Below are 57,282 nucleotides of genomic sequence, written 5' to 3'. Positions count from 1 at the left end.
CCGTCGAGCTGCCCGTACAGGTCGGGGTAGCGTTCGGGGTCGGCGTCGTCCGTGAAGCCCACGGGGACGCCGTCGAGTTCGACGTGCCGGGTGACGATGTCGGACGGCAGCCAGGCGTGCTCCCCGCAGCCGGTGTCGAGGATCGCCACGACCGGTCGTCGTCCGCGCTTCGGAGCGGCGGCTCGAGCCGGAGCGGGGCCGAGCCAGGTGACCGGCTGCCGCGCCCCGCGTCCGGGCTCCAGGTAGTCGTCGCTGCCGCCTCCGCCGGGAGCGGCACCGCGGACGGGATTCGTCCGCGTGAACGGGTTCGTCCGGGTGAACGGGTTCGTCCGGGTGAACGGGTTGAGCCCGACCGGGTCGATCGACAGCACGTGCTCGAGGCTGGTCCGCGGCATCGTCGAGCGCGACAGCCGGCGCGCGCGCTGCAGCACCCGCCAGGCGTCGGGCGCCACGGGGGACTCGCCCCTGGTCGGCTCATCCGGCGTGGTCAGGCGCGCCCGCAGGAACCCCGCGACACCCGGCACGAGCTCGCCGTTCCCGATCTCGCGCTCCGGCGACTCCAGCTCCAGCCGCCAGCCGAAGGAGTCCGCGGCATCCCTCAGGGCGCGCAGCTCGCGGTCGTACGCCTCCTCCTCGCCGAGAGCGCGCGTGATGAGCAGGCGCTCCGGCAGGTACGCGGTGGGGAACGCCCGGATCCCGTCCACCGGTTCCGTGCTGGGGTCGAGGGCGGTGCCGCGGCGGATCGATCCCTCCGCGCGGTCCTGCCAGGTCCATCCCTGGGGCTGCTCCATCGGTCATCCTCTCCGTGGGCATCGCCGGCGACGGCGCCGTCGACGCGGGGTCACAACTCGAACTGCGGGGTCTCCAGGGTGCGGGTCTCGTCGCCGACCGTCGCGGTCAGGCGCACGCGGCTGAGCCCGGACGGCACCTCGTCGAACACGAATCGGCCGGTCTCCGCCGGGGTCGTGCGGCGCTCGCGCTCGCCCTGCAGCAACAGGATCTCCGCGGCGGCGGTGTCCACCCAGCCGTCGATCCGCCGTCGCCCGGACGCGGTCGTCGTGACGTGGAGGAGGATGCTCGTGCTGCCGTCGCTGAACTGCAGGGTGAGGGCGTCGGTCTCGCCGCGGACAGCGCCGCGCTGGCCCTCCACGAGCGTGAGCAGCGCGTACTCGCGGTTGAGCCCGTCCGCGGCGACCGCGGCGACCATCCGGTCGATGAGGCCGGCCGGGACGGGATCGACCTCTCTCCAGAGGCTGCGCAGGCGGGCGAACAGCCGGGCGTCGTCCTCATCGCTCATGATCGTCCCTCCGTCCGGGTGGCCGGGGCGTCGAGGAGGTCGCGGAGCTTCGCGAGGCAGCGGCTGCGGGTCGGGCCGATGCTGCCGACCGGCATGGAGAGGTCGCGGGCGAGGCGCGCGTAGTCCGGGCGGTCCTCGAAGGCGATCACCCGGAGCAGGCGCTGACAGCGCTCGGCGAGGCGGCGGACGGCGGCCCAGAGCCGCCGGTTCTCGTCGTCGAGCGCGGCGTGCTCCTCGGCGGACGCCTGCTCCGGAAGGAGGGCGTCCAGGTCATCGGATTCGGCGGTGTCGACGCGACCGACGGCCTTGCCGACCTTCCAGGCCTCGCGGCGGGCGGTCGTCGTCAGCCAGGCGGAGACGGCACGCGAGTCGGCGATCGCGCCGTGGCCGCGCACGAGCTGGAGCCAGGTCGTCTGCACGACGTCTTCTGCGAGGGTGCGTTCGAGGCCGTAGGCGCGCACGACGTGCCAGAGCACGGGCGTCATCAGCCGCACCAGGTCGTCCATCGAGCGGCCGTCGCCATCGCGCCACGCATCGAACAGGTCCGCGGCGCGTTCCCAGCGTGCACGCCCGTCGTCGGATGCCGGATCGAAGGCGGCGCCGGGGGCACCGTCGATCATGAAGCCCATTGTGATCACACCTACCAGGAGCACGGCAAGGGCTCGGTGATACATGTCGCCGTCCAAGAATTCCGACGGCCGGATCCGTGGTGCGACGCCGCCCTCGCTAGCGTGGAGGGGTGATCGCTCTCGTCGTCGTGCTGTTCCTCAACGCCGGTTTCAACGTGCTGGTCTGGCCGCGGTTCTACACCCGCGTCGCGAAGGACCCGCGTGCCAGGGACGAGAACGGCAAGGCCACCCCGTTCCTCCGCGTGCACGTCATCCTCATCGCGATCGCGCTGGTGCTGGCCGTGGCCTCCGCGGCGGCGGGGATCACCGTGCTCGCGGTCACGCCCTAGCGCGATTTCTCCGTCGGATGGGTGACGGCCACGATGCCTCACCACGATGACGCGTCCGCAGCCGTGGATCATCGACTTCGGTACTCGGCTCCTACCGATCATCGTCAAGACGGTGTATAACTATTCCGTCGAGCGAAGGGTTTTACATGCAGTTCGTGACGACCGAGGAGGCGGCGAGACGGCTCGGCGTGTCCACGCGGCGTGTGGTCGACATGCTCACGAGCAGACAGCTCGCCGGGCAGAAAGTACACCGGAGCTGGCTGGTGTCGGAGGCCGCCGTCAGCGAGCGCGAGCGGCTGCAGTATGGCGACGGTCGCCCTTTGAAGGCGGCGACGGCGCGCGCGGTTGTCGGCGCACTGTCCGCAGGCACCGCGCTGCCGGCGAGGCAGCGGGCGATTGTGCAGCACCGCGGTGTCGAGCAGCTCACTGCGGTGCTCGCGCGTTCGACGCGGGTCGAGAGATTCGCGACCCGAAACCCCGAACTCGCAGCTGAGCATCTGCATTTCACAGGAGCGAACGCGCTCGAGCGCATCGTCACCCATGCGAACGACGCCCTTGTCGGCCCGGCCCGGCAGCTCCACGGGTATCCGAAGGGGCTGCCTTACGAAGAACTCATCGATCACGCGATGCTCGTGCGCGACGACGAGAACGCGCGGGTCGTGCTCTATCGGTTCGAGGACGACATCTTTCCCTGGGACACCACTCCGACCGCGCTCGTCGCTGTTGATGCGGCGCGCAGCGACATCTCGCGGGTACACGCGGTCGGCCTTGAGGCGCTGGAGCGCATGAGGAACCAATGGCTGGCCACGCACACGCCGTAGAGGTCCCGGGGGATATCCCGCCGTGGCCGCTGGTTTTCGAGGTCGGGGCGGCGACTCCGCCCGGCAGCTGGGCACTCGTCGGCGGGCTCATGGTGCACGTGCATGCGCTTCGCGCCGGTGTAGAGGCTACCCGCCCGACACGCGACGTCGATCTGCTGCTGGACGTCGGCGCCGCCTCCGTCTCCGACATCGCCGGTTCCCTGACCGGGCTCGGCTTCGCCGCCGCGGACCCCTCGCCGGGGAATCCCCTCCATCGCTTCAGCCGAGGCGAGCATGACGTCGTCGACGTGATGGTGGCGCGCGATGTGCGCATGCGCACGCGCTGGCAGCGACGCCCGCTGTTGCGCTCGCCCGGCGCCGCACAGGCGCTGCAACGCCGTGACACCTACACGCTCACCTCCCTCGCTCGCTCCTCGACCATCGAGGTGCCGGACGAGCTCGGCGCGATCATCGCCAAAGCTGCCGCATACGCGGTCGACTCACGCAACCCTGGGCGACACCTCGAGGATCCCGCGGTCCTGGCTGCCACTGTAGGCAACCCGCGGGTCCTCGCACTGAGCACCCTCACGCGAAAGGACCGCCGGCACCTGCGCCGCGCCATCCCCTACCTCGCCGACGACCGGCACCCCGCCTGGCGAGTACTCGACTCCTACGATCGAACAATCGGGCAGCGAGTGTGGGCTGCGATCAGCATGGCGTGCCCGACGTGACCACTCAGGCTTCCTTTCGCGGGTACGACCACGCGCACGGGCATCGGTGCGCCGCTTCTCCACCTCAGTCCGCCTCGTACCGGGCGGCGTGCGCGGCCCAGCGGGACTCGACCGGGAGGCTGCGGAGGGCGCGGTTCCCGATCGCGAGGGCGGCAGCCACCACGCACAGGGCCGCGCAGATGAGGATGGTGCCCTGTCGTCCGAGCCCGGCCAGGCCGAAGCCGGCGATGAGCGGGGCGAGCGGCATCGCCCCCATCGCGAGGACCCCCATGGCGCTGTTCGCGCGCCCCAGCAGACGTGACGGCGTGGCCACCATGAAATAGCCCATCATCCCGGCGTTCAGGGCGGGGACGAGGAGCACCGTGGCACCGAGGACGGCGGCGACGGTCCACGGTGCCGACGCGAACGACAGCACGACGGCGCCGAGGGCGACCACTGCGAGCCCGCCGATCGTGAGTACGCCCGCCGGGATCCGGGGCACGAGGAGCGGGGCGACGATCGCGCCGACGAGCATCACGGCGCCGATGGCCGCGCTGACGGCTCCGATGAGGAGTTCGGAATGGCCCGCCTGCTGCAGCGCATAGACGGCCGTGGTGATCGCGGCGTTGAAGCCGAGGTTCACGATGGTCATGATGAGCATGACGCCGCCGAGGTCGGGGCGGGACAGCAGCCAGCCGAAGCCCTCGCGGAACTCCCGCCAGGCGTTCGGGCGCGCGGGGGGCGTGCCGCCGTCGTCCTCGTCCAGAGCGCCGACGTCGGCGATGCCCGCGCGCCGGACCTGTCGCCCGAGGAGCCCGGCGGTCACGGCGGCGACGAGGTGGCACAGGGTCATGACCGCGCCGACGAGCCAGCCGCCTACGCCGAGCAGCAGCCCGCCCAGCGGGCCGCCGGCGAGCTGAAGGGCCGCATCGCGCCCCTGGTTCGCGGCCTGCGCGCGCCCCATCGCGTCGTCCGGGACGATCTCCTTCAGCGCGCTCTCGCCGGCGACGTCGAAGAGGCCGCTCCGCGCGGCCAGCAGCACGTCGATCACGAGGAGGGTCGCGAAGGTGAGGGCGCCGCCGAGGGCGAGCAGGGTGAAGGCCCCGGCCAGCACGATCCCCAGAATCGAGCCGACGAGCATGAGCACGATGCGCCGGTGCCGGTCCGCGATGATCCCGCCCACGAGGGTGAGCAGCACCCGCGCCACCATGCCCGCCCCCGCGATGATGCCGGCCTGTGCGGGGTCGTTCGTGATGACGAGCGCGAGGAGCGGGACCGCGAACCCGAAGAGCGCCGCGGCGAGCCCCTTGCTCGTGTCGCTGACGAGCCAGGTGAGGTAGCGCGTGTTCTGCCACAGGCGGTGGGGCGTGGTCGTCGTGCTCATGGCTCGACGATAGTTCCGCAAGAATAATTGCGCAACTGTTCGTGCGCATTTGCGTGACTAGGATCGGGGAATGGCTGACGACGCGGAGAAGACCTCTCGGGAGGACGCCGCCTTCATGACGTCGGCCATGCTCAAGGCCTACTCGCACCCGCTGCGCCGCCAGATCCTCCGCCTCATCGCGCGCCGCGGTTTCCTGCGCGCCGCGGACATCGCCGGCGCGCTCGACGTGCCGGCCAACAGCGCCAGCTTCCACCTGCGGGTGCTCGCCGAGGCGGGGCTCATCGAGGAGGCTCCGGAGCAGGCCAGAGACCGCCGCGACCGTGTGTGGACGGGACGCAAGGGTGCCCTCACCGTCGGCGGTCCGGAGAACCCGGTCGCGGACGAGGCCCTCGGCGATGCGGTGGTGGCCGCGCTCGCAGAGGACCACGTCGACCTGCTGCGCCGGGTGGTGGCCTGGACGCCGGAGTACGTGTCGGGTCGCACCACCGAGGTGCATGCGTCGTTCGTGCGGCGCACCATCCGACTGACCGAGGCCGAGTTCGACGACGTGATGCACAAGATCAATGACGTGCTCTCCGCCGCCGACGACGCGCATGACGACACCGACCCCGCGGGCCGTCACTGGCAGCTGGACATCGTCGTCGCCGACGACACCATCTGACTCACTCGTCTTCGTCGTCGAGGCGCTCGCCGCTCAGGATGAGGATGCGGCGGAGGTGCATCGCCGTCAGCACGCCCGGTCCCATCGAGCTGCGCACGTCGAACGTGCGGTCGTCGACCTTCTCCAGCAGGAGCCGGATCGCCCGCGCCGCCTCCGCGCGGCGGCGATGCGCCGCGCTCGAGGCGGGGTCGTCCTCCGCGATGACGTCGGCGACGGCGTGGCAGGCCGCCGACAACGGCTCGGGCAGCGCAGGATCCAGGGGCATGGCCGCCGGACGCTCCCAGATCGTGTCGGCCGTCGCGTCGGCGATGTCCCGGATGAGGTGCGCGATCCGGTCGAGGGTGGAGAGCTGCTCGTGGATGTGGGCGGTGCCCGCATGCCGGCGTCGCGCGCGCGGGTTGTAGCGGACGCTCTCGTCGGCCTCGGCCAGGGCGGCACGGAGGTCGGCGGTGGTCTCGGCGAGCGCCGCGGCATCGTCGGCCCACTGTGCGGTCTCCGGCGGCCAGGACTCCGAGACCGCGGAGCCGATGTCGTGGAGGTGCCCGGCGAGCTGTCGTCGGAACTCCTCCACCCGCGCCTCGGCCGATCCGATGAGCGGGGCGGGGGCGAAGAGGAGGTTCACCGCCAGACCGATGACAATCCCGACCCCCATCTGGGCCAGGTAGCCGAGGGAGTAGTCGTCCGCGTTCTGACCGCCGATGATGAGCACGAACAGCGCCGCCATCGGGACGTACTCCTTGCCGACGCCGAACCAGCCGGTGCCGGAGACGAGAACGCCGAGGCCGACCACGAGGGGGATCGTCCACCACGTCGGCCCGACCGTGAGCACGATCAGCGCGGCCAGACCGATGCCGGTGGCCAGACCGAACAGGGTCTGCAGGCTGGACCGCATGGATCCCATGAGCGTGGGGTACATGCTCACGAGCGCGCCCAGGGGTGCGTAGTACGGGTACTCGTCGGTGACCCCCGGCATGTGCGGCGCGATCGTCCACGCGAGCCCGACGGCGAGTGCTGTCTTGGCCACGAGGAGCAGGCGCGCGGGGCGGACGGCCTCACGGAGGGTGCGGGCGAGGTACGAGCGGCGTTCGCGGACGCGCAGGCGCGAGAGGTCGGGCGTCACGGCATCCTCTCCTCGTGGCGGTCGGGTGGTCCTGTCCGGCGAGGATAGGGCCCGCAGGCGGCGTGCGGCCACCGGGTTGTCCCGGCTCGGGTCGCCGGGTAGAGGGCGGCCGAACGCGGATGCCGCGACCGCGCGGGGTGCGCGGCCGCGGCATCCGCGGATTCCGGTCGTCGCGTCAGGGCGTGGCCCGACGGAACGCGAGGAAGGAGACGACGCTGAGGACGGCCACGACCACGAGCCCCCAGAGGGCGAGGCCCACGGCGCCGAGGTCGAGGATGCCGAGCCACACGTCGCCCCACAGCTCGAGCCGTGTCACGAGGAACACGACCCCCACGAGGAGGAGCGCCAGGGCGACGCCGACGATGGTGAGCACCATCGGGCCCCAGCTCTTGTAGATCGTCGCGCCGGTGAACCCGACCACGAAGAAGAACAGCGCGAGCGTGAAGTAGACGACGAAGGCGCCGAGCGGGCCGGCCTCCCACAGCCACGGCAGGTGGAACACCCAGCCGTTCACGCCGTACCCGTTCGTGGCCAGCTCGATCGCGCCGCCCAGGAGGAAGAGGATGCCGAGCAGCGCGCTGCCGAGGATCGCGGTCATCAGCGTTCCGATGAAGAACTCGCGCCGGGTGACGCTCATGGCCTGCGAGAACGGGAAGGTCAGCGTCATGGCCGACAGCCCGATCGCGAAGAAGTACCACAGCGGTGCCTGGCCGCCTCCGCCGTACTTGGGGGCATCGCCGGGGATCATCGCGTAGATGAGGACCGAGATCACCACGGCCGAGGCGAGGATGATCAGCGGCACCCAGACGAAGGTCTGCCGGTTGATGAGCTGCAGGCGGATGACGTTGAGTGTGCGTCGCATCAGCGGACTCCTTCCGTGGTGGCGTCGGCTCTGGTGCCGGTGCGGGTCTCGGCCTTCTGTGTGAGGCGGACGATGAGCTGCTGCAGCGAGACGGGGGCGAGGTCGAGGCCGGCGGCCCGCACCTCCGCGCGATCGTCGGCGGTGAGGGCGCCGAGCACGGTGACGGAGGCGACGCGACCGAGCTCGTCCCGGTGCAGCACCTCGCGATCACCGACCCAGGCGTCGACCTTCGCGGCATCCCCGACGACGGTCACGGCGCGGTCGCGGACGGCATCCGTGTCCTCGTTGAGGAGGATCTGGCCGTTGTCGATCACGATGACCTTCTCGATGAGGTTCGCGACCTCGTCGATCAGGTGCGAGGAGAGGATGATCGTGCGCGGGTGCTCCGCGTAGTCCTCCACGAGACGGTCGTAGAAGATCTGCCGGGCGACCGCGTCGAGTCCCAGATAGGGCTCGTCGAAGAACGTGATCTCGGCGCGGGAGGCCAACCCGATGATGACGCCGACCGCGGAGAGCTGCCCGCGGGAGAGCTTCTTGATGGTCTGCTTCATCGGCAGCTGGAACTCCGCGATGAGCTCGTCCGCGAGGCCCTGGTCCCAGTGCGGGAAGAACAGGCGGGCGGCGGCGAACGCGTGCCGCGGGGTCGCATCGTCCGGATACTTCTGGCTCTCCCGCACGAAGCAGATCCGGCCGAGCACATGGGCGTTCTCGTACGGGTGCTCGCCGAACACCTTCACGGTGCCGGAGGATTCGAAGTTCTGGGCCGTGAGGATCGACATGAGTGTCGTCTTCCCGGCGCCGTTGCGGCCGAGGAGCCCGTAGATCGAGCCTCCCTCGAGAGCGAGCGACACGTTGTCGAGCGCCCGCTTCTCCTTGTAGCGCTTGGTGAGGTTCTGCACCTCGATGACGGCGGTCATGCGGGGTTCTTCCCTTCTGGGGTGGGGGCGGATGCGGCGCGCTGCCGGAGCAGGTCCGCGAGGTCTTCCGCGCCGAGGCCCAGCGTGCGGGCCTCCGCGAGGAGCGGGTCGATGTAACGGTCGGCGAAGGCCGCGCGGCGCTCGCCGAGGAGCAGGTCCCTGGCGCCTTCCGAGACGAACATGCCGATGCCTCGGCGCTTGTGGAGCACTCCCTTGTCGGTGAGCATGGCGACTCCCTTCGCGGCGGTGGCGGGGTTGATGCGGTAGAACGCGGCGAGTTCGTTCGTCGAAGGGGCCTGCGCCTCCTCGGCCAGCGAGCCGTCGAGGATGGAGTCCTCGATCTGCTCGGCGATCTGGAGGAAGAGCGGCTTGCCTTCTTCGATCACGAGTCCTCCGTGGTTTCTGGGTTACTTACTCAACTAAGTAACCATGGAACCGGCCACGGTGTCAACCCCTCTGCATGTGAGCGGGCACAGCTTCGGAGATCTCTGTCGACATGCCGCCCGTCGGTCGGTTCCGGCGGCGTGTCGGCCGTCAGCTCTGAAGTTGTGCACGGGGAGGGGGTGAGGCGGGCCGCGTACAGTGGGCTGGTGCCGGAGTTCCCCTACAGCCGCCTGCGTCGCTGGCCTGACGTCGAGGCGGACAACCTCCAGGCCCACGATGCGACCGACCTCCTGCTCGTGGAGCGCGCACTCGCGCTCGACGTGCCGGGGTCCGAGACGGTCGTGATCGGTGACGAGTACGGCGCGATCACGCTGGCGCTCACGGCGGCCGGGCGCTCCGGTGTCCGGGTGCATCAGGACCTCGCGACCGGACGCCGCGCCCTCGCGCGCAACGCGGAGGAGCTCGGAATCGGCGGGTTCGCGCCGCACGAGCTCGATGCCGATCTGCTCGCCGGAGCGAGACTGGTGCTGCTGCAGTTGCCGAAGGCCCTCGCCGAACTGGAGGAGATCGCCGACGCCGTGGCCCGCTGGGCCGGCGCGGACGTGGCGCTCGTCGCGGGCGGCCGCGTGAAGCACATGTCCCTCGGCCAGAACGACGTCCTGGCGCGGAGCTTCGCCCACGTGCAGGCGCAGCGCGCGGAACGGAAGTCGCGGCTGCTCGTCGCCACTGAACCCCTCCCCGTGCCGGAGTCGCCGCCATTCCCGGTCTCCGCGCGGCACGGCGACCTCGTCCTCGTGGCCCACGGCGGCGCCTTCGCCGGACCCCGTCTCGACATCGGCACCCGCACGCTGCTCGATGCGCTCGACCTCGACGGGAACGATGCCGGCCGCGTGCTCGACCTCGGCTGCGGGACGGGAGCGCTCGCCGTGTCCTGGGCGCGTGCTCGCCCGCGGGACCGGCTCGTCGCCACGGACCGCTCGGCCGCCGCCGTCGCCTCCGCCCGTGCCACCGCGTCGGCGAACGGGGTGGCCGATCGGGTCGAGGTCACCCACGATGACGCGGGGTCGGCGCTCGCCGCGGGGAGCTTCGACACGGTGCTCCTGAATCCGCCGTTCCACCTCGGCGCCAGCGTGCACACCGGCGCCGCGACCCGCCTGTTCGAGGCCGCCGCGCGCCTGCTCCGACCGGACGGGGAGCTGTTCGCGGTGTACAACTCGAGCCTCGGCTACCGGGCCGAGCTGACCCGGCTCATCGGCCCCACCGCGCAGCTCCGACGCACCCCCAAGTTCACTGTGACGCGCACCGTCCGGCGCCCGTGACGACCCCGCGACGAAATTGCTAGACGCTCGTACTATCCCCCGGTCAGCGGCGGAAACCCGGGCACGTCCGTGGCCCAGGATTTGCCGCTGACCGGCCATTTCGTTACGTTGGTCTGCGGGCCTGACGGCCCATAGACCAGTCCGCGGTCACGTCCTTCCTTCGATGAGCTGTGCGGCGAAGAGGCGTGGGCGTACGGTCGATCCCCTCTGCGGCGGATCCGAAATCCGCCGCCTGTGCCGCCACAGCGAAGACGTCGAACGGCCTCGTGAGGATCACCCGGGCGTGACCGAAGCAGGCTCAGCCACCCGAAGGCCGAGCCGCAGGGGAAACGTGTCCGAAACAGCACTCGAAGCGCGCCATCTGTACAAGGTGTTCGGGAGGAATCCGAGCGCCGCCGTTCGCCGGCTGAAGGCGGGGGAGAGCCGCACGGCCGTCGCCGACGCGGGGACCGCCGCCGTCATCGACGCCAGCTTCACCGTCAACCGCGGTGAGATCTTCGTCATCATGGGCCTGTCCGGATCGGGCAAGTCCACCATCATCCGCATGCTCAACGGGCTGCACGACATCACCGCCGGCACCGTCACCGTGGGCGGCGACCCGATCACGGGCATCCCGGCCGCGCGCCTGCGGGAGATCCGCCGCGACCGCATCTCGATGGTGTTCCAGCACTTCGCGCTGCTGCCGCACCGCACGGTCGCCGCGAACGTCGCCTACCCGCTCGAGCTCAAGGGCGTCGGCAAGGCCGAACGCCAGGCCAAGGCCGAGGAGATCCTCGCTCTCGTCGGGCTCGAGGGCCAGGGCGACAAGCTGCCCTCCGAGCTCTCCGGCGGTATGCAGCAGCGCGTGGGCATCGCCCGCGCCCTCGCGGCCGACAGCGACATCCTGCTCATGGACGAGGCCTTCAGCGCGCTCGACCCGCTGATCCGCCGCGAGATGCAGGAGCAGCTCCTGGAGCTGCAGCAGAAGCTCCAGAAGACCATCGTCTTCATCACGCATGACCTCAACGAGGCCATGTTCCTCGGTGACCGCATCGCCGTCATGCGCGACGGCCGCATCGTGCAGATCGGCACGCCGGAGGACATCCTCATGGACCCGGCGAACGACTACGTCGAGCAGTTCGTGCAGGACGTCGACCGTGCCCGCGTGCTCACCGCCGCGAACGTCATGGAGCGTCCGCGCCCCGTCGTCGCCGAGTCGGCCGGTCCTCGCACCGCGCTCCGCCAGATGCGCGACGCCTACATGTCGGCGACCTACGTGGTCGGCAAGGACCGGCAGCTCGTCGGCGTGGTCACCGACCGCGACGCCGTGAAGCTCGTGCGGCAGGGCGCCACGCGCCTCGACTCGATCATCAAGCCGGTGCTGCAGAGCGTGCGCGAGGACGACGTCCTCATGAACCTGTTCGTCCCCGCCGTCGAGTCGCCGTTGCCCCTCGCGGTGACGGATGCCGACGGCCGCCTCGCGGGCGTGATCCCGCGCGTCACCCTGCTCGCGGCGCTCGGTCCCGGGCCCGGAGCGACCGAGGAGATCCTGCTGCCGATGACCCCCATGCCCCAGGCCGAGATCGACGCCGTGCTCGACGACGGATGGACGGCCGAGCCCGGCCCTTCGACGAGCTCAGGGACCCAGGGTGGCTTCGGCTCAGAGGCACAGGGCGGGTTCGGCTCGGGGACCCAGGGCGGGTTCGGCTCAAGGACCCAGGGCTTCGGCTCAGGGACCCAGGCGGAGGGGGTGCGCTGATGGACGGTTTCCGCATCCCCGTGGGCGACTGGGTCGCCGCCGGCGTCGACTGGATCACCGCCAACCTCGACGGCCTGCTCGACGCGGTCTCGTTCGTGGTGAGCTTCCTCGTCGACGGCCTCACCCGCCTGCTCCTCACGCCGCACTTCGCCGTCATCATCGTGATCGCGGCGCTGATCGCCTGGCTCGTGCGCTCGTGGCAGCTCGCCATCGGCACGATCCTGTCGTTCGGGCTCATCGTCGCCATGGACCTCTGGGTGCCGGCTATGCAGACGCTCGCCCTGGTGCTCGTCGCCGCCGTCGTGGCCGTGCTGATCGCGGTGCCGCTCGGCATCTGGTCGGCGCGCAATGCGACCGTGCGCGCGACGCTCAAGCCGGTGCTCGACTTCATGCAGACCATGCCGGCCTTCGTGTACCTGATCCCGGCGATCGTGTTCTTCGGCATCGGTGTGGTGCCCGGACTCGTCGCCACCGTGATCTTCGCGCTGCCTCCCGGCGTGCGTCTGACCGAGCTGGGCATCCGCGGGGTCGACGCGGAGACCGTCGAGGCCGGACACGCCTTCGGAGCGACGCCGGGGCAGATCCTCCGCGGCATCCAGCTCCCGCTCGCGATGCCGACCATCATGGCCGGCGTCAACCAGGTCATCATGCTCGCCCTGTCGATGGCGGTCATCGCCGGAATGGCCGGTGCCGACGGGCTCGGGAAGATGGTCGTCGAGGCGATCTCGACGATCAACATCCCCAAGGGCGTCGAAGCCGGTCTGGGCGTCGTGCTCATCGCCGTGTTCCTCGACCGGGTGACCGCCGCTCTGGGCGCGCCCGGCGAGAACCGCTCCTCGCTCCTCGGCATGCTGAAGCGTCGCGGTTCGTCCCGGCCGTCCGCCCCCGTGTCGTCGGAGTCCGCAGCCTCCGCGCCCGCCGAGGAGGCTGCGACCGAATCCGAGCTCGCCCGCGCCTGAGCCCCCGCGTCCTCGTCTCCGTCCCACCCCTTTACGTCCGGTGCGGGACGGAAAAGGGGCGCCGGGGCGCGGATCCCGGCACGGTTTCGATCCCGGCACAGCTGTCCCGCGGCCTCGTCCGCACCTCCTGAATCACATACGGAACGCAAGAGAGAGAGTCACATGAAGAAGAAGATCCTGACCATCACCGCCCTCGGGGCTGCCGCAGCGCTCACCCTCGCCGGATGCAGCGGCGACGGCGCCGGTGGCACGAGCGGCGGCGGCGACGGTGCCGAGGACAAGGGCACCATCACCCTCGGGTTCCTGCCCTCCTGGACCGACGGCCTCAGCACCGCCTACCTCCTCCAGGACCAGCTCGAGAAGATCGGCTACACGGTCGAGATGAAGACGCTCACCGAGGCCGGCCCGCTCTACACCGGGCTCGCGCAGGGCGACGTCGACATGTACCCGTCGGCCTGGCCGGAGCTCACGCACGCCTCCTACATGGACACCTACGGCGACGACATCGAAGACCTCGGCACGTACTACAAGAACGCCAAGCTGACCCTCGCGGTGCCGGAGTACTCCGAGCTCACCTCGATCGAGGACCTCGCGGGCAAGGGCGCCGACTTCGACGGCAAGATCTACGGCATCGAGCCGGGTGCGGGCCTGACCGCCCAGACCCAGAAGATGATGCCCGAGTACGGCCTCGACGGCGAGTACGAGCTCGTCACCTCGTCGACCGCGGCGATGCTCACGGAGCTCAAGACCGCGACCGACAAGAAGGAGGACATCGTCGTCACGCTGTGGCGTCCGTTCTGGGCCAACGACGCCTTCCCCGTGAAGGACCTCGAAGACCCGAAGGGCGCCATGGGCAAGGCCGAGGGCCTGCACTTCCTGGGCACCGCGGGCTTCGCGGACGAGTTCCCGGAGGCGGCGGAGCTGATCGAGAAGATCAAGCTCGACGACGAGCAGTACGGCGCGCTCGAAGACCTCGTGGTCAACGAGTACGGCGAGGGCAAGGAAGCCGACGCGGTCGACGCCTGGCTCGAGGAATACGGCGACCAGTTCGACTGGACCGTCACGAGCTGACACCCGTCGCATGTCTCGAAGGAGGGTCTCCCGCAGCGGGAGGCCCTCCTTCGTCGTGGGTGACCCCACTTACATTCGGGTGCCGAAGGTGGAAGCATGGCGCGAAACCGGCGGGTCGACCAGCCCGCGGAGGGGGGACACGACCATGTGCACAGGACTGAGCTTCACGACCGCCGACCACTACTTCGGGAGGAATCTCGATCTGGAGTTCTCGTACAACGAGACCGTGACCGTCACACCGCGGAACTTCCCGTTCCCGTTCCACCGGCTGCCGTCGATGCCGACGCACCACGCGATCATCGGGATCGCGACGATCGCCGACGGCTACCCGCTCTACTACGACGCGGTCAACGAGAAGGGGCTCGGCATGGCGGGACTCAACTTCCCGGACAACGCGCACTACCCGGCGCCGGGGTCGGGCGACACCGAGGTCACGCCGTTCGAGTTCATCCCCTGGGTCCTCGGACAGTTCGAGACGGTGGCCGAGGTGAAGGAGGCCCTGCGGTCGGTGAGCCTCGTGGACATCGACTTCAGCCCGGAGTTCCCGCTGTCGCCGCTGCACTGGATCATCGCCGACAAGAGCGCATCGATCACGGTCGAGAGCGTGCGCGGCGGCCTCAAGGTCTACGACAACCCGTGGGGCGTGCTCACGAACAACCCCACGTTCGACATCCAGAGCTTCCGGCTCAACGACTATCAGCACCTCTCGAAGCGGCAGCCGAAGAACACGTTCGCCTCGGACGTGCCGATGGACCTCTACAGTCGCGGCATGGGAGGGATCGGACTGCCGGGCGACCTGTCGTCGTCGTCGCGGTTCGTGAAGGCGGTGTTCACGCGCATGAACTCGGTGTGCGGCACGTCGGAGTCGGAGTCGATCAGCCAGTTCTTCCAGATCCTCGGCGCTGTCGCCCAGCAGCGCGGGTGCGTGCAGGTCGGCGACGAGGAGAAGTACGAGATCACCATCTACTCGTCATGCGCCAACACCGCGACGGGCGTGTACTACTACACGACCTACGAGAACAGCCAGATCACCGGCGTGGACATGCACAAGGAGGATCTCGACGGCTCCGAGCTCGCGGCGTACCCGCTCGTGAAGGGGCAGCAGATCGCGATGCAGAACTGATCTCCGCTCCGCGCAACCCCCTCATCGGGAGGGCGGCCGCGGCGTAGCCTGTGGCCGTGGACGGGTTCGCGGCGGTCGACTTCGGGTTCGCCCGCGAGGTCCTGCAGCGGGGCATCGCGGCGCTGTACCTCGTCGCGTTCGTCTCGACGCTGAACCAGTTCCGCCCGCTTCTCGGTGAGCACGGCCTCCTGCCCGCACCCGTATTGCTGGACTGGGTGGCGCAGAAGCGCGAGCGCCGGAAGCTGCTGCACCCCACGCTCTTCACCCGCGTCCGCTACACCGATCGGCGTCTGGTCGCGCTGTGCGGGGCGGGGATCGTCATCGCCGCCCTGCTCATCGCCGGGGTGCCCCAGCTCGGGCCGCCGTGGGTGCCGATGCTCGCATTCCTCGCCCTGTGGTTCGGCTACATGTCGGTGGTGAGCATCGGGCAGACCTTCTACTCGTTCGGGTGGGAGATGCTGCTGCTGGAGGCGGGGTTCCTCGCGGCCTTCCTCGGCTCGAACGATCAGCCGCCGCCGACCGTGGTGATCGTGCTGTTCTGGTGGCTGCTGTTCCGGCTGGAGTTCGGCGCCGGGATGATCAAGATCCGCGGCGGACGCGAGTGGCGCGACCTCACCGCGATGACCTTCCACCACGAGACCCAGCCGATGCCCGGGCCGCTGAGCCGCCAGGCGCATCTGCTGCCGCGGTGGTTCCACAAGCTCGAGGTCGTCGGGAACCACGTCGCGCAGCTCGTCGTGCCGTTCTTCCTCTTCGCCCCGCTGCTGTCCCTCTGGCTTCCTGGTCCGGTGCCGCAGATCGTCGGTGCCGTCTCCGGCGGGATCGTGATCGCGACGCAGCTGTGGCTCGTGCTCACCGGGAACTTCGCGTGGCTGAACTGGGCCACGATCGTGCTCGGGTTCTCCGCGATCGGCCTCCCCGGCATCGGGACTCCGGAGCGGACGCCGGAGACCTCGCTGCCGTGGACGGTGTCCGGCATGCCGCTGTGGTGGGTCGTGGTGACCTCGGCGGTCGGGGCGCTGTTCGTCGTGCTGAGCGTGCCCGCCGTGCGCAACCTCTTCGCTCGACGACAGCTCATGAACGCGAGCTTCCACCGCTGGCAGCTCGCGAACGCCTACGGAGCCTTCGGCACGGTCACGCGGGAGCGGATCGAGATCGTCGTGGAGGGGTCGGACGACGAGGAGGGCCGGCACTGGCGCGAGTACGAGTTCCGCGGGAAGCCCGGGGACGTGCGGCGGATCCCGCGGCAGTTCGCCCCGTATCACCTGCGGCTGGACTGGCTGATGTGGTTCCTGCCGCTCGGGCACTCGCTGGACGACTGGTTCTCCGTGTTCCTCGTGCGGCTGCTGGAGGCGGATGCCCCGACGCTGCGGATGCTGCGCGTGGACCCCTTCCACGGCGAGCGGCCGCGGTGGGTGCGCGCCGTGTCCTACCGCTACCGCTTCACGACCCGCGCCGAGCACCGTGTCGACGGGGCCGTCTGGGTGCGGACCGGTCGCCGCGTGGTGCTCGGTCCGGTCGGCCTCCGCTGACTTCGAGTCGCGCACTGTGCGGCAAATCCGGGCCGGATGGAGCCATTCGGGCGATTCGAACGGCCGCCGAGCGCGGCGAAACGCCCCGGCCGGGGAGAGTCCCCGGTCGGAGCGTTCCGTCTCGCTGGACGTCGATCAGCTGACCTTCTTCCGGTACGAGATGATCGCGAACACGTAGGCGACCACGAGGATCCCGACGCACCAGGCGAGAGCGACCCAGATGTCGGACCCGACCGACTCCCCCGCGAACAACGCCTGGATGGAGTTGACGATCGAGGTCACCGGCTGGTTCTCGGCGAACCACTGCACCGGTGCCGGCATGGTGTCGGTCGGCACGAACGCCGAGCTGATGAACGGCAGGAAGATCAGCGGATACGAGAACGCACTCGCGCCGTCGACCGTCTTGGCGTTCAGGCCCGCGATGATCGCCAGCCACGTGAGTGCCAGGGTGAACAGCATCAGGATGCCGATCACGCCGAGCCAGGCCCAGACGCTCGCGCCGGTGCGGAAGCCCATGAGGAACCCGACCCCGAAGATGATCGCGAGGGTGATGGCGTTCGCGGTGAGAGACGTCAGCACGTGGGCCCACAGCACGCTCGACCGGGCGATCGGCATGGAGTGGAACCGCTCGAAGATGCCGCTCTGCATATCGGTGAACAGCCGGAACGCCGTGTAGGCGATGCCCGACGCGATCGCGATGAGCAGGATGCCCGGCAGCAGGTAGTTCACGTAGTTCTCGGCGCCGGTGCTCTGCTGGAGAGCGCCGCCGAAGACGTACACGAACAGCAGCATCAGGGCGATCGGGGTGACCGCGGTGGTGATGATCGTGTCGGGGCTGCGGAAGATGTGCCGCATGGAGCGGCCGGTGAGCGTCGCCGTGTCGGCGGCGAAGTGCGTGGTCATGCTGCATCTCCTTTCTGGACCTGGGTCCCTGAGCCCGCTTGGGTCCCTGAGCCTGTCGAAGGGGTCGAAGGGGTCGAAGGGGTCGAAGGGGTCGAGGGGCCGATGAGGGTGAGGAAGATCTCCTCGAGGGTGGGCTGCTTCTCGACGTACTCGACCTTCGCGGCCGGAAGCAGGCGCTTGAGCCCGGCGAGCGTGTCGTTCGCGATGATGCGGCCCTCGTGCAGGATCGCGATGCGGTCGGCCAACTGCTCCGCCTCGTCGAGATACTGCGTCGTGAGCAGCACGGTCGTGCCGCCGCCCGCGAGCTCCTTCACGACCTCCCACACCTCGATGCGCGACTCGGGGTCGAGGCCCGTGGTCGGCTCGTCGAGGTAGATGACCTCGGGGTCGCCGACCAGGCTCATCGCGATGTCGAGTCGGCGTCGCATCCCGCCGGAGTACGTGCCGACCTTGCGGCCCCCGGCCTCGGTGAGCCGGAAGCGCGCGAGAAGCCGATCGGCCACGGCACCGGGGTCGGGGAGGTGCCGTAGCTTCGCGACCAGCACGAGGTTCTCGCGTCCGGTGAGGATCTCGTCGACCGCGGCGAACTGTCCGGTGAGGCTGATGCGCTCGCGCACGCCAACCGGGTTCGCCGCGACGTCGATGCCCTGCACCGTCGCCGTGCCCGCGTCGGCCCTCAGCAGTGTGGAGAGGATGCGCACCATGGTGGTCTTGCCCGCGCCGTTCGACCCGAGGAGGGCGAAGATCGATCCCCGCTCCGCCTCGAAGTCGACGCCGCGCAGCACGTGCAGATCCTTGTACGACTTCTCGATGCCGCGCACCGAGAGGGCTGGCGTCGTCATGACTCGTCCTCCTTCTTCCTCGCCTCCGCGACCGCCTTGTTCAGCCGCGCGCGCTCCTTGTCGACCCACTGCGTGCCGCCGTAGGCCTCGGCGTAGTTCTCGGCGAACTCCACGGGGTCGTCGCCGATGATGTCGTCGATCGGGGTGCCGTCGATCGCGGCGCGCTCCCACAGGTCGGCGAGGTCGAGGAAGATCTGCACGAGGGTGTCCCCGTCGGTGATGCCCCCGTAGTACATCGTGTAGCGGTGCTGGGCGTTGGCGACCGTGCGGTACGGCTCCGGCAGAGCCTCGATCCGCGCCTTCGCCTGCTTGTACTGCTTCTTCTGCTCGAGCGATCCGGTGAGCGCTTCGATCCACTTCGCGGCCATGTCAGTTCTCCTTGTTCGTGGTGTTCGTGTTGAGTCGTTCGATGTGCGTGCGGAGGAAGTCCCAGGTGGTCCAGAACTCCTCCAGCTCCTGGCGGCCCTGCGCGTTCAGGGTGTACACCTTGCGGGGCGGGCCCTTCTCGCTCGGCACCTTCTCGACGTCGACGAGCTTCTTCTGCTCGATCCTGACCAGCAGGGCGTAGACGGTGCCCTCGGCGGTGTCGGTGAAGCCGTGCTCGCGCAGCCGGGTGGTGATCTCGTATCCGTAGGCCGGCTGCTCGGCGAGGAGGGCCAGCACGATGCCCTCCAGGGTGCCCTTGAGCATCTCGGTCATCTGCTTGCCCATCGTCCCCTCCTCTCGTTCCTGTGTCTTCCGTTCAGTACTCAGTGTTGCTGGGTACCGGTACAAAGTATCACTGAGTACCGGTACCTAGCAACACCGAATACTGAACCTCTCCGCCCTCTTTTCCGCCGAGACCCCGGGTACGCGGCGAGACCCCCGGGTGGCGACGCGAAGACCCCGGGGTGTCGACGACAACCCGGGGTCTCAGCGGGAAGAGGGGGAGGAAGGGAGGTCAGGGGAAGAGGCGGCGGAGCAGGGGGAGGTCGTCGTCGCGCAAAGCCTGCGTGATCACGGCAGCGGTCTCCGGAGGCATGTCCTTCTCCAGGCGCTGCCACAGCCACCGCGCGGCACCCAGGTCGGCGGTGGCGACGGCGGTCGAGAACGCGGCGACGCCGTCGTAGTACGGGATGGTGGACGAGCCAGGCGGGGCGTTGTACGGCGAGTAAATGTCGACGAACGGAAGAGCCGGGTCCGGGCGGAGGTAGAGGACGTCGCCGGGTGCGATCGGCTCGAAGCCGCGCACATGGTTGAAGCTGCCGACAGTGACGTAGTCGACGCAGAAGCGCTCGCCGATCGCGATCAGACTGTCGCCGGACTGGACCTCGTAGGAGAAGATCCGCCCGTCCGCATCAAGAGTGACGGGACCGCCCGCCAGCTCCGACGCGCCCATGTCGACGAGCTCGCCGAGGAGTTTCGCGTGAATTGGCGAGCCGTCGTCGCTGCCGATGCTGATGAACGCGTTCGTGGTGCAGTCCCCCGGCCCACCGGCGGGCACGCTGATGCCGTCACCCAGGTCGACGAGTTCGTCCTCGGTCGTGTCTTCGGCTTTCAGGGCGGCCGGCGTGGGGGTCGGCGACGGTGCGGCGGCGAAGCGCTCCGACGCCCACGAGGTGACGTCGAACACGGCGGACGCGGCGCTGACCACGACAGGAGCGGCCGCGACGACCAGGCCGGCGACGGCGACGGCGACGACGGCGGCGGTGATCGTGGTGGAGCGCTTCATCCCGGTCAGCATGGCATCGAAGCGTGCCGAGCACCAGAGCGGAGGTGTCAGCTGCGGAGATAGGCGAGGACGGCGAGGACCCGGCGGTGGCCGCTGTCGGTGGCGGCGAGCCCGAGCTTGGCGAAGATGTTGCCGATGTGCTTGCTCACCGCGGTCTCCGTCACGAACAGGCGTGCGGCGATCGTGGTGTTGTCCAGGCCCTCCGCCATGAGCCCGAGCACCTCCCGCTCCCGTGGAGTGAGGGTCTGCACGGGGTCGTCGGCGCGACGGCGGCTCATGAGCTGCGAGATGACCTCGGGGTCCATCACGGTCCCACCGGCGGCCACCCGGCGAAGGGCGTCGACGAACGCGGCGACCTTGCCCACCCGCTCCTTCAGCAGGTAGCCGAGGCCGTCCGCCCCCGCCGCGAGGAGCTCCCCCGCGTAACGGTCCTCCACGTACGCCGAGAGCACGAGCACCGGGAAGCCCGGGCGGCGGGCTCTCGCCTCGGCCGCGGCCTTGAGCCCCTCGCTGGTGAAGGTCGGGGGCATCCGCACGTCGACCACTGCCGCGTCGGCCTCGTCGAGCAGGGCGAGGAATCCGTCGGCGTCGGGCACGGCGCCGATCACGTCGAAGCCCTCGCTGCGCAGCAGGAGCGCGAGGCCCTCCCGCAGCAGGGTGTCGTCCTCGGCGATCACGATCCGCATGGCAGCTCCGTCCGCAGGATGGTGGGTCCCCCGACGGGACTCGTCAGCTCCATCGTGCCCTCGAACGCCTCGACACGGCGCCGGATCCCGGCGAGCCCTCCGCTCGGACGCTCGATCGCGCCGCCGGCCCCGTCGTCCTCCACCGTGATGAGGAGCAGCTCGCCCTCCCGCTCCACGCGCACGGTGGCACGGGCCGCTGCGCTGTACTTGTTCACGTTGGTCAGCGCCTCCGCGACCACGAAGTACGAGGCCGACTCGACCGCTGCCGGCACCCGGCCGATGTCCGCGGCGTCGAGCGTGCACGGCACGACGCTGCGCCCGGCGAGCGAGGCGAGCGCCCCCTCGAGACCCAGTTCGTCGAGGATCGGCGGATAGATGTCGTGCACCGTGCGCCGGAGGCCGGCGAGGGCATCGGCCGCGGCATCCTGCGCACGGTGCAACGGCTCGATCACATCGCCGCCGGTCTCCTGGGCGCGCTCCGCGATCCCCAGCATCATCACGACGTTCACCAGGCGGTTCTGGGCGCCGTCGTGCAGATCGCGCTCGATGCGACGGAGCTCGGCGGCGTGGGCGTCGAGCGCGGCCGCGCGGCTGAGCGTCAGCGCGTCGACGCGGGCGGCGAGGCGCGACTTCTGGGGCGTCGCGAGGAGTCTCGCCGAGACGAAGGCCACCAGCCGGGCGACCGCCGGGACGAGGAACAGCGCGGCCACCGCATAGGCGAGGGCGACGAGCGGCATGGTCCACGCCAGATCCCATGACGTGACCGGGTACGGCGAGCCGACCGGGTCGTCGGCGGGCGCGAACTGCCAGTACCAGGTGACCGCGAGTGTGTTGACGGCGGACAGCGGCAGCGCGAGCGTCAGCAGCGAGAGCCACATCACCGGGAAGGCGTGCACGGTGAGCCACAGCGCATCGCGAGCGGTGGAGCGGGAGAAGGCGAAGCGCAGACGCTCGTCGATGGTCGCGCCGCGCGGCAGTGTGCGCCCGAGTGGCGGCAGATCCTCCCCGCGTCGTCGTCCGATCCGTCGCCGCGCGCGGTCGCTCCAGGCGTGCAGTACCTGCACGACCTGCGGAAGCAACAGCACTCCGCCGGTGATGAGCATGAGCGGCAGCAGCACGAGGATGACGCAGAACAATGCGAGGGACACGACGGAGGCGCCGAGTTCGACCGCGAGGAACCGCGCATCGGGCAGCCATCCGCGCAGCCCGCGGCGCATCCATCCGTCCTTCACCCTGCAAGTCTGCCCGAGCGCCCCGCCGCCCGCGGTAGAGCCAGCTCCACCATCGATGCGGGACCGGGCGGGATGGGGGCGGACGCCCAGCTTTCCTAGCGTCGAAGCATGACCTCCCTCTCCTCTCTGCCGCTCGTCGAAGCGGCCCCCGCCGAGGCCCTGCGACTCAGCGGCCTCGTCAAGACCTACGGCTCCGGCAGCGCCAGGGAGACGGCACTCCGCGGCATCGACCTCGCCATCGCGCGGGGCTCGTTCACCGCCATCATGGGCCCGTCCGGCTCGGGTAAGAGCACGCTGCTGCACAGCGCGGCGGGCCTCGACCGCCCGACCAGCGGCACGGTGCACCTCGGCGGCACCGAGATCTCCGCGCTCACGCCCCGGCAGCTCACGGCGTTCCGCCGCGACCACGTGGGGTTCGTCTTCCAGGCCTACAACCTGCTTCCGGCCCTGACCGTGGAGGACAACATCACCCTCCCGCTGCGGCTCGGCCGGCAGGGCCTGGATCATCGCTGGCTGGAGACCCTGCTCGCCGCGGTGGGTCTCACGGACCGCCGCCACCGTCGCCCCGCCGAGCTCTCCGGCGGACAGCAGCAGCGCGTCGCGATCGCCCGTGCCCTCATCACCCGACCGCACGTCGTGTTCGGCGACGAGCCCACCGGCGCCCTGGATTCCCGCACTGGGAAGCAGGTCCTCGATCTCCTCGCCCATACCGCGAAGGAGCTGCACCAGACCGTTGTGGTCGTCACGCACGACCCGGTGGTGGCCTCCCACGCCGACCGGGTGATCTTCCTCGCCGACGGGGCGTTCGCCGGACATCTCGACGGCGGCAGCCCGCAGCAGATCACGGATCGCATGAGCACGCTGGGGGAGTGGTGATGTCCGCCTCGACCCTCGGGCTCGGGCGCATCGTCCGCGCCGACCTCCGTCACCATCGGCGCAGCCTCGCCGGGGTGTTCGTCGCCATCTTCGTCGCGAGCGCGCTCGTCACGGGGCTCGGCGTGCTCGTCGAGTCGGGCATCCGCGGCGGCCTCGCCCCGCAGCGCTACACGGCGGCCGAGGTCGTCGTCGGGGCCGTGCAGCAGGTCGACGTGCCGGAAGACCTGCCGGTACCGCTGCGCGAGCGCGCTCCCGTTCCCGCCGACGCCGCGCGGGAGATCGCCGCGCTGCCCGGAGTCGAGGCCGTGGTCGCCGACGTGACCGTCCCCCTGGCGCTCCGGGGCCCGACGACGGATGCCGTGGTCGAGGCGCACCCCTGGTCCGCGACGGCGCTCACCGGCTTCACGCTCGCAGAGGGCCGGGAACCCGCTGCCGGTGACGAGGCCGTGGTGCTCGCCGGTGCCGGCCACGCCGTGGGCGACACCCTTCCGCTGGCCCACGGCGGCACCCCGGCGACCTACACGGTCGTCGGCCTGGTGACCGCAGAGGCGCTGCCGGAGCGTGCGGTGCCGGTGTTCCTGACGGACGAGCGCGTCCGCGACCTCGACCCGCACGGCGGTGCCCCGCAGGCGCTGGGCGTGTTCGTCGACGGCGACCCCGAGCAGGTGGCGAGCGCGATCCGGGACGCGTTCCCCGATCTGGTCGCCCGGACCGGTGACGCCCGCGGCGATGTGGAGTTCCTCGACTCGGCGGCGGCGCGCACCCTGCTCATCGCGATCGGCAGCGCGTTCGTCGGTACCTGCATCCTCGTCGCCCTGTTCATCGTCGCGGGAACGCTGTCGCTGTCGGTGCAGGCGCGTCGGCGTGAGTACGCCCTGCTCCGTGCCGTCGGGGCCACCTCGTCGCAGGTGCATTCCCTCATCGCCAGGGAGGTGCTCACGGTCGCAGCCGTCGCCGCGCTGCTCGGGATCGCTCCCGGGTACCTGCTGTCGTCCGCGTTGCAGTCGGCGTTCGTCGCGGGCGGCGTGATCCCCGGCGACTTCGCCCTCGCGCTGAGCCCGTTCCCGGCCATGAGTGCGCTGGTGCTGGTGCTCGGCGCGGCCTGGGGAGCGGCGCGCATCGCGGCGCGCCGCCCGGCCCGCCTCGACCCCATCGAGGCGCTGCGCGAGTCGTCGACGGGTCCGGGTCCGATCGGCGTGCCCCGCGTCATCACCGGGATCGTCTTCGCCGCCGCCGGCGTCTCGATCTCCACCGTCCCTCTGACCGTCCGCGGGGACGCGGCGGTGGGGGCGTCGGCCGGCGCCGCGATCATGCTCATCGTGGCGCTCGCGCTCCTGGGTCCGTGGCTCGTCGCCCTGTGCGTGCGGCTCATCGCTCCCGTGCTGCGCCGTTCGTCGGCCGCGGGCTTCCTCGCCGCCGCCCACACCACCGCGGGCAGCCGGCGCATGGCAGCCGCGATCCTCCCGATCGCCCTCGGCATCGGGCTGGGTCTCGTGCAGATCGGCGGGCCGGCGATCGTCGCGGACGAGGCGGCGACCCAGGCGCGGGCCGGGGTCACCGCCGACCTACGGGTGGCGGCCCCGGCCGGGCTCTCCCCGGACGTCGTCGGCGCGCTGCGCGCCGAGCCGGGGCTGACCGCCGCGACCGGCGTGGTCGTCAGCACCGCGGTGCTCGACGCGCTCGACATCGAAGGCAAGGTCGAACGCACGGAGTACGTTCTTCAGGGCGTCGACCCGGCGACGATGGACGGCCTGCTCGACCTCCGCGTGCAGGAGGGCTCCCTCGCCGCCCTCGACGGCGGTGCGACCGTCGCCGTCAGCGCCGATATGGCACACACGCTCGGCCTCGACATCGGCGACCCGGTGACGGGCGTGCTCGGCGACGGCTCACCGCTGGAGGCGACCGTGGTCGGCATCTACGAGCGCGGTCTCGGCTTCGGCGATCTCACCATGGCCGCCGACCACGTCCGCGCGCACACCTCCGCAGGACTCGACTCGTTCGCGCTCGTGTCGGTGGACGGTTCCGGCGCGGCCGACGCCCTCGCCGCCGACGGTCTGCAGGTGGCCCCGGGGGCCGGGCAGAAGGCGAGCACGACCGGCGCCGTCTCGCAGCAGGGGTGGGTGAGTCTCATCGGCCTGCTGGTCATCCTCGGGTACATCGCGATCGCCGTCGTGAACACCCTCGTGATGGCGACGGGGGAGCGGTCCCGGGAGTTCGCCCTGCTGCAGCTCATCGGCGCCTCCCGGGGCCAGGTGCGCGCCACGATGCGCACCGAGGCGATCATGATCGCCGTCCTCTCGATGGTCTTCGGCGTGCTGGTGGCGATCCCGCCGCTGATGGGCATGAGCTACGGCATCTCCGGGCAGCCGCTCCCGGCGATGCCCGTGCTCGGCTCCCTCGCGATCATCGGCGGGATGGGGGCGCTGGCCCTCGTCGCGCTGCGGGTGGCGACGGAGGCGGCGCTGCGCCGTCGTCCGATCGAGGAGATCGGCTCTCGCGAGTAGGCGGCGACCAGGCGAGGGGCGCATCGGGATCCCCGGTGCGCCCCTCCGGCGTGTCTCCGGGGTGAAAAGGAGGGGTGAATTCCCCCGGTTCGGCCGGAGGGCTCGGCGGCGGACGGGCAGGCTGGCGGAGGCCCGGACCGAGTCCACCCTGCCCGAAAGGGTGCTCGGCGGTCGCCTGAGGGGGCGGGGGCTTCCGTGTGCGCGGATGCGTGCCGGAACGCGATGAATGGGGAGAGCAGTCATGGGATTCCGTGGTGCCCGCAAGGACCGCACGTCCGATGGTCTTCCGCCGGAGCGGCACAGCCGCTGGCGGGGCCGCACGAAGAGGCTGATCGGCGGTGCCGTGAGCACGGCGCTCGTCGCGTCGTCGATGATCGTCGTCGGCGGGACGCTGACCGCCGCACCGGCCGCCGCGGCGGAGCCGTTCCTGTGCACGCCGGGAGCGGTGTATGTGCAGAGCGCCACCGAGGTGCGCGAGTTCGCCGTCGATGACCGGGGTGGCTCCCTCGGCGCGACGAGCATCGGCGTCGGCCACTCCGACAATGGACTCGGCCTGTCGGCGGACGGAACGTTCGCGTACACGGTGACCAACGTCGGCACGGACAAGGTGCTGGCCAAGCACGACCGTCGGGGCGAGGGAACGACGAGCCGAACACCCTTCACGCTGGGAACGAGCCGCTCAGACTCCTCTGTCCTGCGCGGGGCTGTGCATCCCGTCACGGGCGTGTACTACTTCGCCAGCGGCACACTCGATGGTGCCATCAACCTCTATGCGTGGAACGAGAGCGTCACGCCGCAGACCTACGTGCAGGTCGGCAGGCTGCGCCCGACCACCGGCAGCAGCGCCTTCGGCGCCAACGGCGACATGGCCTTCAGCGCCTCCGGTCAGCTCGTGCTCGTCGCCGACCGATACATCTACTCTGCCGATCTGCCCGCCACACTCCAGCCCAGTACGGCCACGATCGATGCCAAGCAGGTGCACGACATGGGCGCTGGCGTGCAGGGCAACGGCATCGCGTTCGGAAACCTCGGTCACATCTTCGTCTCTGTCGGGGGCAACAACCCGTACATCGTCGAGGTCGATCTGCCCCGCGGGCAGACGGTCAACACGACCCAGCTCGGCACCTTCTCGCCCACCGACATGGCGAGCTGCACGTTCCCGAACACGCTGACGCTGAAGAAGGACCTCCCCGAGGGCCGTCACGCGGCGACCGATCAGTTCGGACTCCGAGTGCAGTCGCCGGCCGGCTACCAGGTCGCGCGGACCGACGCCGTCACCCGCGGCGACCGGTCCGGGCTGCAGCCGGACTACGCCGGCCCCGTCTTCACGAACCAGGGCGACACCTTCCGGCTCTCGGAATCGGCGGCGGGCTCGACCGACCTCACGAAGTACGACGCCTCCCTCGTCTGCCTGCAGGTGAACGCCGACGGCTCGACCACCCCGGTGGCCGTCAGCGCGGACGGACAGGTCACCCAGCCGGCCGGCCCGCTCGGCACCGACGTCACGTGCACCTACACGAACGTCCGCCTCGCGCCGGACCTCGCTCTCCGCAAGACCTCCGACCCCGCCGACGGCACCGCCGTGCAGGCCGGCCAGCGTCTCACCTACACGGTGCAGGCCGAGAACACCGGCAACACCCGCCTCGACCCGGTCACCGTGACCGACGACCTGTCCGGCGTGCGCGCGTTCGCCGAGTACCAGGGCGACGTGGCGACGGCGATCGACGGTGACCCGGTGTCGTCCGGCGCCGCCACCGTCACGGGCGACGACCTGGCCTGGACCGGCGCCCTCGAGCCCGGGCAGGTACTCACGATCACCTACTCCGTCGTCGTCGACGAGGGCGTGGAGGGCGAGCGCATCGCCAACCGCGTCACCGCATCCGGCACGCCGCCCGGGGGCCTGCCCCCGACGACCCCTCCGGCCGTCACCACCGAGCACCCCGTCGCCGGCTTCGAGGTCGCGAAGACCTCCGATCCCGCATCGGGCAGCGTGGTGGAGCCGGGTCAGACCATCGAGTACACCGTCACCGGCACGAACACCGGCGCGACCGTCCTCGACCCGGTGACCGTCACCGACGACCTCTCCGGCGTGCTCGCGAACGCCGCCTTCAACGACGACATCACGACCGCGGTCGGCGGCACGACCGTGACCGCGGGCGGCGCGACCCTGATCGGGAACGACCTCGCCTGGACCGGAACGCTCCAGCCCGGACAGACCGTGACGATCACGTACTCGGTGACCGTGGGCGACGACACCTCCGGCGCGATCCTGCGCAACAGCGTGACCGGATCGGGCACCCCGACCACCCCGAACCCGGGCGACCCGACCGGGCCGCAGGTTCCCGGTGAGCCGATCGTCCCGCCGACGGTCACCACCGAGCACCCCGTGATCGGCTCCGGCTTCACGATCTCGAAGTCGGCCGACCCCGCCTCCGGCACGGCCGTGTCGGCGGGCGACACGATCACCTACACGATCACCGGGACCAACACGGGCGACACCGACCTCGATCCCGCGGAGATCGTCGACGACCTGTCGGGCGTGCTCGGCTCCGCCGGCTACAACGACGACGTCACGGCCGACCGCGGCTCCGTGCGGGTCGCCGACGCGACCCTCACCTGGACCGGGGCCATCCCGCGCGGGGAATCGGTCACGATCCGCTACACGGTGACGGTGGATGCGGGTGTCGAGAAGGCCCTGCTGCACAACGTCGTCACCGGATCGGCCACGCCGCAGATCCCGACCGACCCCGCCGACCCCTCCGGGGCGAAGACCCCGGGGACCCCGATCGTCCCGCCGGCGGCGGAGACGGAGCACCCCGTCGTCGACACCGGCTTCGAGGTCTCGAAGTCGGCTGACCCGGCCTCCGGCACCGCCGTCCGCGCGGGCGACACCCTCACGTACACGGTCTCGGGCGTCAACACCGGCAACACGGTCCTCGACCCCGCGACCATCGTCGACGACCTCTCGGCCGTCCTCGCGAACGCGGAGTACGGCGGCGACGCGAAGGCCTCGTCCGGATCCGTCGCGCTCTCGGGCACCACACTCACCTGGACCGGGACGCTCGCTCCCGGCGACCGCGTCGACATCACCTACACGGTGACGGTGGACGAGGGCGCGACCGGCGTGCTGCTCCGCAACACGGTGTCCGGGGAGGGCACCCCGCTGATCCCGACCGACCCGACCGACCCGGAGAGCCCGTCCACGCCGGGCACCCCGGTCGAGACTCCGCCGGCGACGACGGAGCACCCCGTGGCGACGCCCGGGTTCACCGTCACCAAGACGGCCGACCCGGCGACGGGCACGCGCGTCGACCCCGGCAGCGTGATCACCTACACCGTGACCGGCCGCAACACGGGCGACACCGTCCTCGACCCCGTCGAGATCGGCGACGACCTGCGCGCGGCGCTGGCCCACGCGTCGTACAACGACGACGTGTCCGCCACCCGCGGCGACGTGCGCGTGGCCGACGGCGCCCTCTCGTGGAACGGCGTGCTGCGCCCCGGCCAGGACGTCGTCATCACCTACTCGGTGACCGTCGACGCCACCGCCGGCGGCGAGACCATCGCGAACACGGCCACCGGAGAGGCGACCCCGCTGATCCCCGCCGACCCGAGCGACCCCGAGAGTCCCACGACTCCCGGCACGCCGATCACGCCGCCGCCGTCGAGCACGGAGCACCCCGTGAACGAGCCCGGCTTCACGTTCGCCAAGACCGTCGACCCCGCCGCCGGTACCGCTGTCGACCCCGGTGACGTGCTCACCTACACGCTGACCGCGGCCAACACGGGCCAGACGGTGCTGGACCCGGTGACGATCACCGACGACCTGTCCGGTGTGCTGCCGTACGCGACGTTCAACGCGGACGCCGTGGCGAGCATCGCGGGCGCCGCTGCGGCTCCCGCGACCCTGGACGGCACCGAGCTGTCGTGGACGGGGGCGCTCGCAGTCGGCCAGACCGTGACCGTCACCTACTCCGTGACCGTGAGCGCCGACGGCGTCGGCACCGTGATCGAGAACGCGGCGTCCGCGACGGCGACCCCGCCGGGAGGATCGACGATCACGCCGCCGCCCGGTGTCACGACCAACCCGGTCAACGAGCCCGGATTCTCCGTCTCGAAGAGCGTCGACCCGGCTGCGGGCACGGCGGTCGACCCGGGCAGCGTCCTCACCTACACGGTGACCGGTGTGAACACGGGCGAGACGGCTCTCGACCCCGTCACCATCGCCGACGACCTCTCCGGTGTCCTGGCGCACGCGGAGTACAACGACGACGCGACCGCGACGATCGGCGGCACGGCGACGACCGCGCCGACGGTGGCCGAGGACCGGCTGTCCTGGACGGGTGCGCTGCAGGTCGGCGAGAGCGTCACGATCACGTACTCGGTGACCGTGCGCGCCGAGGCCGGCGGCGCTGTCCTCGAGAACTCGGCCTCCGGCTCGGCGACCCCGCCGGGTGGGGTGCCGCCGATCGAGACGCCGCCGGCGACGACCGAGAATCCCGTGAACAAGCCCGGCTTCGAGCTGCGCAAGTTCGCCGATCCTGCCTCCGGCACCCGGGTCGACCCGGGCAGCGTCGTCACCTACACGGTGACCGGCGTGAACACGGGGGAGACGGCGCTGGCTCCGGTCCGCATCCTCGACGACCTGTCCGGCGTGCTCGCCCACGCCGCCTACAACAACGACGCGACGGCGACCCTGAGCGACGGCACCGCGCCCGAGCCCGTCGTCGCGGGCGACGAGCTCACCTGGGCCGGTGACCTCGCGGTCGGCCAGCGTGTCACGATCACCTACTCGGTGACCGTGCACGGCGATGCCGGCGGTGCGATCATCGCGAACACCGTCGAGGGCACGGCCACGCCTCCTGGCGGCGCCGAGCTGACCCCGCCGCCGGTGACGACGGAGAACCCCGTCGGCACCCCGGGCTTCACGTTCGTCAAGTCGTCCGACCCCGCATCCGGCTCCGCCGTCGCGACGGGCAGCGTCGTGACGTACACCCTCACCGGCACCAACACCGGCGAGACGGGTCTGGACGAGGTCGTCGTCACGGACGACCTGACCGGAGTGCTGCGGCATGCCGACCTCCGCGGCACGGCGACCGCCACGGTGGGTGACCGGGCGGTGGCCGCGCCGACGATCGACGGCACGACGCTGCATTGGACGGGCAGCCTCGCCGAAGGAGAGCGTGTCGTGATCACCTACGCGGTGACCGTGCACGCCGACGCGGCGGGGGCGACGCTGCGGAACGCGGCCACCGCCTCGGCCACGCCGCCGGGCGGGGAGACGATCACCCCGCCGACGAGCACGACCGAGAACCGGGTGCTGACGCCGCTCGCCCTCACCGGCGGACAGCTGACGCCGTGGATCCTCGGCCTCGCGACCGCCCTGCTGATCGGTGGCGCGGTGCTGCTGCTGGTGCGACGTCGCCGCATGCAGAGCTAGCGGTTCCCGAAGAAGGCCCCGCCCGTCGTCTCCGACGGGCGGGGCCTTCGTCATCCCGGGAGGAGGCCGTGCCGGGCGGCCTGCTCGAGCGCCTCCGTGCGGTTGGCCACGTCGAGCTTGCGGTAGATGCTGCGGAGCTGCGTCTTCAGGGTGTTCGGCGAGATCCGCAGCTCCGCGGCGATCTCGGGCAGCGGCGCCCCCGTCGTGAGTGCGTGCAGCACCACCTGCTCCCGCGAGGAGAGCTTCGGGCGCGCCGCGAACGACGGCAACGCCGAGCGGGTGGGCAGCGGCGGGTCGCCGATCGGAGCGAGGTCGGCCCGGACGGCGGCGAAGTCCTCGGCGCCGAGCAGGGCCAGCGGAGTGCGCAGGTCCCGGTCGGCGAGCTGGGCGTGCAACGCCTCGGTCACGGCCTGCGCAGCGGCGGGACTGACGCGGTGGAGCGCCGCACTGTGCACGGCGGCGGCCTCCGCGCGCTCGCGGGACGTCGTCGGCTCGAGGCGTGTCGTGGCGAGCAGCCGCACCGCATCCGGAGCGCGACCGTCGATCAGGGCGATCCTCGCCCGTTCCAGGAGGGTGCCGAAGCGGTCGGTCCCGGCGTCGCGCTGCTTGATGCCGCGCGCGGCACGGACATCGCCGAGCGCCAGGTGCAGCAGGATCCGGGGGCGGCTCAGCGCCTGGCGCGCCGACGTCGACCCGGCCTCGCGCCCGCGCATCCGGGCGAACGACTCCAGCCGCTCCAGTCCGCCGGCGGCCTCGCCGTCGTGCAGCGCGATCCACGCCTCCACCGCCGCCATCGTCGTCCAGTGCTCGCTCGTCGCCCGGTGCGGCAGGAAGGCGCGCACGTGCTGCTTGGCCGCAGCGAGGTCGCCCTCCTCGACCGCGAGCATCGCCTCCGCGACGCGGTAGAACGTGCCGCGGTACCCGTCCAGCAGTGCGGGATCCCACGAGCCGTCCCGGATGATCTCGACGTAGTGGCGCGCTTCCGGGAGGTCGCCGTTGAGCGCGTGGATCCCGCTGAGCAGGCTCACGGCGTGGAAGGCGTTGTCCGTGCCCTGCGACGCGGCGAGGGCGGCCGCCTCGTCGAAGAGGTGGACGGCCTGCTCCCGACGGCCGCCGTAGTACAGCGAGATCCCGAGGTGCGTGCACAGCAGTGGCATCTCGATCGCGTACTGCTGCCACTGCGACTCCGAGGTCTCCGTGTACAGCGCGAGCGCGCGAGCCGCGACCTGCCCGGCCCGCTCGGGCATCCCGACCACCCGCAGCGCCGCGCTCTCCGCGGTCCAGATGAACAGGCGCTCCGTCGGCGAGAGGGCGCTGCGCCGGGCGTTCGCGGCGGAGATCGCCATCCGCAGCAGCTGCAGGCCGCGCACCCGTCGGAGCCGGTTGGCGTTGAGGCAGATGCCCAGCAGCATCGCCACCAGCGGCTCCTGCTTGAGCCGAGCGAGGGGCAGGTCTCCCAGCAGCGCCACGACCCGGCGACCGTCGTGATCCAGAAGGTGGCTCCAGCCCGACATGATGACGTGGGCGGCGAGGTGGAGGTCGTCCTCCTCCATCGCCAGGCGGAGCCCCTCGAAGGGGGCGTCGCGCCGCAGCGCACCCTCGATCGCGAGGCGCCGGAGCAGGCGGATCTCGGCCGGGAAGCGCTCCAGGAGGTCGCGGCGCAGAAGGGCGCGAGCCGGCGCGGCGATCGTGAAGGTCCGGCGCCCGGATTCCGTCGACCACCGCCCGAAGCCGAACACCTCGGCCTCGTCGAGGGCGGCGCCGATGTCCGGATCACTGCTGAGAGCCTGCGCCAACGGCAGGTCGACGGTGTCCGTGATGCTGATCCGGATCAGGCCCTCGAGGACGCCGGCGCCGAACGTGCCCTCCTCCATGCGGCTGCGGAGGTAGTCGTCGACCGCCGCGGTCGCGACCTCCACGATCGTCGTGCCGCCGGGGACACGGCCGCGGAGGGCGACGGCGCGGATGACCGCGGGAAACCCCTCGGTCGCCTCCCGCACGGCGACGGCGGTGTCTTCATCGACGTCGAGCGCGCGGCGGATCTCGTCGATGTCGAACGCGAGGTCGTCGGGAGAGATCAGCGCGGTGTCGATCACGAGGCCGATGCCGTCGCTGTCGAAGGGGCTGGGGCGGTTCGTGGCGACGATCAGGCGGACGTGCGGCGGGACGGCGACCGTGCGGCACAGGTCGAAGACCGCATTGCGGTCGAGTGCGGCGGCGTCGTCGAGCACGATGACGAGAGGCTCCTCGTGATCGCACAGGTACTGGCCGACGGCAGGCCACCCTTCCTCGGCGTCCGGGGCAGGATGACGGGCGCCGACGGCCTCGCCCGCGCCGCGCAGCGCCCGCAGCAGGGCGGTGGCGAGGGCCGCGCTCGTCGCCAGGGCGGGCGTGGCCGTGAGCCACACGACGCGGTCGGGCGAGGTGAAGGCCCAGCCCACGAGGGCGGTGGTCTTCCCGGAGCCCGCGGCTCCGCGCAGCAGTGTGAGCGGAGCTCCGTCGTCCAGCGCGGCGTTCACCCGCGGACGTCCGATGACGTGCGCGGAAACCCGCGGCAGCCTCTTGTCCCCTTGCGCGCCGAAAGCCGGCATCGTCCCTCCCCAGGTACGCATCCCCACCCCTACGATATCCAACCCGCCCACGGTTCTAGGCTCGGAAGGGTGAGTGGTCCGACAGTCCCCGTGTCCTCCCGCCGCGTGCCGACCAGCGCCCTCCTCGTGAGCGCCGCGCTCGGCGCGGTCCAGGCCCTCGTCTTCCTGGCCGTCGTGCCGATCACGAGCGTGCTGGCCGCCACGTCCCCTCCCGCCTACGCGGTGGTCGCGGGCGTCCACACCGCGCTGCCGTTCCTCGCGCGCGTCGTCACCCGCGTGCCGGGAATGGCGACACTGGCCGCCTTCGTGACCGGCGTGCTGACGGTCGCGGTGTCGCCCATCGGGCTGCTCGGCGTCGTGCCGCTCGTCCTCGGCGGCGTGGTCCTCGACCTGGCGCTGCCGTTCCGGCGGGACGCCCCCGTCCGCCCGGCCCGGGTCCTGCTCGCCGGTGCCGTGACCGGTGCGGTGCTCTTCGTCGTCGCCCTCCCGGTGTTCTCGCCCGAGCACCTCATTCCGCCGGTGCTCGTCGCCACGCTGCTGGGCCGGGTGGTGGGGGAGCTCGCGGTGGCGGGTGTCGTGCTCGCCGTCCGCCGGCTGCTGCGGCGCGCCGGCGTCGCCCGCTAGCCGGCATGCCGTTCGACATACCCCCACGGGGTATCATGAGCACATGGTCGGTCGTCGCGTGCTCCAGGGAGCGATGCTCGCCGTCATCCTCGTGGGCGGCGTCCTCCTCGGCCTCCTCGGCATGCACGCCCTCGACACCCACGGCACCCCGGGGGCGCATGCCGCCGCGGGGCACACGGCCCCCGCGCACCCCGCGGCGTCGACAGCGCATGAGGCGAGCGGAGCGGAGGTGGCCGTCGTCCCGGATGACCCCGCGCACGAGGGCGGGGCGGCCTGCGTCCTCGCCCTGCTCGGCGGACTGCTCCTGCTGCTGCGCCCCTCTCGCACTTTCTTGACGGCGCCACTGCTCCGCGCTCTCCGCTCGCCGGTGGAGGCGGCCGCCGCCCCGCTTCGTCCTCCCTCACTCCACGTCCTCTGCATCAGTCGGACCTGATCGGCGCCGATGCGCCCGGGCGCCGCGACCGCGGACGCCCTTCCGACAGACAGAGATGAGAGAGAAATGACCAATCGAACCATTGCCGCCGCTGTCCTCGTCCTGGCGGGAGCCCTCGCGCTCGCCGGATGCGCCTCGACGGCACCCACGGGCCCGGCCGACCACTCCGGCATGGATCACTCCACCTCGGACGCCCCGCTGACCGGAGCGAACGAGGCCGATGCGATGTTCGCGTCGATGATGATCGTCCACCACGAGCAGGCCGTCGAGATGTCGGACATCGTGCTCGCGAAGGACGACGTCGACCCCCGGGTCGCCGACCTCGCGGAGCGGATCACGGCCGCTCAGGGTCCGGAGATCGAGAAGATGCAGGGCTGGCTCGACGACTGGGGTGCCGAGGCGGGTGACGCGGCCGCGATGGACCACGGCGACGGCATGATGAGCGACGACGACCTCGCCGCGCTCGAGGCCGCCGCGGGCCCGGAGGCGTCCCGGCTGTTCCTGGAGCAGATGATCGCGCACCACGAGGGCGCGGTCGCGATGGCCGAGGCGGAGGTGGCGGACGGCGAGAACGCCGACGCCGTCGCCCTCGCACAGGACATCATCGACGCGCAGACCGCCGAGATCGCGGAGATGAAGGAGATCCTCGCCACGCTCTGATCGGCACCCGGCCCCGCGTCGCCTCCGCGGCGCGGGGCCCGTCGCCCGTGTGCGATCTGTCCTTTCCGCGCTTTTCTGTACGTTTCGCACTATCATGTACTCATGAGCGAGATCGCGATCACGGAAGCCCGGGCGCGGCTGGCGTCCATCATCGACGAGGCGCGTGAAGAGCCCGTCTACCTCACCCGACGAAACCTCCCGGTGGCGGCTGTCGTCGATGCCAGCCTGCTGGAGCGACTCCTCGAAGATGCGGAGGAGCTGGCCGACATCCGCGCGGTCGATGCCGCCTGGGACGAGACCGCGCAACTCGACGAGACGCCGATCCCGTGGGAAGAAGTGAAGCGGGACCTCGGGCTCGTGCCGTGACCTACGACGTCCAAGTCCTACCTGTCGCCGTGCGGGCGATCCGCAAGCTCCCTCCCGAGGCGAGGCGACGTATCCAGGCCGTCATCGAGGTCCTCTCCGAAGACCCACGGCCCCCCGCGGCACGCAGGCTCACCGGCCGACCGGAGTGGCGGGTGCGGACGGGGGACTACCGGGTGCTCTACCGGATCGAGGACGGGATCCTGACGGTCGTCGTCGTGCACGCCGGCCACCGTCGCGAGGTCTATCGCTAGCGATCGCGGCGGCGCAGGCGGCGCAGCGGCGCGGAGAGGCGGTGCCAGAGGGTCGGCGCGGACTCCTCGTCCTCGGCGGGAGGCGGGGCGACGGCGAACTGGACGAACTCCTCCGCGCCATGGTGCACGACGCGATAGAGCGCCGTGCCGATGAGCACGCCGAGCGCGATCGACATGACGGAGACGAGGGCGGCGGTGAAGTCGGCGAGGCCGTTGTCGGTCGCGACCGCCTCGGTGAGTCCCACCAGCCCGGCGGCTCCGGGCACCAGCAGCCAGAAGGCCGGGAGGAACGTGAGCTGCGACGGCGCTCCGTGACGCAGCCCGGCGATCCAGAACACGACCGGCGTGACGGCGACCGCGCCGACGAAGCCGCCGACCGCCGGATCGATGAACTCGGTTCCCGCCCATTGGCCCAGGTATGCGACGACCAGGGCGAGCAGCACCCACCCGAACGTGGACGGCGGGGAGGAGAAGTGCAGATAGTTGCCGAGCGCGAACACGAGGATGCCCAGCATCGGCACCCACCAGGGGAGGTACGAGGAGGAGGCGTCGAGGGCCTCGTACGAATCGCTCGAGACGCCCACCACGGCGCCCGCGGCGAGGATACCGAAGGCGAGGAGCGCGAGCTGTACGAACCCGTAGATGAGGCGGGAAGCACCGGAGATCATCTGCCCGGCGGCGAGCTCGACCGTCGCCGTGGTCAGCACGCCACCGGGGAGGAAGGTCACCAGCGGGGCGATCAGGAGGCGGATCGGGTCGCCGATCTCGATGACCTCCGCAAGCAGGAACACCGCAGCCGCGCACACGAAGGCGGCGGCGATGGGCATGACGAGCTGCAGGGTGGGAGAGCGCACGAGTTTGAGCAGGCCGATCCCGAATCCGAGCACGAACGCGACGAGGGCGCCCTGCCAGGTCGGTGCGAGCAGGAGGGCCAGGCCGGTCGTGAGGATGGCGTGGCCGAGCGTCCGGGTGAACCAGCCGAGGCGCGGACGCATCGCACCGATCTCGTTGAGCCGCCGGATGCCGTCCAGCGGGTCCACGCCGCCGGTCTTCGCCTGCGCGATGAGGTCGTACAGCGCGGCGATCTGGTCGAAGCGGAAGGAGGCGTTCGTGGCCGAGCGGATCGCGACTCGCTGCTCCTCCGCATCCCCCGTCTCCACGATGATGATCGTCGGCAGGACGACGAAGTCGGTGCCGTCTCCGCCGGATGCCGTGGCGACCTCGGCGATCGTGTCGCGGATGCGGTCGACGGACTCCGCCGACGCGTTCATCCCCTGGGCCAGCCCCAGCAGGAACTGCCGCAGCGCCGACCGGTCGACGACGTCGGTCATGTCACCAGAACAGGAACGACAGCGCCACCCCGACGACGATGGCCGTGCCGACGTAGACGAGGTTCGGCAGCTGGAACGAGTGGTCGAAGACGAACTTGCCCATCTTCGTCGTCCCGGTCTGGTCGAACGCGACGGTGGCCACCTGGCTGCCGTTGGCGGGCAGCGTGTAGATGCCCATCGCCGCCGGCCACAGCCCCACCAGCAGGGAGGCGGGCAGCCCGATCGTGATGCCGATCGGGACGATCGCGTTCGTGGCGCTCGATTGGCTGGTCGTGAGCATCGCGACCGCGAACAGCGCCAGCGCGAACAGCAGCGCTCCGAGGAAGGCGGAGGATCCGGAGACCACCGAGCCGAGCCCGTCGACGATGAGGGTCTGGTTCGCGGCGACGAACGTGTTCGCGAGCCAGGCGATGCCGAACAGGGCGATGGCGCCGACGATGCCCGCGGGGAAGGTGGACTGCTTCGGCACGTCGGGGGCCTTCACCTTGCAGAACACGAAGATCAGTGCGGCGATGATGCCCATGACGACCTCGATGATCACGGTGACGCTCAGGCGCAGCGGATCGCCGTCGTCATCGGTGCCGATGACCGGACGGAGGTTCTCGAACAGGCCGAAGAAGACGATCACCGCGACGCCGGCGAGGAACAGCGAGGCCGAGAGCACGGCGGTCGCCGGGAGCTTGTTCTCGTGCGCGTCGACCACGGGCGGCTTGATCTGTCCCTCCGCCAGGCGCTTCTGGTACTCCGGGTCGTCCTCGAGGTCCTTGCCGTGGCGCATCATGACCAGCGCGGCGACGAGCAGGCCGGCGATCGAGGCCGGCCACATGATGAGGAGCAGGCCGCCGAGGTCGACGCCCTGCGGCGCGAGCAGCACGACCATCGATGCGGTGGCCGCGGAGACCGGAGAGCACAGGATGCCGACCTGCGAGGCGACGGCCGAGACCGACAGCGCCCGCTCCGGCCGGATCTTCTGCTGGTACGAGACGTCGTAGATCACCGGCAGCAGCGGATAGAAGATGTTGCCGGTGCCCGCGCCGACCGTGAAGAGGAACGACATCGCCGGCGCGAGGAAGACGACGGACTTCGGCCGTTTGCGGATGACCTTGGCGGCCACCGACACCATCCAGTCGATACCGCCAGCGGCCTGCATGGTCGAGGCCGCGGTGATGACGGTGATGACGATGAACACGGCGTCGACCGGGGCGTTGCCGGGGGCTTCCCCGAACACGAACACGAGCACCGCGACGCCGACGAGGCCCCACACGCCCAGGCCGATCCCGCTCGTGCGGGTGCCCATGAAGATCGCCAGGACGACGACGATGAGCTCGGCGATGAGGATCCAGACGCTGTCGTTCACGATGAGGGCCCCTTCACGATCGGCGCCGACCCGGTGAGGACCTGGACGGGCAGCTCGGTCTCGACGATCTTCCCGTCCACCGCCTCGACCCGGAGCGCGAGGGGGTCCTCGACCGGGCTGATCGCCGTGACGAACTCGCTGTTCTCGAAGTGCAGCGACTGGAGGTTTCCCACCGCATAGCCGGTCGAGAGCTCGCCGCTGAGGAGCGAGGCGTGGAAGAGCGGACGGCGCTGGTCCTCCGCGTCGTAGTGCGGGCAGAAGCTGCCGTGCAGGAAGCCGAGGCCCTCCGGGAGCACCTGGAGCGTCGGCCCGTAGCTGTCGGTCGTGCCGCCCTCGAACCAGCAGATGCCGCCGGCGCTGCCTCCGGTGAAGACGACGTTCGAGGCCGGGTCCTCCCACATCTCGCGCAGGATCGCGTCGAGACCCTGACGCTTCCAGACGTCGAGCATGTTGGCGGTGTTGCCGCCGCCGACGTGGATCACGTCGAAACCCGTGACGAACCCGGCCAGGTCGTCGACCGCACGGTGGAAGAGCGGCAGGTGGTGAGGTGCGCAGCGGTCGGAGTCGTACGTGGAGTAGAAGCTGACGATGTAGGCCGCATCGTCGCCGGTGGCCGTGCCGAGGAAGAGGACGCGAGGTCGCTCCTTGCCCGTGAGCCTCAGGATGTACTCGTGCGTCGGATCGTTCCGACGTTCCATCATGGCCTTGCCGGCCCCGGTTGCGACGACGTGAGACATACCCCCACCTCTCGGTCGAGTGTGCGAATGCGCTCAACGTACTGCGGCGGCGTCGCCGTCGTCCAGGGCGGTCACCCGGCGAGGGTGAGCGGCGGCGGACTCAGCCGAACACGCGCGCGGTGCCGACGATCCCCTCGAGGAGGGCGACCGTGCGGGCGCGCGGCCCCTTCGGCGCGATGCCGAGGACGCGGGCGAGCTCCACCGCGAGGGCGGCGTGTCCAGCGGCGCTCGGGTGGAAGGGATCGTTCATGAGGCCCCACGGCACTCCGCCGTTGCCCAGCTCCGCGAAGTGGGCATGCTGGTCAACGAGGATCACGTCCTCCTCGCCGGCGACCCGGCGGACGGCGTCCGCGAAGGCGGCGATCCGGGCCCGCTCCGGCGCATTGCGGACGTCGATGGCGGGTGGAGTCTGGAGCACCGGGATCGCGCCCAGGTCGCGCACCCGGCGCACGAAGTCGTGCAGGGAGGCCGCGTAGTCGTCGGGGGAGATGACCGGGCGCGGCCCCCCGTCCGAGGCATCGTTGGTCCCGACCATGAGCGTGACCACGTGCGGCTGCCACAGGGCGACCCGGCGCTCCCAGTCGTCGAGGATGTCGACGATCCGGTTGCCGCTGATCGCGGTGTTGAGGACCACGTCGCGGACGCGTTCGAGTTCGCCGCGGATCAGTTCGTGGAGGTGCTCGGGGTAGCTCCGCCCGCCCTGCGTGTGCACGAGGCCGTGGGTGATGGAATCGCCGGTGATGACCCAGTTCAGCGGTGCGGGGTCGGCCAGGTGCGCGGCGATGCGGCGCAGGTCGGACGCGGCGGACGGGGAGGCGGCGGGCTCGGCATTCTGCACGGCTCCGAGCATATCGGCGTTGCCGTAATGGAGCCCCCGGATACGAGTCCTTAACCGGAGAGGTGCGCGCAGAGTTCCGCGCACAGCCGACCGGAGGAACATATGACGAAACACCTGCTGCCTTCCCCTCCCCGCTCGCGACGCGGGCGTCGCCGTGCCGGGAGGGGCATCCCCATCGCCGTCACGATGGCCGGGCTCATCGGAGCCGTGCTGACGCCGCTGGCCGCCGTGGCGGCTCCGCCGTACGCCACCGAGGCCACGATCACGTCGATGGCTTTCACGGAGAGCGTCGTGGAGAGCGGCACGACCACGGAACTGACTGGGACGTGGTCTCTGCCCGACAACCCCGAGACGCCGGCGGGCTTCGTCATCGACCTGCCGGAGGACCTCCAGGGAAAGCCGGACACGTTCCCGCTCCGCGACGGCGCTGGGGCCCTGATGGGCACCTGCGTGACCACGAAGACGCAGCTCGTCTGCGACTTCGACGCCGAGTACCTGGAATCGCACCCGATCGGACTCACCGGAGGATTCTCCTTCGGGGCGACCGTGACGACGGAGGTCACGAAGCAGACCACCGTGACCTACGACTTCGGCGATGTCACCGCCACCACCGACGTGACACCCGGTGCCGAGGCGTGCACCGAGAACTGCACCTTCCCCGGTCGACCGAACTACAAGACCGGCGAGTACGACAACGAGACCGACACCATCCTCTGGAAGGTCGTGGTCGCCGCCGGCCCGCAGGGCATGAAAGGCGGGGAGAAGGTCGTCGTCACGGACGCCCTCGGGCCGAACCAGGCCCTCGTCACCGATTCAGCTGGGAAGCGCTACCCCGTGCTGTGGGCGACCAACGAATTGGTGACGCAGCCCAACGGCGAGGTCGTCCCCGGAGCTTTCGGGCAGGTGCCGGTCGACGAGTACACGATCTCCGCGGACGGGACCACCGTCGAGTTCACGGCCAAGGAAGGCTATTTCTACGACGTGCACTACCTGTCGCGTGTCACCGACGGGGGTGCGGCCAAGACGTACACGAACGACGCGGAGGTGCGTATCGGCACGGAGGTGAGCACGACCGTCACATCGCAGGTCACGAAGTACGGAGGCGCCGGCACGGGAGGGGGAACGACGGTCGGTCGATTCGCGATCACCAAAGCCCTTCGCGGTGACTCCGCGAACCTCGACGGACTCGTCTACCGCGGCACCTACACCGTGACCACTCCCGCCGGCGCGACCGTTCCCGGGGAGTTCTCCCTGCGTGCGGGGGAGACCTGGTCCAGCCCGGCGTTCCCCGACGGCAGCCGGGTCGAGCTCTCCGAGTCGCTGGCCGGCCTTCCCGCGAACCTGGACTGGGCCGCCCCCGCCTTCTCGTCTTCGTCGATCGAGATCGCCGGAGGGTCCACCGTCGACGTCGCGCTGACCAACACGGCGACTCTGCGCACGAAGGCCTTCTCCGCGGTGAAGACGCTCGCCGGGTCCGCCGCCGCGGTGCGCGAGGTGCCGTCCGACGCCCAGTTCGTGATCGAGTACTCGTATCCCGCCGGTCCCGGGTTCCCGGCCGGCTCGGGTGAGCTCGTCCTCCGTGCCGGCGTCCCGGTGTCCGCTCCGGCGGTCCCCGTCGGTGCCGAGATCACGGTTCGCGAGCGGGAGCCGCAGTCGATCGACGGCCTCCGCTGGGGCGCCCCGGAGATCTCTCCATCCCGCTTCACCGTCGGCGAGGAGACCGTCACGGTGTCGGTCAAGAACCCCGTGACTACGACCACGCCACCCCCCGCGCGCGGCACCGGCCTCGCGAGCACGGGCGGGCAGGGCACGACCGGGGCTCTCGTCGGAGCGGCGGCGCTGCTCGTCGCAGGGGCGGGCCTGCTCCTGGCGCGACGGCTCGGTCGTTCTCGCGGCTGAGCGGTGGGATTCCCGGCCGGTTCCGGGAATCCCTCAGGCGCGCGTAATCTCCCGCGCACCACGCCGTCCTGTGAGCGAGGGTGCGACGCCCCGGTGAACCCACCTCACCGCCCTCCCCGGCGCCGATCCCTCGGTGCGGCGGGCTTCTCCTCCCGAAGCCCGCCGCACTCCACAGGTTCGTGGCGAGAGGCGGCAGTCGGAGCCGATTCGAGGTAACGTGTAGCACGTTACTGCCGAATCGGCAGCAACGCCCCATCCGTCCGCGTACGCGCTCTCACCTTCGAGAGGAGGCCATGGTGACCGATCATGCCGCGATCGCCGAAAGCAGGAGTGATCTCGCCGAAGTTCGGGACGGCGACCTTCTCGCGCAGACCCGGGAGGGCGATCCCCGCGCCTACGCGGAGTTGTGGGAGCGCTACGCGCCGATGGCCACCGCCGTGGCCCGCTCGTCCTGGTGGTCCTCCGACCCGGAAGACCTGGTCGCCGAATCCTTCACGCGCGTGTTCCAGGCCATCCGCTCCGGCAAGGGGCCGACGACCGCCTTCAAGCCCTACCTCTTCGCCACGATGCGCAACCTCGCCATCACCTGGGGACGATCCCGACGAGAGGTGCCCCTCGAGCACATGGAGGCCATCGAGGATCCTCGCACGAGCGACGCGGCGGCCGATGCCGACTTCGACGCCGATCTGGTGGCGCGGGCTCTCGTCGCTCTCCCCTCCCGCTGGCAGGACGTCCTGTGGCTCGCCGAGGTGGAGGGGCTCTCGATGCTGGAGATCGGCGCGCGCCTGGGCATCAGCGAACGAGCGAGCGCGGTGCTCGCCTTCCGTGCCAGGGAGGGGCTCCGTCAGGCGTGGATCACGGCGCATCTCGCCGAACAGCCGCCGACCGCGAAAGACTGCCGGTGGACGTTGAACAAGCTCGGCGCTCACACCCGCCGGCGGCTCACCGCACGAGACGACCAGCGCGTGCAGGCGCACCTCGACCGCTGCGACGACTGCGGTGCGAAAGCGGAAGAAGCACGCCGGGCGAGCTCCCGGATCTTCACGGTCCTCGTGCCCGGCGGAATCGGGGTCGGGGTCGCCGTGCAGGCGTGGCAATCCCTCACCGAGGGGGGCAGTGCCTCCGCCATGCCCACGTCGGTGATGGCCGCGTCGGTGGGCGCCCCCGTGACCGTCGCCCTCCCCGCGGGCGGATTCATCGCCGCGAAGGCCGGTCTCGTCGCGGTCGCCGCCACCGCCGTCGCGACCGTCACCGTGAGCCTCGTCGCCGCGTCCCTCGACGACCCGACCGAGGTCGTCGCCGACGCCGCCGTCGTTGCGGAGGGCGGCGGCGCTCCCGCACCGGAGGCGTCCCGCCCATCCACGGCGCCGCCTTCCCGGTCGTCGGCGCCGACGCCGACGGCATCCGCCGCTGTCCCGACGGCCGCTCCGGAGACCGAGCCGGCCGCTCCCGCGCCCCCGGTATCGGCTCCGGCTCCGATTCCGCCGCGACAGACGATCGCGGCTCCGGCATCGCCCGTCATCCTCTCTCTCCCCTCGGAGATCGCCAGGAATCAGGTGCTCTCCTTCACGGTCCGGTGCGAACCCGGAGCCGCCCTGACGGTGTCCGCGTGGGACGTGACGATCGCTGCGGGCACCTGCGGCACGGATCAGCGATGGCAGGGAAGCGTCGACGTCAGTGCCTACCCGGTGCCGTCCGGTACCGAGATCATCCTCAGCTTCGCTCAGTCGAATGCGGCCGGGGTGTCCGCGACCGCGTCGGCGGGCGTCCTGGTCATGGACGCACCTCGGTGACAGTGCCATGCCCGTGCCGACATCATCACTCAAGCGACCGGAGGAAGAACCCGTGAAGTGGAAACGATCGAGCACGTCCCTGCTCGCACTGCTGCTGGCCCTGCTCGTGGCCGCCACCGCGGCGGGACCCGCCGCGGCCGTCGACGGCTCGGCCTCCGTCACCGGGCCGACGACCGCCCGCTTCGCGCTCGCAGACGGCACCGTCGCGACGGTGACGATCTCGGGAGCGGGCCCGCGGCGCTTCGCGGGCGAGACATCTCTCGCTGCTCTCAGCGGCACCGACGCGATGTACGCCGAGGGCATCGTGGCGACGGACGTTCCGGCCGTCGGCATCCAGTCGTCGGCGAACTGCGGTGCGGCGCAGCGGTGCAGCGAAGGGCGGATCACGATCCGGTTCGACCGTCCCGTCGACGACCCCGCCATCCACATCGCCGAGTGGGGCGCCGGCGCTGGTTCCCAGTTCGCCAGCGATGGCATGCGCTTCGTCTCGAGTGACGGGGAGGCCAGCGGCGCCGTCGTCTCTCCAGGTGCGACGTTCGCGGATGCCGGCGAGGGGTATCTGCGCGGCGACCGTGGCATCACCTGCACGCGGGCCACCGCGCCGGGTGGGTGCGGGAGCTTCACCGTGCCGGGGACGAACATCACCACGATCGAGTTCGACGTCGCCCGATTCGCCCTGACGTCCGCGCAGTCCGGTTTCCTCGACGCCTACGCCTTCGGCGTCACGGCCTCGGCGACGCCGACGCCGGATCGTCCGGCGCTGACGCTGTCGAAGGTCGTGGACAAGACGGCGGCGGTCCCAGGAGACACGTTGGAGTACACGATCACGGTGGCCAACACCGGTGAGGCCGAGGCGCGTCAGGTGCCGGTGTCGGATGTGATCCCCGCCGGTCTCGGCGACGTCGTCGCCGGTCAGGGAGCGAAGACCTCGGGAGCCCAGCTGTCATGGACGATCGACCGCATCCCCGCCGGTGGACGGACGAGCCTGCAGGTGACGGGGGTGGTGGAGCGCTCCGCCGCCGGCTCGACCCTCGTCAATCGGGCGACGGTGGGCACCCCGGCCGATGCGCCGGAGGGCACACCGGTGCCCTCCATCGCCACGCCCTGCACCGACGATACGACCGCCGCCTGCGCCCGCACCGTCGTCACCGCGTTCCCGGTGCTGTCCGTGTCGAAGACCGTCGACAAATCGGTCGCCGGTCACGAGGAAGCGCTCGCCTACACGATCGTCGTCGCGAACAGCGGCACGGCTGATGCCGTCGACGTGCCGGTCGTGGATGTGCTGCCCGCAGAGCTCGCCGCCGTGACGGCCGACCACGGCGGTGCGGTCGCCGACGGGCAGGTCCGGTGGACGCTGCCGAAGGTGCCGGCGGGTGGCGCGGTCGAGCTCCAGGTGACCGGGATCACGCCCGGGGGCCTCAGCGAGGCGCTCATCGTCAACAGGGCCGCCGTGCGGAATCCGGCCGATACCCCGTCAGGGACCCCGGAACCGGCCGTCCTCACCCCCTGCCCCGACGACGCCGGCCTGGCATGTGCGGTGACCACGGTGCCCGCACTGGCCACCCTGGAGATAGGCAAGACCGTCGCCCAGTCGACGGCACCGGCGGGGTCGATCCTCGACTATACGATCACGGTCGAGAACACGGGGCCGGGGGCCGCGGTGGACGTCCCGGTCGTCGACGACCTGCCGGACGGAGCCCGGTTCGTCAGCGCCAGCGCGGGCGGCGTCGCCGTGAAGGATCGCGCCGGCTGGATCGTGCCCCAGATCCGCCCCGGTGAGACCACGACCCTCACGCTCCGCGTCCAGGTGCCCCTCGGCACGACGGGGCCGGTGGTGAATCGGGCGACGGTCGCCTACGACCCGGTCATGCTCGACGCCCTGCGCGTTCCGGCCGCACGGCTCGGGGTCGAGTTGCCCGACAGCGTGTCGGAATTCCCCGCGCTGCCCCCGGTCGTTGCTGCCCACGCGTGCGAGGACGACGCGTCCTGGTCCTGCGCGGTCACCACCCTCACGCCGTCGGGACTCGCCCAGACCGGGGCGACGTTCGGCCTCCTGCTCCCTGGTGCCCTGCTCGCGGCGGGTGGCGCCGTCTTCCTCCTCGTCGGGCGCCGCCGGCCCTCCGCCCGGTAATCGGGGAAACCGGGCAGGGACGGGCGTAATCGATCGCGCCCGTCCCTGTCTCTGTGTGTGGCGATGCACATCCGCTCGCCCCGTGTCAGGGAAGAAGGAAACCCATGGTGAAGAAGAAGTCCATCCTGAGGGGTGCTGTGACGGGAGGGCTGCTCGCCGTCATGGCGCTCGGCACTCTCGCCTCACCCGTGGCCGCCTCCGCGGCGGACGTGAGCGGCTGGTCGGGCACCGGTGACACGCGCACTGCCGCCGCAGCCGGCGCGACCGCGCGTATCACCGTCACCGACAAGATGCAGGTGAAGAGCTCGGGCGCAGCGGTCAACCTGGCCACCGTCCGGGACGGTGGCGAGCTGGGCCTGAACATCATCGGCCTGCCCGAGGGGTTCCCGTGTGCGCAGGGCAAGGAGTGCGTGCGAGGATCCGTCATCATCGACTTCGGTCAGCGGGTGACGAACCCCAAGATCAAGCTCGGCAACCTCGGCGGCGACGTCTTCACCAGCCCGGGCAACAGCGTCAACGGCACGGCGAAGTACACGCTCAGGACCGCGGGGGTCAGCCTCAGCTCCGTCGCGGGAAACCTCGACGTCACGGGCACCACGATCACCTCGAACGACTTCGGAGCGAAGAACGGCACCGTGCGCGTCAACGGCACCGTCTCGCGGGTCGAGTTCCAGGTCACCATGCGCTCCAAGGCCTCGTTCTTCGGGCTGCCCGTCTGGACCAAGGTGCCGAGCGACCTCCACAGCATCGACCTCGACATCGATGCACCGACCAAGCCGGTGCTCACGATCGACAAGAACGACCAGCAGACCGACGTCACGCTCGGACAGTCCCTGACGTACGACATCGTCGTGAAGAACACCGGGTACGGGACGGCGACGAACGTCGTCGTCAGCGACCCGCTTCCGGACGGACTCGACTTCGTCTCGGGCAGCGGCCCGGCCGGCACCACCGTGACGGCCTCGGGACGCACGATCAGCGCTGCCGTCGGTTCCCTCGCTCCGGGAGCGTCCGCGACGCTGAAGGTGAACGCCACGGTGAACCCGTTCGCCGCGCCGGGCGCGCTCACGAACCAGGCCTGCGTGATCGCGACGAACGCCGCGAAGGTCTGCGACGACGACGTCGACATCGTCAAGCGAGGCTACTTCCAGTACACGTTCAACCACACGCCGGGAGACCCGAAGCCGGGCGACACGGTCACGTACCGACTGGAGTACAGCAACAACGGCAACGTCGACTCGGCGAACGCAGAGATCGCCTTCGGGATCGGACAGATCCTGGACGACTCGACCTGGAACCCGTCGACCCTGTCTGCCTCCTCCGGTGCCGTGTCGTTCACGGGCGACACGATCGACTGGAAGGGCCCGCTGGCCCAGGGCGCGAAGGCCGTCGTGACGTTCACGGGCGAGTGGAACGGCGAGGGCGACGGTCTGGCGTTCCCTGACGTCAGCTACTACGGCGAAGCGCGCTGAGTCGCTTCTCGCCATGGCAGGGAGAGGGTCGCCGTCACGGCGGCCCTCTTCTGCGTTCTCCCGCGTAATCGATGCGGCCGGGTGGCGTTAAGGAGGGTGACTGAACGTGCACATCCCATGCTGCGCAACAGGAGATCAGAGAAAGGCACACACATGAAGATGAAGAAGATCCGGACGGGGCTCGGCATCACTGTCGGAGCCCTCATCCTCGGGGGCGTGCTCAGCACGGCACCGATCGCGGCGGTCGCCGCCGAGGCCGTCGCACCGACCTCGCTTTCTCCGGAAGGCGTGCAGCCGCGAGGGTATTACGGTGCGGGGACGCAGTCGCCGGGACGGACGCAGACCATCGCTCCCGGTGCGGAGTTCACCGAAGGCGCCAACGTCCTGCTGAAGTACGACGAGCAGGTCTCGGGCGTGAAGTACCGCGTCGTCATGCCGGTGCCGGCGGGCGCGACGTTCGTCTCGGCGACCCAGGGCGGCGTGTACGACCCCGCCGCGAACACGGTCACGTGGATCTTCAACGGCAAGACGCCCGCAGAGGCCGGCGGCGTCACGCAGGAGTCGAAGAGCTTCCTGGCGACGTTCCGGGCGCCGTCCGGCTCGTCCGAAGCCGTCCCCGAGAAGACGATCCAGAACGCGGCCGTGCAGTCGATGATGGGCGGCTCCATCACCGACTGGCGTCAGCAGTTCACGTACACCTACGCCCACACGTTCGCTGCCCAACCGGGCACCTCGGCCGACCTCGGGATCACCAAGGACGTCGATCGGCCCAAGGCCAACGTCGGCGACGCCGTGAGCTACACCCTGACGGTGACGAACCACGGGACCGCGGCGGTTCCGAGCTACACGGTCACCGACGCGCTGCCCGCCGGCATCGACACGTGGTCGTCCCCCACCTCCGGCGTCTCGCTCTCCGGCGGCACGCTGACGTTCGAGGGAGGCGCTCTCGCGGTCGGCGAGTCCAAGACGGTGATCGTGAACGGCGTCGTGCGTGAGCCCGGTGCCACCATCACCAACATCGCGAAGGTCACGTCGGGCACGACCGACAGCAACCCGTCGAACAACTCCGACGACGCGAAGGTCGAGGTCCCGACCGCGGGCGGCCCCGTGCCGCTGGGCGGAGTCGCCGGCGCCACCGTCCTCGCCGGCGCCGCGGCGACGGCGCTGACGATCTCGCGGCGCCGCAAGAGGGCCTAGCCCGCCACGCGGACCCCGGCGTCGACCGGGGTCCGCGCGGTCCGACACGATCCTGCCCCCCCGTCGCCATGCCCGAGGGCGACGACTCAAGAGAACGATGAACACACGACAGAGGGAGGTCACGAGATGTGGAATCTCGGCGAACGGTTGACGGAAGCGACAGGGGAGCGCGAGCGTCGAGGGGGAGGGGAGGTGGTCCTCGCCGTCGGTGCCCACCCCGATGACGTCGAGCTGGGATGCGGGGCGACACTCGCCCGCCACGTCGCGGCGGGCGATCGCGTGGTGCTCCTGGTCGTCGCCGACGGCGCGAGGGGAAGCGGTGCGGACGCGGCGACGCGGAAGCGCGAGCAGCTCGCTGCCGCGTCGGTGCTCGGTGTCGACGTGAGCTGGTTGGGACTCCCCGACGGGCAGGTGGGCGATTCCCCCGCGGGGCTGATCGAGGCCATCGAAGCCGTCGTGCGGATGGTCGGCCCCTCGATCGTGTACACCCACAGTCCCCAGGACTCGCACCAGGATCACCGTGCCACGGCCGCGGCGACGCTCTCGGCGTCCCGCAATGTCGCGCGGGTGCTGCACTTCGAGTCCCCGACCACCTCCGGCTTCGTTCCCACGGTGTTCACGGACGTGGAGGAGTACGTCACTCCCAAGCTCATGGCCCTCTCCGCGCACGCGAGCCAGGTCGCGCACAGTCGACGGGTCGACCTCGAGGCGGTCGAGGCTCTGATGCGCTATCGCGGCTTCCAGGGTGGCGTCACCCATGCCGAGAGCTTCGTGCCCCACCGCTTCGTGTGGGACGCCGCGCATCCGGAAGGCGCTCTGGACCGGGCGCTGGGAGCGTGGGACGAGATCGCGCTGTGAGCGGAGCGCCGTCGGACACGGTCGCTCGACTGTCGCCCGTGAAGTGGAGCGGCCCCGGCCTCCGGCGGCCCCCCTCGGCCCGCCGCCAGTACCGGTCGGCCAGGACGGAGCGCCGCATCTGGTTCTCGGCGCTGGCGGGGCTCGCGATCACGGCGATCATGGTCGGGCCGACGTGGGCGGTGGGGGTGGCCTTCGCCGTGGTGTCATTCATCTTCATCGTGGCTCTGGTGCGCACCCTCACCATCTCCTTCACGGCGGGGCGCGCGATGATGCACCGCCCGTCGGACGGTCCGCCGGCCGCGCGACGGACGATCTCGGTCCTGGTCGCGTGCCACAACGAGGACCGGGTGATCGATGACCTGATGGGGCATCTGCGCGCCACGGACTATCCCTCCCACCTGCTGCAGGTGATCGTCGTGGACGACAACTCGAGCGACGCGACGTTGTCCCACCTGCGGCGGTGGGAGGCCCGATGGCCGGAGCTCACGGTCCTGGCACGCGGCGCCGGGGCCAGCGGCGGGAAGAGCGGCGCGCTCAACGCCGCTCTCGCGAAGGCCACCGGCGAGATCATCGTCGTCTTCGACGCCGATCATCGCCCCGACCGCCGCTGCCTCCGCTACCTGGCCGCGGCCTTCGACGACGAGACCGTGGCGGCGGCCCAGGGACGGTGCGTGGTGCACAACACGGGGGACAGCATCATCTCGGAACTCGTCGCGCTCGACTACCTGGGCGGGTTCATCGTCAACGAGCGGGGGCGGACCGCCTACGCCGGGGCGCCCTCCTACGGAGGCTCCAACTGCGCGGTCCGACGCGACGTTCTCGTCGAGATGGGGGGATGGAACGTCATGTCGGTGACGGAGGACACCGACATCACCATGCGGATCTACCTGGCGGGGGCGCGGATCGCGTACGAGCCTCGCGCGGTGGACTACGAGCAAGCGGTCTCCGGGCTGTGGGCGTACATGCGGCAGAGGCACCGGTGGGCTCTGGGGCACCAGCAGGTGTTCCGTGACTATCTCGCCGCGATGATCCGTACCCGGTCCGTGCGCGGCGTGCAGAAGGCCGAACTCCTCTTCTACCTGGCGATCTACCATCTCCCGGTGATCTGCACCGTCGGGCTCGCGCTCATCAGCGTGGCCGGCCTCTTCGGCGTCACCGGGCCGGTCGCGCCGTCCGTGCTCGTCGGCCTCTGGCCGCTGCTCGTGTGGGGTCCGCTGATCCCGGTGGGCATCGCGCTCGTCGCCGCCCGCGCTCCCCTGCGGCGCTTCCTCATCGCTCCCCTGCTCCTGCTGCTCGTGGTGCTCGGCGCGGCGATCGTCACCACCGCATGGGCGCGAGGGCTCTTCGGCCGGCGCTACTCCTGGGCGAAGACCGCCCGTGCCGCGCAGCCCGAGGCCGAGGCGATCGAGCTCTCCGACGACGTGCCGGTGCTGCCGGAAGGTTCGCTCCAGGAGGCCAGGGGCGAGCGCATCATCGCCCCGCCCCGCCGTGCACTACCGCGCCGGAAGCTCCGACCGAGCTTCCGGACGGTCGGGGTGACGGTCCTCACCGCGGCGGTCGGCTGCCTCGTCTACGTCGTGTGCGAGCTCTGGGTCCGGCGACTCGAGACGAGCGCGGTGGGGGCGGTGCTCCGTCTCGGGTCGTTGCGCGCCGAGGCGGAAGGCGACAGGCTCTGGCTCTACGACCGCGACAGCACCCTCTACCTCCTGATCACGGACATCGGCTGTTCCATCGCCCCCGTGCTCCTGGGGGCGCTCCTCGTGTGCGCGGCGATGAGATCGCTCGCCCCGACGTGGTCCCTCGTTCTCGCGGCCGCGGCGTCCGCCGCCTTCGCCTTCTGTGCCAACGTGATCCGCATCGCGGCCCTGGCCGTCCTCGCGAACGTCGCCAGTTTCGACGCGATGCGCGTGGTCCACGACACGGTGGCGTCGGCTTTCGCCCTCGCAGCGGTGATGGCGGCGTTCATCGTCCTCGTGGCGATCCCGGCCCGCGCCGCCCGGATTCACGTCGACGGCTGAGGCGCACCGCCGTCGAGGAGCCGCCCGGCGGCGGCGATGTCCGGCACGCAGAAGACGTCCGCGGCGTTCCGACAGGGAACGCCGCGGTACTCGCCGGTGTGGAGTCGGATGACGCCCAGGTAACCGGCGGCGCGCGCGCCGACGACGTCCTTCTCCCAGCGGTCCCCGACGTGAATGATCGCGGAGGCGGACACGCCCAGGGCGTGGGCCGTCTTCACGAAGGGCCGCTCGTGGGGCTTGCGGAAGGCACGCCCGAGCTCGTCGGACACGGTGATGACGTCGAAGAGCGAACGGATCCCGAGGGCGTCGATCTTGTTGTGCTGGCCGCCCGGGGCGCCATCGGTGATCAGACCGATGGGGACGCCGCGGGACCGGAGCCGGCGAAGCGTCGCCACCGCCCCGGCATACGGCTGCAGCGTCGCCGCGCGGTAGCGATGGAAGGCGGTCACGAGCATGTCGAGCTGTTCGCGGTGCAGGCGGGGGAACACCGAGTCGATGATGCCGCCGCGGCCGGAGCCTGCGGCGGCGGCGGCCGACAGCCGGCGATACGTGTCGTCCGGGTCGGCGCCGACGGTCGACGACGCGGCGCGGGCGACCTGCCGCCACGCACCGTCCAGCCAGGACGCCTGGTCGTAGAGCGTGTCGTCGAGGTCGAAAGTGACGGCAGCGGGCATGGCCCCCGGCGACCGCGAGACGCCGCGGTCGCCGAGCACGGAGCAGGAAGGGGCGGCGGTCATGCGAGCGGCACCGATCGTCCGACGAAGTCCGGCTCCCCCGCCTGCAGCAGCCGGCCCACGGCGGGACTCCCGATGATGCGGGAGATCTGCGCCCAGCTCGTGCCGTCGCCGAACGGCACCCGACGAGAGGACAGCAGCTCGAGCGCATGGCGCGATCCGAGGGTCGCGACGTGCGCGCGGACCACCGCGGCGTCCAGCCCCGCCAAGACGGCGAACCCGTCTTCGAGGCCCTCCCACCGGGGGGTGGATCCGCGGATGATGACCGTCGGGACACCGAACCACGCCGCCTCCTCCTGAAGACCGCCCGAGTCGGTGACGACCGCTCTCGAGCGGCGGAGGACGTCGACGAGGTCCCGGTAGCCCAGCGGATCCGTGATCGTCGCCCCGGTCGCCGCCAGCCGATCCGCCAGGGCGTGATGTCGCAGCCTGTCCCTGGTACGCGGATGCACCGGGAAGGTGACGGGGTGGCCGTCCGCCGTCAGGCCCTCGACGACCTCGACGACGCGGAGCAGGGTCTCGCGTGCGTCCACCGACGTCGGTCGATGCGCGGTCACGAGGATCCCCTCCCGCTGGGTCACGGGCACGCGCTCGACGCCGCTCTGGGCGAGCGGATCCAGGCCCGGGTTGCCGACGACGGCGATCGCGGAAGCCGGGACGCCTTCCGAGAGAAGGGCCGCGGCCGCGCGCTGCGTCGGGGCGAAGTGCACGCGCGCGGCGGCGCCGACCATCCGGCGGTAGCCCTCCTCCCGGGAGAGCGGGTTGTAGGACCGCAGACCCGCTTCGACGTGGACCAGTGGGATCCCGCGGTCGATCGCGGCCAGAGCGAAGACCGGAACGGTCGCCGTGTCGCCGAGGATCACGACGGCTTCCGGCTGCTGGCGCTCCAGCACGTCGATCGCTTGAGTGACGAGGCTCCCGATCTTCTGGGGGCCGGCTGAGGGAAGTGTCCAGGACTCGTCCAGGGGCACCCCGAGCTCTGTCGCGAGCCCTGCACCGAGCGCCCCGTCGCCGTGCTGGCCGGTGTACACCATGTGGACGTCGTGATCCGTCAGGAGGCTGCCGCGCGCGCCCGCGAACTTGACCACCTCGGGGCGGGTGCCGAACGCCGCGAGGAGCCGGCGACGAACCGGCGCCTCGTCCCCTGGCCGGAGGAAGAGGCTGCTCCGGGAGACCGCGGGGGCGAAATAGCGGTTGACCACGGCGCCGGGGGTGACGCGCGACGAGATGGCCGGCAGACCCGAGGCGAGTCGGAGGTAGCCCCCGACGAGATCGGCCCCGGCGGCCAGGCTGATCCCCAGACCCCCCGAGAATCGCGGATTGACCTCCACGATGTGCACGTCGCCCTCGGAGGAGACGAAGCCCTGGGCGTTGCCGGGGCCGACGTACCTCAGTCCCCGGACCAGCCGCGTCAGAAGGCGGTCCACCTCGGCGTCGGTGAAGACCTGGCCGCTCGCACTGATCCCGCCGCGGACGGTCAGGCGCCACCGGGCGGCGGAGGCGACGACACGCGACCCCGTGTCGGCCAGGAAGTCCACCGTGAACTCCCGACCGACGAGGCGCTGCTGGATGATGCGCATGTCGTCGGCCTCGACGGGCAGGCTCGCCTCGTCGTCGTGCATGACCACGCCGCGGGAACCCCTGCCGACACGGGGCTTCGAGATCCATGGTCCCGGCGGGGGTGTCTCGCCGACCAGTGAGGTGGGCGGGTGGGGGATCCCGAGGTCCTCCAGGGTGCGCGCGAAGGCGAGCTTGTCCTGGCACACGGCGATGGCCGCGGCGGGCGGCATGAGGACGCGTGTGCCGGCGGCGGCCAGGGCCTCGTGCGCGGAGGCCAGGACGGCGAGCTCCTCGGCCGTGGTCACGACGAGCACGTCGACCTCCCACGCCGAGAGCTGCGCCACCAGGGCCTCGAGATAACCGGGGGCGGCGGCGGCCGGCACGACCGCGCAGGCGTTCGCGATCGTCTGACCCGCGCCCTCCGCGGCGATGTCGACGGCGCCCACCCAGTGTCCGCGTCGCGCGAGATGTTCGATGACCGTCGTTCCCGCCGGACCGCCGCCGGCTGTGACTGCGATTCTCATGGTGATGTGATCCCTCCCGGATGTCGCGGCGACGGCTTCGCCCGTGCGCCACCGGTCAAGACGCCGAGAAGGGGATCCGATTACGCGCGCCGTCCGATCCGGTCGCCCTGGCGCTCTCGGCGCCCCCCGACGAGGGAAGTGCGGAAGACTGGGGACATGGCCTCCTCTGCGCTCGACTCCCTCCTGGCACGCATCGTCGAGAGCGGGGTGCTGGAAGATCCCGTCTCGGCGAACGGCCAGATCTCCGGGCGCGCGCTCATCGACGCGGCGGGGACGACGGTGACCGTGACGATCGACCTCGAACTCGAGGATCACCTCGACGGCGAGGTCGATCAGGACGGACTGCTCGACGGCGTCACCCGCATCCTCGGCGTGAACGAGGGCCGGTGGCGCGCGATCATCGACGAGGTCGCGGCGGACATCGACGATGCGGTCGACGACGAACCCGTGGCCGAGCAGACCGACCTGCGCGACGACCTCGAGGCGACCTCCGTGGTCGTCTTCGCGGACGCGCTCGTGCTGAGCTTCCTCGCCCCGAAGCAGTTCCCTGACTCGCGGGTCGTCGTCCAGGTGGACGAGGACCTCCAGGTGGAGGACGTCGAGGTCCGCGAGGGCGACGGGACTGCCGGCGTCGAGGGCGAGTGACCGCGGCTCACAACCACTTCTTGTACTTGAACACCCCGTAGAGCCCGACCGCGAACGCCGCCATGGCGCCGATCGCCATCGGATAGCCGAACGCCCAGTGGAGCTCAGGCATCACGTCGAAGTTCATCCCGTAGACGGTGCCGACGAGGGTGGGCGCGAAGATGATGGCCGCCCAGGAAGAGATCTTCTTGATCTCGTCGTTCTGGGCGAGTCCCGCCTCCGAGTGCCGCCGCGCGACGAGGGCCGACTGCACCGTGAGGGCGTTCTCCAGGATCGCGCGGAACGGGTCCACGCGCTCGTTCACGCGGATCGTGTGGTCGAGGACGTCGCGGAGCGAGCGCTGGAGTTCCTCGTCGATGCGGTACTTCTCCGAGCCGCGGCGCAGCCACTCCAGCATGCCGCTCAGAGGATGGACGGCGCGCTGGAAGTTGATGACCTCGCGGGACAGCTCGTAGATGCGGCGGGACAGCGCGTCGTCGTCGCTGTCCCCGAAGAGCTGGTCCTCGATCTCGTCGATGTCGTTCTCCAGACCGGCGACGACGGGCTCGTACTCGTCCACGACCTCGTCGAGGATCGCGTAGAACACCGCCTCCGGTCCCATCGCGAGCAGCTCCGGATTCGCCTCCATCCGGCGGCGGACCGCCGCGAGGTTCGGTGACTCGGCATGCCGGATCGTCACCACGAAGTCAGGGCCGATGAAAAGATGCAGCTCGCCGAACTCGATCGACTCCTCCTTGTCGCGGTACCGCGCAGGGCGGAGCACGGCGAAGAGGGTGTCGCCGTACCGCTCCACCTTCGAGCGCTGGTGACCGGAGAGGGCGTCCTCGACGGCGAGCGGATGCAGATCGAACTCGCGCGCCACCGAGGCGACCTCCTCGGGGCTCGGCCGGTAGAGGCCGATCCACGCGATCCCGCCGGCGGCATCCAGCAGGCGGTAGGTCTCGTCCAGGTTCTTCGGGGTCTCCACGCGACGTCCGTGGACGTACACGCCGTTGTCGATGAGCGCCATGATGCGGCTCCGTTCTCGCGGGCGCACGGACGCGAGGGTGCGTGCGCATTCGTCAGGGGGCGGGAGACGCCGCCGATGACTGCGAGGCGGGGTGCGCGAGCGCGGAGCGGGGGCTCAACGCGCGAGCGCAAGGAAGCGCGACGCAGCGAGGGCGGCGTCGTTACTATCGTCGGACATCGCCATCACCGCCTTCCGTGCTTCTCTCCGGGGTCTCGTGACCCGATGTGCCAGCATACTCTCGTCCATCGTCGAGCCGCGCGAACGGTTCCGTCCCGGCCCGAGGCGCAGCGCAGGGCGACGCGACGGGTCAGGGCACGATCGCGTCGATGTAGCCGCCGTCGACCCGGACCGCGGCGCCGGTCGTCGCCGAGGCGAGCGGGGACGCGAGGTAGGCGACCATGTTCGCGATCTCCTCCGGTTCGATGAGCCGCTGCAGCAGCGACTGCGGACGGTGCACGCGCATGAACTCGCGCTGCGCCTCCTCCCACGGCAGCTCCGGGTCCACGAGCGAGTACACGAAGTCCTCCACGCCCCCGGTGTGGGTCGGCCCCGCAAGCACGGAGTTCACCGTCACGCCGGTGCCCGCGGCCTCCTTCGCGAAGCCCCGGGACACGGCGAGCAGGGCCGTCTTCGACATCCCGTAATGGATCATCTCCGCGGGGATCACGACCGCCGAGTCGCTGGCGATGTCGAGCACCCGTCCCCACCCGCGCTCCATCATGCCCGGGAGGGTCGCGCGGATGAGCCGGACGGCGGCCAGCACATTCACGTCGAAGTACCGGCGCCACTCGTCGTCGGTGATGTCGAGGGCAGGGACCGCCCCGAAGATCCCGAGGTTGTTGACGAGGATGTCGACGTCTCCGGCGGCCGCGAGCACGGTGGCGGTGCCGTCCTCCGTGGTGACGTCGCCTGGCGCGGGGACGAGGTTCCGCTCCGGGTTCTCCTCCTGCAGCGCCGCGATGACCGACGACACGGTGTCGGCGTTCCGGCCATTGACCGCGACTCGCGCTCCCGCGTCGGCGAGGGTCGTGGCGATGGCGAGCCCGATTCCCTGGGTGGAGCCCGTGACGAGGGCGGTCTTCCCGGTGAGGTCGATGCGCATGCTGATGTCTCCTCCGTGTCGCTGCTGCTTCCGGTGCAACGCCCGCCGCCCCCGTTTCATGCCCGCCCGGTCCGTCGGCCGGTGTGCGGGCCGGGCTCGCGCCGATGCGCACCCGTCCTTGTG

Annotated in this window: 50 protein-coding genes (1 of these 50 only partly in view); 26 read left to right on the top strand and 24 right to left on the bottom strand. The window is 70.9% G+C overall.

The window, feature by feature from the left end:
- The 3 genes in view from AUV07_RS15600 to AUV07_RS15590 are tightly spaced (at most 50 nt apart) and all read right to left on the bottom strand, a layout consistent with a single transcriptional unit that may run on beyond the window.
- A protein-coding gene (locus AUV07_RS15600; protein ID WP_062637545.1) for a S8 family peptidase crosses the window boundary here: on the bottom strand, positions 1-791 show its 5' portion. It extends 781 nt beyond the left edge of the window; only the first 791 of its 1,572 coding nucleotides appear in the window; its start codon is at positions 789-791; its stop codon lies off the left edge, out of view.
- A 50-nt stretch (positions 792-841) separates the two neighbouring features.
- On the bottom strand, positions 842-1,297 hold the full coding sequence (locus AUV07_RS15595) for a hypothetical protein (protein ID WP_062637543.1): 456 nt from the start codon (positions 1,295-1,297) through the stop codon (positions 842-844).
- On the bottom strand, positions 1,294-1,917 hold the full coding sequence (locus AUV07_RS15590) for an RNA polymerase sigma factor (protein WP_231729557.1): 624 nt from the start codon (positions 1,915-1,917) through the stop codon (positions 1,294-1,296). Before AUV07_RS15590 ends, AUV07_RS15595 begins: the two co-directional genes overlap by 4 nt.
- 119 nt (positions 1,918-2,036) lie before the next feature.
- On the opposite strand from AUV07_RS15590, the gene AUV07_RS15585 reads away from it, so the two are divergent.
- The 3 genes from AUV07_RS15585 to AUV07_RS15575 all read left to right on the top strand — a co-directional run bounded on the left by AUV07_RS15585 (position 2,037) and on the right by AUV07_RS15575 (position 3,786).
- Positions 2,037-2,255, top strand: a complete 219-nt coding sequence (locus AUV07_RS15585) for an SCO4848 family membrane protein (protein WP_062637541.1) — start codon at positions 2,037-2,039, stop codon at positions 2,253-2,255.
- A 146-nt stretch (positions 2,256-2,401) separates the two neighbouring features.
- On the top strand, positions 2,402-3,076 hold the full coding sequence (locus AUV07_RS15580; RefSeq protein WP_062637538.1) for a helix-turn-helix domain-containing protein: 675 nt from the start codon (positions 2,402-2,404) through the stop codon (positions 3,074-3,076).
- Entirely contained in the window at positions 3,052-3,786 is a 735-nt protein-coding gene (locus tag AUV07_RS15575) for a hypothetical protein (RefSeq protein ID WP_062637536.1), read from the top strand. Before AUV07_RS15580 ends, AUV07_RS15575 begins: the two co-directional genes overlap by 25 nt.
- Positions 3,787-3,850: 64 nt before the next feature.
- Here the strand turns inward: AUV07_RS15575 and AUV07_RS15570 are convergent, their stop codons facing one another.
- Positions 3,851-5,149: an MFS transporter gene (locus AUV07_RS15570; RefSeq protein ID WP_062637535.1), complete on the bottom strand. Its 1,299-nt coding sequence runs from the start codon at positions 5,147-5,149 to the stop codon at positions 3,851-3,853.
- 70 nt (positions 5,150-5,219) lie between these two features.
- Here AUV07_RS15570 and AUV07_RS15565 point away from each other — a divergent pair, with 70 nt between their 5' ends.
- Positions 5,220-5,810: a winged helix-turn-helix domain-containing protein gene (locus AUV07_RS15565; protein ID WP_062637533.1), complete on the top strand. Its 591-nt coding sequence runs from the start codon at positions 5,220-5,222 to the stop codon at positions 5,808-5,810.
- 1 nt (position 5,811) lies between these two features.
- Here AUV07_RS15565 and AUV07_RS15560 read toward each other — a convergent pair whose 3' ends face one another.
- The 4 genes from AUV07_RS15560 to AUV07_RS15545 form a co-directional block, all read right to left on the bottom strand.
- Positions 5,812-6,930 (bottom strand): FUSC family protein, encoded by a 1,119-nt coding sequence (locus AUV07_RS15560; RefSeq protein WP_157524116.1) that lies wholly within the window; start codon positions 6,928-6,930, stop codon positions 5,812-5,814.
- A gap of 175 nt (positions 6,931-7,105) precedes the next feature.
- Complete coding sequence (locus tag AUV07_RS15555) at positions 7,106-7,792, bottom strand: hypothetical protein (protein ID WP_062637530.1); 687 nt, start codon at positions 7,790-7,792, stop codon at positions 7,106-7,108.
- Positions 7,792-8,709 carry an ABC transporter ATP-binding protein gene (locus AUV07_RS15550; protein WP_062637529.1) on the bottom strand — a complete coding sequence of 306 codons (918 nt, stop codon included), beginning with the start codon at positions 8,707-8,709 and terminating at the stop codon, positions 7,792-7,794. The genes AUV07_RS15555 and AUV07_RS15550 overlap by 1 nt, the downstream gene beginning before the upstream one ends.
- Positions 8,706-9,095, bottom strand: a complete 390-nt coding sequence (locus tag AUV07_RS15545; RefSeq protein WP_060923259.1) for a GntR family transcriptional regulator — start codon at positions 9,093-9,095, stop codon at positions 8,706-8,708. The genes AUV07_RS15550 and AUV07_RS15545 overlap by 4 nt, the downstream gene beginning before the upstream one ends.
- A 204-nt stretch (positions 9,096-9,299) precedes the next feature.
- Between AUV07_RS15545 and AUV07_RS15540 the strand changes: the two genes are divergently transcribed.
- The 6 genes from AUV07_RS15540 to AUV07_RS15515 all read left to right on the top strand — a co-directional run bounded on the left by AUV07_RS15540 (position 9,300) and on the right by AUV07_RS15515 (position 16,835).
- Positions 9,300-10,412, top strand: a complete 1,113-nt coding sequence (locus tag AUV07_RS15540; protein ID WP_062637526.1) for a class I SAM-dependent methyltransferase — start codon at positions 9,300-9,302, stop codon at positions 10,410-10,412.
- A 331-nt stretch (positions 10,413-10,743) separates the two neighbouring features.
- Positions 10,744-12,150, top strand: a complete 1,407-nt coding sequence (locus tag AUV07_RS15535; RefSeq protein WP_231868292.1) for a quaternary amine ABC transporter ATP-binding protein — start codon at positions 10,744-10,746, stop codon at positions 12,148-12,150.
- Positions 12,150-13,109 carry an ABC transporter permease gene (locus AUV07_RS15530; protein WP_062637525.1) on the top strand — a complete coding sequence of 320 codons (960 nt, stop codon included), beginning with the start codon at positions 12,150-12,152 and terminating at the stop codon, positions 13,107-13,109. Before AUV07_RS15535 ends, AUV07_RS15530 begins: the two co-directional genes overlap by 1 nt.
- A gap of 162 nt (positions 13,110-13,271) precedes the next feature.
- The gene (locus AUV07_RS15525; RefSeq protein ID WP_062637523.1) at positions 13,272-14,180 is read left to right on the top strand and encodes a glycine betaine ABC transporter substrate-binding protein; all 909 of its coding nucleotides are present in this window, start codon (positions 13,272-13,274) and stop codon (positions 14,178-14,180) included.
- 145 nt (positions 14,181-14,325) lie between these two features.
- Entirely contained in the window at positions 14,326-15,303 is a 978-nt protein-coding gene (gene bsh / locus AUV07_RS15520) for a choloylglycine hydrolase (RefSeq protein WP_062637521.1), read from the top strand.
- A 56-nt stretch (positions 15,304-15,359) separates the two neighbouring features.
- A complete protein-coding gene (locus tag AUV07_RS15515) occupies positions 15,360-16,835 on the top strand; it encodes a lipase maturation factor family protein (protein WP_062637997.1) in 1,476 nt (491 codons plus the stop codon).
- A 135-nt stretch (positions 16,836-16,970) separates the two neighbouring features.
- On the opposite strand, the gene AUV07_RS15510 is transcribed toward AUV07_RS15515, so the two are convergent.
- The 7 genes from AUV07_RS15510 to AUV07_RS15480 form a co-directional block, all read right to left on the bottom strand.
- On the bottom strand, positions 16,971-17,738 hold the full coding sequence (locus AUV07_RS15510) for an ABC transporter permease (RefSeq protein ID WP_062637519.1): 768 nt from the start codon (positions 17,736-17,738) through the stop codon (positions 16,971-16,973).
- The gene (locus AUV07_RS15505; RefSeq protein WP_062637517.1) at positions 17,735-18,580 is read right to left on the bottom strand and encodes an ABC transporter ATP-binding protein; all 846 of its coding nucleotides are present in this window, start codon (positions 18,578-18,580) and stop codon (positions 17,735-17,737) included. The genes AUV07_RS15510 and AUV07_RS15505 overlap by 4 nt, the downstream gene beginning before the upstream one ends.
- Positions 18,577-18,948, bottom strand: coding sequence for a DUF1048 domain-containing protein (locus tag AUV07_RS15500; RefSeq protein WP_025104172.1), 372 nt, complete (start codon positions 18,946-18,948; stop codon positions 18,577-18,579). Before AUV07_RS15500 ends, AUV07_RS15505 begins: the two co-directional genes overlap by 4 nt.
- Before the next feature lies 1 nt (position 18,949).
- Positions 18,950-19,291: a PadR family transcriptional regulator gene (locus tag AUV07_RS15495; RefSeq protein WP_062637516.1), complete on the bottom strand. Its 342-nt coding sequence runs from the start codon at positions 19,289-19,291 to the stop codon at positions 18,950-18,952.
- 229 nt (positions 19,292-19,520) lie between these two features.
- Positions 19,521-20,291, bottom strand: a complete 771-nt coding sequence (locus AUV07_RS15490; protein ID WP_146008204.1) for a LysM peptidoglycan-binding domain-containing protein — start codon at positions 20,289-20,291, stop codon at positions 19,521-19,523.
- A 47-nt stretch (positions 20,292-20,338) separates the two neighbouring features.
- Complete coding sequence (locus AUV07_RS15485; protein ID WP_062637512.1) at positions 20,339-20,977, bottom strand: response regulator transcription factor; 639 nt, start codon at positions 20,975-20,977, stop codon at positions 20,339-20,341.
- The gene (locus AUV07_RS15480; protein ID WP_231868291.1) at positions 20,965-22,209 is read right to left on the bottom strand and encodes a sensor histidine kinase; all 1,245 of its coding nucleotides are present in this window, start codon (positions 22,207-22,209) and stop codon (positions 20,965-20,967) included. Before AUV07_RS15480 ends, AUV07_RS15485 begins: the two co-directional genes overlap by 13 nt.
- Positions 22,210-22,317: 108 nt before the next feature.
- Between AUV07_RS15480 and AUV07_RS15475 the strand changes: the two genes are divergently transcribed.
- The 3 genes from AUV07_RS15475 to AUV07_RS15465 all read left to right on the top strand — a co-directional run bounded on the left by AUV07_RS15475 (position 22,318) and on the right by AUV07_RS15465 (position 31,029).
- Entirely contained in the window at positions 22,318-23,085 is a 768-nt protein-coding gene (locus tag AUV07_RS15475; RefSeq protein ID WP_062637508.1) for an ABC transporter ATP-binding protein, read from the top strand.
- The gene (locus AUV07_RS15470) at positions 23,085-25,589 is read left to right on the top strand and encodes an FtsX-like permease family protein (protein WP_062637506.1); all 2,505 of its coding nucleotides are present in this window, start codon (positions 23,085-23,087) and stop codon (positions 25,587-25,589) included. The genes AUV07_RS15475 and AUV07_RS15470 overlap by 1 nt, the downstream gene beginning before the upstream one ends.
- A 241-nt stretch (positions 25,590-25,830) precedes the next feature.
- Complete coding sequence (locus AUV07_RS15465; RefSeq protein ID WP_062637504.1) at positions 25,831-31,029, top strand: isopeptide-forming domain-containing fimbrial protein; 5,199 nt, start codon at positions 25,831-25,833, stop codon at positions 31,027-31,029.
- Between the two features lie 50 nt (positions 31,030-31,079).
- On the opposite strand, the gene AUV07_RS15460 is transcribed toward AUV07_RS15465, so the two are convergent.
- On the bottom strand, positions 31,080-33,641 hold the full coding sequence (locus AUV07_RS15460; protein ID WP_231868290.1) for a LuxR C-terminal-related transcriptional regulator: 2,562 nt from the start codon (positions 33,639-33,641) through the stop codon (positions 31,080-31,082).
- Positions 33,642-33,689: 48 nt separating this feature from the next.
- Here AUV07_RS15460 and AUV07_RS15455 point away from each other — a divergent pair, with 48 nt between their 5' ends.
- The 5 genes from AUV07_RS15455 to AUV07_RS15435 all read left to right on the top strand — a co-directional run bounded on the left by AUV07_RS15455 (position 33,690) and on the right by AUV07_RS15435 (position 35,954).
- Positions 33,690-34,244, top strand: a complete 555-nt coding sequence (locus AUV07_RS15455) for an ECF transporter S component (protein WP_062637500.1) — start codon at positions 33,690-33,692, stop codon at positions 34,242-34,244.
- Between the two features lie 43 nt (positions 34,245-34,287).
- Complete coding sequence (locus AUV07_RS15450; protein ID WP_062637498.1) at positions 34,288-34,677, top strand: DUF6153 family protein; 390 nt, start codon at positions 34,288-34,290, stop codon at positions 34,675-34,677.
- 66 nt (positions 34,678-34,743) lie between these two features.
- On the top strand, positions 34,744-35,337 hold the full coding sequence (locus AUV07_RS15445) for a DUF305 domain-containing protein (RefSeq protein ID WP_062637496.1): 594 nt from the start codon (positions 34,744-34,746) through the stop codon (positions 35,335-35,337).
- Between the two features lie 102 nt (positions 35,338-35,439).
- Positions 35,440-35,703, top strand: coding sequence for a type II toxin-antitoxin system Phd/YefM family antitoxin (locus tag AUV07_RS15440; RefSeq protein WP_062637494.1), 264 nt, complete (start codon positions 35,440-35,442; stop codon positions 35,701-35,703).
- A complete protein-coding gene (locus AUV07_RS15435; RefSeq protein ID WP_062637492.1) occupies positions 35,700-35,954 on the top strand; it encodes a type II toxin-antitoxin system RelE family toxin in 255 nt (84 codons plus the stop codon). Before AUV07_RS15440 ends, AUV07_RS15435 begins: the two co-directional genes overlap by 4 nt.
- Here the strand turns inward: AUV07_RS15435 and AUV07_RS15430 are convergent.
- The 4 genes from AUV07_RS15430 to AUV07_RS15415 all read right to left on the bottom strand — a co-directional run bounded on the left by AUV07_RS15430 (position 35,951) and on the right by AUV07_RS15415 (position 40,217).
- Positions 35,951-37,285: a threonine/serine ThrE exporter family protein gene (locus tag AUV07_RS15430; protein ID WP_062637486.1), complete on the bottom strand. Its 1,335-nt coding sequence runs from the start codon at positions 37,283-37,285 to the stop codon at positions 35,951-35,953. The two genes, AUV07_RS15435 and AUV07_RS15430, sit on opposite strands and share 4 nt — an antisense overlap.
- A gap of 1 nt (position 37,286) precedes the next feature.
- Complete coding sequence (locus tag AUV07_RS15425; RefSeq protein ID WP_062637484.1) at positions 37,287-38,642, bottom strand: anaerobic C4-dicarboxylate transporter family protein; 1,356 nt, start codon at positions 38,640-38,642, stop codon at positions 37,287-37,289.
- Entirely contained in the window at positions 38,639-39,379 is a 741-nt protein-coding gene (locus tag AUV07_RS15420; RefSeq protein WP_062637482.1) for a peptidase E, read from the bottom strand. Before AUV07_RS15420 ends, AUV07_RS15425 begins: the two co-directional genes overlap by 4 nt.
- 100 nt (positions 39,380-39,479) lie before the next feature.
- Positions 39,480-40,217 carry an SGNH/GDSL hydrolase family protein gene (locus tag AUV07_RS15415; protein WP_062637995.1) on the bottom strand — a complete coding sequence of 246 codons (738 nt, stop codon included), beginning with the start codon at positions 40,215-40,217 and terminating at the stop codon, positions 39,480-39,482.
- A 102-nt stretch (positions 40,218-40,319) separates the two neighbouring features.
- Between AUV07_RS15415 and AUV07_RS15410 the strand changes: the two genes are divergently transcribed.
- The 7 genes from AUV07_RS15410 (at position 40,320) to AUV07_RS15380 (ending at position 51,585) form a co-directional block, all read left to right on the top strand.
- Entirely contained in the window at positions 40,320-42,116 is a 1,797-nt protein-coding gene (locus AUV07_RS15410) for a DUF5979 domain-containing protein (protein ID WP_082803002.1), read from the top strand.
- 293 nt (positions 42,117-42,409) lie between these two features.
- Entirely contained in the window at positions 42,410-43,909 is a 1,500-nt protein-coding gene (locus AUV07_RS15405) for a sigma-70 family RNA polymerase sigma factor (protein WP_062637478.1), read from the top strand.
- 52 nt (positions 43,910-43,961) lie between these two features.
- Complete coding sequence (locus AUV07_RS15400) at positions 43,962-46,040, top strand: DUF11 domain-containing protein (protein WP_062637476.1); 2,079 nt, start codon at positions 43,962-43,964, stop codon at positions 46,038-46,040.
- A 104-nt stretch (positions 46,041-46,144) separates the two neighbouring features.
- Positions 46,145-47,512: a DUF11 domain-containing protein gene (locus tag AUV07_RS15395; RefSeq protein ID WP_062637474.1), complete on the top strand. Its 1,368-nt coding sequence runs from the start codon at positions 46,145-46,147 to the stop codon at positions 47,510-47,512.
- Positions 47,513-47,665: 153 nt separating this feature from the next.
- Positions 47,666-48,709 (top strand): DUF11 domain-containing protein, encoded by a 1,044-nt coding sequence (locus AUV07_RS15390; protein ID WP_062637472.1) that lies wholly within the window; start codon positions 47,666-47,668, stop codon positions 48,707-48,709.
- Between the two features lie 192 nt (positions 48,710-48,901).
- The gene (locus AUV07_RS15385; protein WP_062637470.1) at positions 48,902-49,567 is read left to right on the top strand and encodes a PIG-L deacetylase family protein; all 666 of its coding nucleotides are present in this window, start codon (positions 48,902-48,904) and stop codon (positions 49,565-49,567) included.
- Positions 49,568-49,605: 38 nt separating this feature from the next.
- Positions 49,606-51,585, top strand: coding sequence for a glycosyltransferase (locus AUV07_RS15380; RefSeq protein ID WP_157524112.1), 1,980 nt, complete (start codon positions 49,606-49,608; stop codon positions 51,583-51,585).
- On the opposite strand, the gene AUV07_RS15375 is transcribed toward AUV07_RS15380, so the two are convergent.
- Both AUV07_RS15375 and AUV07_RS15370 read right to left on the bottom strand, forming a co-directional pair.
- Positions 51,570-52,322 (bottom strand): HAD family hydrolase, encoded by a 753-nt coding sequence (locus tag AUV07_RS15375; RefSeq protein ID WP_062637466.1) that lies wholly within the window; start codon positions 52,320-52,322, stop codon positions 51,570-51,572. The two genes, AUV07_RS15380 and AUV07_RS15375, sit on opposite strands and share 16 nt — an antisense overlap.
- Positions 52,319-54,403, bottom strand: a complete 2,085-nt coding sequence (locus tag AUV07_RS15370) for a UDP-N-acetylglucosamine 2-epimerase (protein ID WP_062637464.1) — start codon at positions 54,401-54,403, stop codon at positions 52,319-52,321. Before AUV07_RS15370 ends, AUV07_RS15375 begins: the two co-directional genes overlap by 4 nt.
- Before the next feature lie 156 nt (positions 54,404-54,559).
- On the opposite strand from AUV07_RS15370, the gene AUV07_RS15365 reads away from it, so the two are divergent.
- Positions 54,560-55,048: a hypothetical protein gene (locus tag AUV07_RS15365; RefSeq protein ID WP_062637462.1), complete on the top strand. Its 489-nt coding sequence runs from the start codon at positions 54,560-54,562 to the stop codon at positions 55,046-55,048.
- A 7-nt stretch (positions 55,049-55,055) separates the two neighbouring features.
- Here the strand turns inward: AUV07_RS15365 and AUV07_RS15360 are convergent, their stop codons facing one another.
- The gene (locus AUV07_RS15360) at positions 55,056-56,057 is read right to left on the bottom strand and encodes a magnesium and cobalt transport protein CorA (protein ID WP_062637461.1); all 1,002 of its coding nucleotides are present in this window, start codon (positions 56,055-56,057) and stop codon (positions 55,056-55,058) included.
- A gap of 307 nt (positions 56,058-56,364) precedes the next feature.
- Complete coding sequence (locus AUV07_RS15355; RefSeq protein ID WP_062637448.1) at positions 56,365-57,159, bottom strand: SDR family NAD(P)-dependent oxidoreductase; 795 nt, start codon at positions 57,157-57,159, stop codon at positions 56,365-56,367.
- Between the last annotated feature and the right edge of the window lie 123 nt (positions 57,160-57,282).

Origin of the sequence: Microbacterium sp. CH1 (assembly GCF_001595495.1) — a bacterium.
Classification (GTDB): Bacteria; Actinomycetota; Actinomycetes; order Actinomycetales; family Microbacteriaceae; genus Microbacterium.
This window is presented reverse-complemented; position numbering and strand designations above follow the sequence as displayed.

Excerpts from the sequence above, each read along its gene's own strand:
- AUV07_RS15595 (WP_062637543.1), bottom strand. The coding sequence starts at position 1,297 with ATGAGCGATGAGGACGACGCCCGGCTGTTCGCCCGCCTGCGCAGCCTC.
- AUV07_RS15590 (WP_231729557.1), bottom strand. The coding sequence starts at position 1,917 with ATGATCGACGGTGCCCCCGGCGCCGCCTTCGATCCGGCATCCGACGAC.
- AUV07_RS15580 (WP_062637538.1), top strand. The coding sequence starts at position 2,402 with ATGCAGTTCGTGACGACCGAGGAGGCGGCGAGACGGCTCGGCGTGTCC.
- AUV07_RS15575 (WP_062637536.1), top strand. The coding sequence starts at position 3,052 with ATGGCTGGCCACGCACACGCCGTAGAGGTCCCGGGGGATATCCCGCCG.
- AUV07_RS15570 (WP_062637535.1), bottom strand. The coding sequence starts at position 5,149 with ATGAGCACGACGACCACGCCCCACCGCCTGTGGCAGAACACGCGCTAC.
- AUV07_RS15565 (WP_062637533.1), top strand. The coding sequence starts at position 5,220 with ATGGCTGACGACGCGGAGAAGACCTCTCGGGAGGACGCCGCCTTCATG.
- AUV07_RS15555 (WP_062637530.1), bottom strand. The coding sequence starts at position 7,792 with ATGCGACGCACACTCAACGTCATCCGCCTGCAGCTCATCAACCGGCAG.
- AUV07_RS15550 (WP_062637529.1), bottom strand. The coding sequence starts at position 8,709 with ATGACCGCCGTCATCGAGGTGCAGAACCTCACCAAGCGCTACAAGGAG.
- AUV07_RS15530 (WP_062637525.1), top strand. The coding sequence starts at position 12,150 with ATGGACGGTTTCCGCATCCCCGTGGGCGACTGGGTCGCCGCCGGCGTC.
- AUV07_RS15525 (WP_062637523.1), top strand. The coding sequence starts at position 13,272 with ATGAAGAAGAAGATCCTGACCATCACCGCCCTCGGGGCTGCCGCAGCG.
- bsh (WP_062637521.1), top strand. The coding sequence starts at position 14,326 with ATGTGCACAGGACTGAGCTTCACGACCGCCGACCACTACTTCGGGAGG.
- AUV07_RS15510 (WP_062637519.1), bottom strand. The coding sequence starts at position 17,738 with ATGACCACGCACTTCGCCGCCGACACGGCGACGCTCACCGGCCGCTCC.
- AUV07_RS15505 (WP_062637517.1), bottom strand. The coding sequence starts at position 18,580 with ATGACGACGCCAGCCCTCTCGGTGCGCGGCATCGAGAAGTCGTACAAG.
- AUV07_RS15500 (WP_025104172.1), bottom strand. The coding sequence starts at position 18,948 with ATGGCCGCGAAGTGGATCGAAGCGCTCACCGGATCGCTCGAGCAGAAG.
- AUV07_RS15495 (WP_062637516.1), bottom strand. The coding sequence starts at position 19,291 with ATGGGCAAGCAGATGACCGAGATGCTCAAGGGCACCCTGGAGGGCATC.
- AUV07_RS15490 (WP_146008204.1), bottom strand. The coding sequence starts at position 20,291 with ATGAAGCGCTCCACCACGATCACCGCCGCCGTCGTCGCCGTCGCCGTC.
- AUV07_RS15485 (WP_062637512.1), bottom strand. The coding sequence starts at position 20,977 with ATGCGGATCGTGATCGCCGAGGACGACACCCTGCTGCGGGAGGGCCTC.
- AUV07_RS15475 (WP_062637508.1), top strand. The coding sequence starts at position 22,318 with ATGACCTCCCTCTCCTCTCTGCCGCTCGTCGAAGCGGCCCCCGCCGAG.
- AUV07_RS15470 (WP_062637506.1), top strand. The coding sequence starts at position 23,085 with ATGTCCGCCTCGACCCTCGGGCTCGGGCGCATCGTCCGCGCCGACCTC.
- AUV07_RS15465 (WP_062637504.1), top strand. The coding sequence starts at position 25,831 with ATGGGATTCCGTGGTGCCCGCAAGGACCGCACGTCCGATGGTCTTCCG.
- AUV07_RS15460 (WP_231868290.1), bottom strand. The coding sequence starts at position 33,641 with ATGCGTACCTGGGGAGGGACGATGCCGGCTTTCGGCGCGCAAGGGGAC.
- AUV07_RS15450 (WP_062637498.1), top strand. The coding sequence starts at position 34,288 with ATGGTCGGTCGTCGCGTGCTCCAGGGAGCGATGCTCGCCGTCATCCTC.
- AUV07_RS15445 (WP_062637496.1), top strand. The coding sequence starts at position 34,744 with ATGACCAATCGAACCATTGCCGCCGCTGTCCTCGTCCTGGCGGGAGCC.
- AUV07_RS15440 (WP_062637494.1), top strand. The coding sequence starts at position 35,440 with ATGAGCGAGATCGCGATCACGGAAGCCCGGGCGCGGCTGGCGTCCATC.
- AUV07_RS15430 (WP_062637486.1), bottom strand. The coding sequence starts at position 37,285 with ATGACCGACGTCGTCGACCGGTCGGCGCTGCGGCAGTTCCTGCTGGGG.
- AUV07_RS15420 (WP_062637482.1), bottom strand. The coding sequence starts at position 39,379 with ATGTCTCACGTCGTCGCAACCGGGGCCGGCAAGGCCATGATGGAACGT.
- AUV07_RS15410 (WP_082803002.1), top strand. The coding sequence starts at position 40,320 with ATGACGAAACACCTGCTGCCTTCCCCTCCCCGCTCGCGACGCGGGCGT.
- AUV07_RS15405 (WP_062637478.1), top strand. The coding sequence starts at position 42,410 with ATGGTGACCGATCATGCCGCGATCGCCGAAAGCAGGAGTGATCTCGCC.
- AUV07_RS15395 (WP_062637474.1), top strand. The coding sequence starts at position 46,145 with ATGGTGAAGAAGAAGTCCATCCTGAGGGGTGCTGTGACGGGAGGGCTG.
- AUV07_RS15390 (WP_062637472.1), top strand. The coding sequence starts at position 47,666 with ATGAAGATGAAGAAGATCCGGACGGGGCTCGGCATCACTGTCGGAGCC.
- AUV07_RS15375 (WP_062637466.1), bottom strand. The coding sequence starts at position 52,322 with ATGACCGCCGCCCCTTCCTGCTCCGTGCTCGGCGACCGCGGCGTCTCG.
- AUV07_RS15370 (WP_062637464.1), bottom strand. The coding sequence starts at position 54,403 with ATGAGAATCGCAGTCACAGCCGGCGGCGGTCCGGCGGGAACGACGGTC.
- AUV07_RS15365 (WP_062637462.1), top strand. The coding sequence starts at position 54,560 with ATGGCCTCCTCTGCGCTCGACTCCCTCCTGGCACGCATCGTCGAGAGC.
- AUV07_RS15360 (WP_062637461.1), bottom strand. The coding sequence starts at position 56,057 with ATGGCGCTCATCGACAACGGCGTGTACGTCCACGGACGTCGCGTGGAG.
- AUV07_RS15355 (WP_062637448.1), bottom strand. The coding sequence starts at position 57,159 with ATGCGCATCGACCTCACCGGGAAGACCGCCCTCGTCACGGGCTCCACC.